The organism is Laspinema palackyanum D2c, assembly GCF_025370875.1.
GTDB classification, from domain to species: Bacteria; Cyanobacteriota; Cyanobacteriia; order Cyanobacteriales; family Laspinemataceae; genus Laspinema; species Laspinema palackyanum.
In genome coordinates this window covers 1-48473 of the sequence record NZ_JAMXFD010000038.1, presented here as the reverse complement: position 1 = coordinate 48473, position 48473 = coordinate 1, and the positions used below count along the sequence as shown (strand labels likewise).

The window sequence follows — 48473 nt, the reverse complement described above, 5'->3', positions numbered from 1 at the left end:
AGCGGTATGAAGTGCCACCCATAGAATAGAGGGACCCCTTTTAATGCGATCGCGTTACTCTATCCCAGGGGATTCATATTAGTTTACAAATCTTTTAGGAAAAATAGGCTTGTTACATTTTAATGAGATGCAGTCCGGTAAGGGGCAGATTTCCAGCATAAGGGTTGCTTCATCCTAAATATAGGACAAGTCCATCAGAAAAAACGCTAAATGTAGAGAAATTGAGTAAAATTAATCCCTTGTCTGGAAATCATCACCATTTTGTCTAGGCAGGGGTGGGGCGTCGGTGACGGATCCGGAAATCAGCCGATCGCCAGGGAAATATCCGTGGTAAACATTTTTTAGCTTACTTCAGCAGATGATTGCCTGGAATGCACCGGCTGCCTGCTTGATGTGAAGTCAGCTACCTGCGCGATTTTTGTACATTTTGAGAACAGGGGGAAACTTGTGGCGATCGCAACCACCATCGGAATCACACTCGGCGCGGCAGCATTGGTCCTGGGAACCGCTGCCGCTGCCATCGAATACCAATACCGCAGAAGACCCGGAAATCAACTGGATTTGACCCCGGGAGAATGGCACGAAGAAGTCCTATCCCCGGAACGCCGTCACCTGATTGGGGAACTGGAACTGATCAACCGCACCTCCACCCTAGAAATTATGGTGCCGGAAGTCCATACGGAGGTCAAACTCCTCTCTGGCAGTAGCCTAGATGGAATCACCACCCGCACAGAAGTGATTCCCATGCACCCGGATGAAAAATCCCGGGATGATAACTATTGGTTTGGCTATATTGTCAAAATTGGCAAAAAAACTCGCATGAAAGTGGCGATTGATATTCAGGGACCCAACCTCGATCGCCTGAAAGCCGCCTGGATTGCCGTCACCTATGTTACTTATGGACCCGAGGGCCGCATTCCCAAAACTCGCCATGTGGTCGTGCCCTTCAAATATCCAGACCCCTCGGAGTCTACCAACTGGCGCAAGATTCCCGAAGCAGATTCGGAAATTTTACCGATTAAAACCCATCTTTTAACCAACTTGGATGATCCCGTTGATATCGTCAAGCGGTATGTGATGCCCCATGCTCAACCTGGGGATATCGTGACCATTGGGGAAACGCCTGTGGCGATTATGCAGGACCGTTGGCATCATCCTAGTACCGTTAAGCCGGGATTTGTCGCCAAACGCCTCTGTTATTTCTTCTTGCCGACCTCTAGTTTAGCCACCGCCTGCGGATTGCAGACTTTGGTAGATATTGAGGGACCTGTGCGGGTGGCCTTGGCCTTTTTCATTGGGGCGATCGCCAAAGTCTTTGGGAAACCCGGGGTCTTTTATCAGTTGGCAGGAGAACAGGCAAGGCTGATTGATGATGTCACCGGGACCCTGCCTCCCTACGATCAATTTATTGTCCTCGGTCCTGATAATCCTCAACAAGTTGTTGACACCATCAAACAACAGACGGGATTATCTGCTGCTATCGTAGACGTGAACGATTTAAAAGCGGTTAAGATATTAGCAGCCTCCTCCGAGCTTTCTACTGATGTACTAGAGCAATCCTTACGGAGCAATCCTGCCGGGAATGCCGACGAGCAAACCCCTGTGGTGTTGATTCGTCCGGGCCGGAAATCTCAATCCTAAAACAGCGATGGATGATCACGGAGGAAGGAACAGCGCCGATCTTTTGCCTTCCTCCGTGAGGGGGGCGATCGGGCAGGGTGAACGATAGCCACCTATGCTGTTCCACGAGGGTTGCAAAGCCTAGAAAGCTGTTTGCACGGTGCTGTCAAGCTATGTTGAATAAACAGTCCCTCCAAAATGACCTCACACCTGCCCCAAAATCAAACTCTGACGATCCGCCCTCTGCAATACCGCGACCTGGAAACGGTGGCAGAACTTGCAAATGCAACTGAAATTGAGGCGGGCAGTCCCAGCAGTTCTATTGAAAATGGGTCCCTGGATATCGGGACTCAAATGGATACGGTTCGCCGCTGGTATTGGCCCCTGAAGTTGCTGAGTGTATTTCCTAATCCACTCCAAAATCGGTTATGCGTTCGGGTCGCCCAAGACGATCGCAAAATTCGGGGTGCGATTCAGATTTCACCGTTTAACCATACCCGCAGCACTTGGCGTGTTGACCGAATAGTAGTTCCCCCCAGTTCGGAAAAATTGGGGATTGGGTCCCAACTGATCCGCCATTGTTTAGAGTCCATCTGGGAAGCGCGGATGTGGCTGCTAGAAGTGGATGTGAATGAAAAAGATGAATTAGCGCTATATCGGCATAATGGTTTTCAGCCGTTGGCGCAAATGACCTATTGGGCGATCGCCCCGGAATTGTTGGAACAGTTAGCCCAACGGGAACCGGATTTGCCCAATTTGATGCCGGTAAGCAATGCAGACGCCCAACTGCTGTATCAACTGGATACTGCTGCGATGCCGCCTTTGGTGCGTCAAGTGTTCGATCGCCATATCCAGGATTTTCATACCAGTTTGGTGGGGGCCGTGGTTCAAGGTGTCCGCCAATGGCTGCATAAAACCGAAACCGTCAGTGGGTATGTGTTTGAACCCCAACGCAAAGCGGCGATCGGCTATTTTCAAGTCCGTCTCAGTCGCAATGGGTCTCAACCCCATGTGGCGGAATTAACGGTGCATCCAGCTTACACCTGGTTATATCCCGAACTGCTGGCTCAAATGGCCCGGATTGTCCAAGAATTACCGTCCCAGTCCCTGCTGTTAGCCTCTGCGGACTATCAACCAGAACGGGAAGAATATTTGCAGCAAGTGGGTGCACAGCGGATTTCCCACAGCTTGTTAATGTCGCGATCGGTGTGGCACAAACTTCGCGAATCTAAGCCCGTTTCCCTCGAATTACAATTATCCGAGGTCCTGCAAGGATTACAAGGGGCTCGCAAACCCATTCCCAGCCGAATGTCTTGGCTCCCTAAGCCACCCTCTCCCGCCACCGGAGGGAAACAAGAACCCTCCCAATCCTCTATGGAGGATATCGGTTCTTTGCTCCCCAGTGAGCAATTGGATATGACCTTGGATGATGATACCCTGAGTTAGAGTCTGGGTCATTAGTCAGAATTTGGCTAATGACTCAACGGCTAACCCTGGGTCCGTCCGGTTTTATGAGGGAATGACACAAAAAATTTCAGCACTTGGATTAGATATTGGTCGCAAACGGATTGGCGTCGCCGGTTGCGATGGCACAGGTTTAATTGCCACAGGAATTACCACCATTGAAAGCAAATCCTTTGCCGATACTCTCAGCCAACTTCAGGCAATTATTGAAGAACGGGGGGTGGAGGTGTTAGTAATAGGGTTGCCTTATTCAATGGATGGTTCCATTGGGTTTCAAGCGCGCCAAGTTCAGAAATTCAGCAAACGTCTCTCGGCAGCCCTCAATCTACCCATCGAGTTTGTAGATGAGCGCCTCACTTCCTATTATGCCGAGCAAATGATGATTGAACAAAATGTTTCTCTCTCTCGCAATAAAGGGTTAATTGACCGGAAAGCGGCAGCTTTGATTTTACAACAATGGTTAGAGGACCGACGCAAAACTATCCAGGCGGAAACCACAGAACAACCGGACGAGGGTTAATGGGTTAGTTTGGGATATTTGCACAGGAATTACGCATTTTTGGAGGTCAAACCCTAAATTTAGAGGCGAGAAAGCGAATCGCCTCTACACTTGTTGAGCTAGTTTAGCAATCAGTTCTTTTTTGTCAATCGACATTTTTATAGATTTAGTTTAAGGAATAATCAGTTAAACTTAAAGAAAAATTAAAAGATTTATCGGCAATGGCCTTCAGGCAATCGTCGATTAAAGCATCCTATCACATTTTTTTAAACTCCTGTATGAAACGTTTATTTAATCGTCTGTTGGATTGGTTGCCCAAACTTCCCCTGCAAGTTTGGGTTTTAATTTCTGGTCGGTTGTTGTCGGGAATAGGCAGTGGATTTACATTGTTTTATGCCCCGATATATTTCGTCAATGAGGTGGGATTAACTAAAACTGCGGTGGGATTTGCTTTAGGCATCGGTTCGATCGCCGGAATTGTGGGGCGGATTGTCTGTGGTTCCTGTCTGGATTCACCCCATTGGGGCCGCAAACGCACCTTACTGGCAGCGGCAATTATTTCCGCGATCGCCTCGGCAGTCTTAACCGTTGCCAATGGCTTTGAAATCCTAGTTTTAGGGAATATTCTCATGGGGTTTGGTATCGGCTTATATTGGCCTGCTACCGAGTCCGTGGTGGCGGATTTAACCACCGGAGGACAACGCCATGAAGCTTATGCAATGGCCCGACTGGGAGATAGTTTAGGATTACAGGTGGGGGTGATTTGGGGCGGTTTTTTGATTTCGGTAACCGGGGAATATCGGTTACTGTTTATCATTGATTCGGTCTCATTTTTGCTATTTTTTGGATTAATTTGGATGGCGATTACGGAACCTCAGCGCCAGGGGGGTGCTTCTAAACCCCCGTTACAAGGATGGATGAGTGCCTTTCGCGATCGCACCTTAATGGTGTATGCCTTGGTGAATATTATCTTTACCACCTATATCGCCCAAATTCAAACCACTCTCCCTCTGTATTTAAGTGATTTTGTGGAATCGGAAGAAACCGGCAGAGGATTTTCCGCCGGAACAATTGGGGGATTATTTACCTGGCATTTAGCCCTCTGTATCTTGATGCAATTGCCCGTTTCCCGAGTCTTCAAAAACTTGCGACAGTCCAAAGTATTAGCAATTTCGGGCCTTTTATGGGCAGCAGGATTTATTTTTATTGCCATTACTGGAACCATTTCCACTTCGCCGCTGGTAACAGCAACGATCGCCCTCGGGATTCTGGCGATCGCGATCGTGGTTTACAATCCTGCTGCCTCCTCTTTAGTGGCAGAAATGGCCCCCGCTTCGCTGCGGGGGGTCTATTTGTCTCTGAACTCTCAATGTTGGGCGATCGGTTATTTTATCGGCCCTATTCTAGGGGGATGGGTGTTAGATTTACCCCGTCCCCTTTCTGATGGATTATGGCCCGGATTAGTCGTTAGTGTGGGGGTTGTGATTTGGATTTTACAGGTTCTTGATCGGATGTTGGTGCAGAGAAAACGGTTGAGTGAATCGAAAGTTTGATGATGCGACACCCGGCGGGGGATCAATCCCCCGCCTAACAGCTAAAGTCGGTTGAAACCGACTGATACCAAATCCGATTGTTAAAACTCGATCTTCCTTCTCTATTAGAGGGCTAAGGCAGACTATAGCCTTTCGGCCCAGGCTACGTTTAATATGGGGAATCAGACCCTTGAGTGTGTAAGTTTTTATAGCCTTATACTGTGGTGTTTTTAGTCGGTTTTAACCGACTTTAGCTATTAGGCGGGGGTTTAAACCCCCGCCGGGTGTCGCCACTTCAGTCGTTTCTTATTTCCGACGCTGTTGCAACTTGCGATAAACCTCGCGCAAATCCACATTATGTTTCGCTAAGGCAACCATAGAGTGATAGAATAAATCAGCGACTTCCCCGGCGATCGCATTGGCATCATCATCTTTACAAGCCATCACCACTTCCGCAGATTCTTCCCCAATTTTCTTGAGAATTTTATTATCCCCGCCAGCGATTAATCTAGCAGTATAAGAATCTTCCGAGGGATTGTCCCGCCGATCGCAAATCACCTCAAATACCTGGGATAGGGTATCTGCCGGAGGTGCAGCAATGTGGCCCTCAATTTGGTGAAAACAACTGCGTTCCCCGGTATGGCAGGCAATATCACCAACTTGTTCAATGCCGATTAATAGACAGTCACTATCGCAGTCATAGCGTAGCGATCGCACCTTTTGGAGATGGCCCGATGTTGCTCCTTTGTGCCACAATTCTTGGCGCGATCGACTCCAATACCAGCATTCCCCAGTTTCTAGGGTTTTTTGCAATGATTCCGCATTCATCCAGGCCATCATGAGCACTGTTCCATCCAGATAATCCTGGGCGATCGCCGGAACTAAACCCTGTTCATTATAGCGAATCCGATCTACCGGAATCGCCGTTTTACTGCTTACCATTTCAGTCTCCGACATAACGGTTATGTAAACTTAACATCTTTGATTTTCTGACTCCAAGCGTCACCGTAATGCTGAACTTCTAAAAAATTGGCATTTTGCGGCGCAGGCTTGTAAACTCGAAAAGTCCGGGCAATTCCCAAAGTTGCTGCACTTTCCAAAGATCCAAAAAAGCGCGAATCCCGGTCCAAAAAGTATGGTTGATTGGCCCATTGTTCCATTTGATGCCGATTCAGAAAAAAACAGCCCGAATGGGGATTTTCTGCCCGCTTAATTGTAATCGGGTAACCCAGAACTTTTCCGGTCAGCACTAGGTTATCACTAAAATAGTGAGCAAAATTATCTTTCTTGCCCGTTTTGAATTCTAACTCCGGGTCAATGTAAAACTTTTTAACCGGCTGTTTTTTCACCCGTTCAAATCGATTGGGTTGCAGCACTGCATGATTGCCAATGTAACCCGTAAACCAAGATAACTTTTGGAAAAAATCTGGGTCACTTAAAATAATATCATCTTCCAAATAGCAATAATAATCATAACGGCCTAAATTTTGTTTTAACACCCCGTGACATTCAAAACCCAACAGCATGGGATGACAGGCAAAGGATTGATGGGTATAGGAATCGGGAGTCACCGGCAATTGTTGCAACAGATGTAACCCTTGAGTAGTGCAGATGATAATCGACAATTCCACGGAGGTTTCGACATTCGCCGGGAGGGTATATAACTGCTGGTTGTACTGAAAATAGAACTGCGATCGACTATTATAAGTACCCTGTAACGATTCAATGCACTGAGTCAGGGCTTGAATCCGAGGCTGGGAATCGGGGCTTAACGATGCATAACCGCCCCCTCCTTCGGGATTGAAAACATGAGGAATGGTCACTAAAACCCGCATAGTCTCTGTGGGGTAAAACTCTTTTAACACTGGGGACTGAGGTTTCTGGGTGGGGAGGAGATCAAGAGGACAAAAAACCAGGTTTCACCGCCCTTGCTGGAGTGTAAAGCCAGGAAAGATTCTGTCCAGAACCCAGTTTTTAACCGCTCTACCAACGCACTAGCGTTAGGGACTGCGATTCGGGGTAGGATTAGACATTATAACTTGGACGCTCCTCTTAAACACTTCCCACCCAAAAGCCGTATTCTAAACAAAGTCAACTGTTAAGCCTCTGGCAAAGGAGATCCCTTTGGTTACAACGACCTTCAATACCACAAAATCCGAAGAAATTTTCGCAGCCGCTCAAAAACTGATGCCCGGAGGGGTCAGTTCTCCCGTGCGTGCCTTCAAATCCGTCGGGGGACAACCCATCGTTTTTGATAGAGTCGAAGGCGCGTATGTTTGGGACGTAGACGGAAACCAATACATCGACTATGTGGGAACTTGGGGACCCGCCATCTGTGGACACGCTCACCCGGAAGTGATTGCGGCCCTCCATGATGCCTTAAATAAAGGTACCAGCTTTGGTGCACCCTGTTACCAAGAGAACGTCCTCGCCGAAATGGTGATTGATGCGGTTCCCTGCATCGAAATGGTGAGATTTGTCAACTCCGGAACCGAAGCTTGTATGGCGGTTTTGCGCCTGATGCGCGCCTTCACCGGACGGGAGAAATTAATCAAATTTGAAGGCTGTTATCACGGGCACGCTGATATGTTCCTGGTGAAAGCGGGTTCCGGCGTTGCCACCTTGGGACTGCCAGACTCTCCCGGGGTTCCCAAATCCACCACCGCCAATACCCTCACCGCCCCTTACAACGACCTAGAAGCCGTTAAAACCTTATTTGAGCAAAATCCCGGGGAGATTGCTGGGGTAATCTTAGAGCCCGTTGTCGGCAATGCGGGATTTATTCCCCCAGATGCGGGATTCCTGGAAGGATTGCGGGTCCTGACTCAGGAACATGGCGCATTACTCGTATTTGATGAAGTCATGACCGGGTTCCGGATTGCTTATGGCGGTGCCCAGGAAAAATTCGGCGTCACCCCCGATTTAACCACCTTGGGTAAAGTGATTGGCGGTGGATTACCCGTAGGGGCTTATGGTGGACGCCGGGACATCATGGAAATGGTGGCACCAGCAGGTCCGATGTATCAAGCGGGGACCCTATCGGGGAATCCCTTAGCCATGACGGCAGGAATTAAAACCCTGGAATTGCTCAACAAACCCGGAACTTATGAGTATCTGGATAAGATTACCCAAAAGTTGAGTCAGGGACTGCTGAAAATTGCCAAAGAAACCGGCAATGAAGCCTGTGGCGGTCAAATTAGTGCCATGTTTGGGTTATTTTTCAATCCCGGACCTGTGCATAATTATGAAGATGCCAAAAAATCCGACTTGAGCAAATTTGCCCGCTTCCATCGCGGAATGCTAGAACGGGGAGTCTATTTAGCGCCTTCTCAATTTGAGGCCGGATTTACGTCTTTGGCTCATACCGATGAAGATATCGATCGCACCTTGGCGATGGCCCATGAGGTCATGTCTAGTCTATAGCTAATCCCACCCCATCGGATTGTCTGTAGCTGTTGAGAATGAAGAACATCAGGATGAGTCAAATTCCTGATTGTCTTCATTCTCATTGTGTTTTTTTTGTGTTAATTTATATCAAATTTCAATTAGCCTTGACTGGAACACCAAAGATAACCATTACTCACTTAAAACAGCAACCCCCATGAAAACCCAACAACAGCCCCGCCCATTCCGAGGCAGTCAGCTTTTGTGGACTGCATTCCTGGCCCTCCCCATCGCCTTCACGATGCCGGAATCTGCCTTGGGACAACCAGTGAATGAACAAGAACTCCAAAACATTCTCGAAACCCGACAAATTGCCCTAGATGCCTTAAACAACCGGGATTTTACCAGCATTGAACCCTATTTACATCCGGCTTTCACAATTACTACGGTGGATAACCAGGTATTTCATACCGTCAGCGAATTTGAAACCTATTGGAATGAACAATTTGATGGACCAATTGAACGGTTGACCATGAGTTTGGAGGGAGAAACCATCCGAACTTTTTTATCTCCAGAAATAGAAGTCGCCTCGGGAGAAGCCCTCTCTACATTCTATTTTCGAGATGGAAATGAGGAAATTATGCCTCTGCGATGGACTGCCGTTCTCCAAAAAGTGCAAAATACCTGGACGATTCAATCTCTCCATTTTTCCGCTAATTTCTTAGATAATCCCGTTCTAAATTATGCCGAAAAACGGGGGAATATTATGGCCGTTGGCACATCGGTGGCTGGAGTGTTGGTGGGTGCGCTGTTGATGTTTCTGTTACGTCGGTAACTGGCAGTATTACTCATTTAAGGAAGAACAAAGCTGGCCTTGTTCTTCCGATAAATTCGAGTTAAATTCCGGTTTATTAGGAAATAAAATGCTAGATTTACTAATTAAAAATGGACTCATTTTTGATGGATTGGGTTCCGCTGGATTTCAGGGAGATATTGGCATCAAACAGGGGGAAATTGTTGCAATTTCTCGTGATATTTCCCTAGAGGCGGCTCAGGTAGTAGATGCCTCGGGACTCTGGGTCACACCCGGATTTATTGACATTCATACCCACTATGATTTAGAGCTAGAAATTGCCCCGGGATTGAGTGAATCGGTTCGGCATGGGGTCACCACTGTGGTGATTGGCAATTGCAGTTTATCTGTTGCAGTGGGGGAACCGCAAATGTTGGCGGATATTTTTCAGCGGGTGGAAACCCTCTCCCATCGTTTGATTGGGAAATGGTTAAACCAATCTGTTTCTTGGCAAACTCCCAGGGAATATCTGCACCATTTACAACAGTTACCCCTCGGTCCTAATGTTGCCCCAATGTTAGGACATAGTGCGGTTCGTTCTCATGTGATGGGGTTGGAACGGAGTCTAACCGTTGACCCCACGCTAGGGGAACTGAACCAGATGGAACAAATCGCGGAATCTGCTTTAGATGCCGGATTTCTGGGCATTTCTATTGATATGTTTCCCTGGCATCGCATGAGTGGAGAATGGCGCGGTTGTACTATCCCCTCGCAACACGCTAAACCTCCCGAATATGCTCGTTTAGCTGATTTGTGTCGGCAACGCGATCGCGTATTTCAAGTTACTCCCAATTTACAGCGATTGGCTTCTTTTTTTGATATTATTGCCCTGGGTTCGGGCATCGGTCAACCCCCTTTACGCTTGACGGTTCTCTCGGCATTGGATGCGGTGCATAATCGCCAGATGTGGCGGATTTTTTCTCCTCTTTTATGGATTTGGAATCGCCTCTTGCGAGGGAATGTCCGCTTTCAAACGCTGACGGAACCGTTTACGATTTATTCTGATGGTCCCGTGACTCCTTTATTTGAAGAATTCTCTACGGGTGCACAACTGAATAGTTGTGATTCCCGAGAGGAACGGCAGGCATTGTGGGGGTCGGAAACTTTTCGGCAGCAGTTTCGTAAAGACTGGTTGAATGGGTGGCGCAAATCTTTTCATCGAGACTTGAAATTGATGGAAATTTTAAGCTGTCCGGAATCGAGTTGGCAGGGGTTAAGTTTTGCTGCGGTTGCGAAGAAAATGCAGCGGGACCCGGTGGATTTGTTTATGGATTTGTTGCAGCGGTATGATACGGATTTGCGCTGGGTGGCGACGGGTGCAAACGATCGCCTCGAACCCCGGTTAGCGATGATGAAACATCCGGATATTTTGCCCGGGTTTACCGATGCCGGTGCTCATGTTCGGAATTTGGGCTATTATGATGGCGCTTTATCGTTGTTGAAACAAGCGGTAACCACGAATTTTATGACTCCCGAGGCGGCAATTCATCGGGTGACGGGAGAACCGGCGCGGTGGTTTCGCCTGGATACGGGGGTGTTGAAGGTGGGTGGGAAAGCGGATTTGGTGTTGCTGAATCCTCTGGGGTTGCGGCAGGCGATCGCCCCTCCCGTGGAAATATTGGACCCAATTTTAGATGGAGAACCTCGGATGGTGAAGCGGGGTTCGGATCAAATTATCCACTCGGTGTATATCAAAGGTGTTCCGGTGGTGTCTCAGGGTCAGGTGAGCGATCGCCTGGGTTCTGAACCCCTGGGGACGGTGTTGTTTCCGTTGGAGGGATGAAGGGAGTGAGGGAGCAAATGAATGGGGATTCGGAATGTAAAGTGAGAGATAGTCGGGGCGATCGCCTGGAGGATGTTCCCTTTACCGAGTATTGGGATATTTTTCTGCTTAAACATCAGCATCCGATGAATGTGGCGTTGCACGTTGTGGGGATTTTTATTTTTTACGCGGTACTTTTTGCGGCGTTGTGGTTTCAGAATTCCTGGTTCTTGTTGGGGTTACCCCTGACGCAGTTGACGGGATTAATGGGTCATTTTTGGTTTGAACGCAGTGAGATAGAACTCCGGGATGCGGTGTTTTCCTGGCGTGCTTCTTTCTGTTTGGGTCGAATGTTGTGGCGTATTCTTTTGGGTAAGTATAAGGAAGATGTTCGGCAACGGGTTGAACTGTTGGGGGTAGGGATGGGAAAGTTAGGGGGAGGGAAGATAACGACTGAAGTCGTTACTACGAACGAAGAAGGATAACGACAGCAAGTCGTTACTACGAACGAAGAAAGATGGCGAGGGAAGTTGGTATTACGAACTTAAGAAGAGGGTAATTTGAGGTTTTTAGGTTTGCTACGGACTGGGGAGGGTGAGGGTGAAGAAAAAAGTGGTGCCGCTATTGAGTTGAGAGTTTAGCCAAATGCGTCCCCCATGTACCTCTACAATTTTTTTACACAGACTCATGCCGATTCCGGTGCCGGGATATTTATGATAAGCATGGATTCGTTTAAAGATTTCAAAAACTAGGGGATAATCTTCCTCGGCGATGCCAATGCCATTATCCTGAATGCTAAATTCAGCCAAATTGTTAGGATGGAGGGTGAAAGAAATGTTAATTTCCGGGGTCACTTGGGGACGGCGAAACTTAATGGCATTACTGAGGATATTTTGAAAAAGCTGGATCAGTTGGGTGCGATCGCCCAGGACGATGGGGAGGGGATCGTGGGTGATCCAAGCGCCACTGCCGTTGATATCATCTTGTAAATTAGCTAAGGCTTCGGTTAAGACTTCTTCACAATCAATAGTTTCAAGTTCTGCTGTCCCCACTCGGACCCGAGAATAGGACAGTAAATCATGAATGAGTTGATTCATGCGCTGAGTGGCTTTAGAAATTTCACTTAAATAATGTTCGCCCTTTTCATCAAGTAAGGTATCATATTTCCAGAGTAACATATCGGCATAGCCCATGATTAATTGTAAGGGGGATTGCAAATCATGGGAGGCGATCGCCGCAAATTGCTCTAGTTCAACGTTAGATCTTTGTAATTCCTCATTCAGGGTTTGTAACTCCTGATTTTTTTGAAGGAGTTGCCGTTGTAGACGCTCGATGGTCAGTTGTTTATGGATTCGCGCCAGGACTTCTTCAGTTTGAAAGGGCTTGGTAATGTAGTCGGCCCCTCCGGAACTAAAGGCTTTGACTTTGGCCGTGATATCATCAAGGGCGCTGAGGAAAATCACCGGAACTTTGCTGGTGAGGGGGTTGGACTGGAGGGATTCACAGACTTCATAGCCGGTTAAATCCGGCATCATAATATCTAATAAAATCAAATCCGGAACAACTTTTTCGCAGGTGGCTAATGCCATTTCCCCCGTTAAGGCTTTGCGGACGTTATACCCTTTGAGGACAAGCATGGAGGAGAGCACTCGTAAATTATCCGGCTGATCATCAACAATTAAAATAACCGGCTTCTTCAAGTCCACTGACCCTGGAATCATAAATCCTCCAAATAGGTTAAATGCATAATCTGATGGAATTGAAAATTTTCGGCTAATTGGCTTAATGCCCGACCTGCCGGTTCAAAATCTGGAGGCATTTCTTCTATTAATTCTATAATCATATCATCACTGCATTGAGCAGCAGCATCATAAATTTTTTCTATCCAGTGAGTGGGCATTCTTTCCAAATAAGATTTGAGTTGATCCGAGGAGATTTCCCCGGGTTCACGCTCTGGATTTAAGCGGTGATAGGGAGAAATATCTTTTGCATAAATATACTTTACATTCAAATGGGATCCGATTTTTTCAAAGAGTTCATCTTTTTCTAAAGGTTTGCGAAGAAAGTCATCGCATCCGGCAGCCAATACTGCCGAACGATCTTCCTCAAATACACCGGCAGTTAGGGCCAAAATAGCAGGTTTCTGATTTCCGGCAATGGCTTTAATCTGTTTGGTGGCTTCATAGCCATCCATGACGGGCATTCGGATATCCATTAAAATTAAATCAGGCTGCCACTGTAAGGATGCGGCGATCGCCTCTTGTCCATTTTCCGCTTCGCGCACTTCAAAGCCGATATTACCCAGGAGTTTGACGAGCAACAACCGACTTTCTAACATATCGTCCACGACGAGAATACGTTTACTCGGTTGATCCGGGGCTAACCCAATCACCGTCCCCTTGGATTGAGTCTGGGTGACTTCACTCGGCGGCACAGGTTCAACCTGAATCGCAAAGATAAAGGTACTGCCGACTCCCAGGATGCTGCTGACTTGAATTTCACCCCCCATCATTCGCACAAATTGACGACTAATGGGTAAACCCAATCCTGTTCCTTGGCCGGATTTGCGTCCCATTTCCGTTTGACCAAAACTTTCAAAAATCAGGTTCATGTCTTCCGGTGCAATTCCCGAGCCCGTATCTTCGACTTCAAACTGAAGAAAGCAGGCACAGGAATCCCGATGAATCCCCGATTCACACTCTCCATTCCGCTGGTGAACCCGCAGAGTGATGGAACCCTTTTGGGTAAATTTAATAGCATTCCCCAAAATGTTAATTAACACCTGGCGCAATTTGGCTTGATCGGCGCGGATGTACAGGGGAACATTTGAGGCAACTTTGGTGATGAGGAGCAAATTTTTTTCATGGGCTTTAAACCGCAACATATCTTCTAAATCTCGCAGCATCTGCCCCATGTCAAACGGTTCTAGTTTTAAGGTGGTTCTCCCGGCTTCAATTTTAGACATTTCTAAAATGTCATTAATCAGTTCCAGTAAGTGAGAACCGGCGCGATTGATAATTTCAATTTGTTGTTGATGTTCCGGTTGGAGGGAAGGGTCCCCGGCCATCACCTGAGCAAAGCCGAGGATCGCATTGAGTGGGGTTCTCAATTCATGGCTCATATTGGCGAGAAATTCACTTTTGGCATGGTTAGCCATTTCTGCGGCGCTCGCCGCTTGTTTGAGGGCTTCTTCCGCTTGTTTGCGATCGGTGATATCGCTGCCGATGCCGAGAAATCCGGTAATCTGACCCATTGTATCTTGTAATGCGGTAATCGAAAGCCACACCGGGAAGCGAGACCCATCCTTGCGGAGGTAGGTCCATTCCCGGATATCCGGGACCCCCTGACGGGCTTTGGCAACGATCGCATCAAATCCTGGGGCGATCGCATCCCCCAGTTCAGCGGTTAAGGTGGCCGCGCGTTCCTGAAGTTCTTCCCGGGTGTGGAGCATGACCACATTCGCCTGGGCGGTCACTTCTTGCGCCTTGTAGCCCAGCAATCGTTCAGCCGCCGCATTGAAGGTGAGAATCGTGCCTTGGGGGTCTGTGGCAATGATCGTATGTTCGGCACTATTCAGAATAGCTTTTTGCAGGCGGTTGGTTTCAATCAGTTTAGCTTGGGTCTGTTTAAGCTGCGTAATGTTACTCGCCGTCCCGGTAATGCCAATCACAAAACCCGCTTCATCCCGCAATGGGATCGCATTCAGCATCATGTAAATCGGGGTTCCGGCTTGGGTGATATGAGTCGTTTCATATTGAGAAATTTCTTGTTCTTCCAGGAGAATCTGGCGGAAAAATTCTTGGTCCTGACTCCACCGACTGGGGTGAATCAAATCCGTAAACGATCGCCCAATGGCCTCGGAGGGGGTATATCCATAAATCTCTCGAACCGCCGCATTGACAAAGGTGAGCCGTCCTTTTGTATCAATAGTCCAAATTAAATCTTGAGAAGTTTCAACAAGGTTTCGATATTTGCTTTCACTGGTTTTTAAGGCCGTTTCCGTGAGGATTCGGGCGTTAATTTGTTGTTGAAGTTGCTGGTTTTGTTGGTTGAGTTTGGTGCGGGCTTGTTTTTCCCGTTTCAGAAAATTGGCTTGGGCGATCGCAATCCCGACTTGAGCCGCAATGGTTTCAATCAGCTCGATTTCTCCTAAGCTCCATTCCCGGGGGCGATCGTACTCATGCAAGACCAAGGCCCCATTAGGTTGTCCTCTATAAGAGGTCCGCACCAATAGCATGGATTTGACCTGAAACTTTGGGTATCGAGCCAAAACCGGCTGAAATAATGGATCGCTTTGCAAGTCATTGATGGCGACGGAGCGATCGCTTGTCTTAAATTGTTCGGCGTAGGGAGTTTCATCCAGAGGCAGTTCCAACTCCCGACTCCCTTGGCACTCCTGCGCCACGGCGAAAGCGGCAATTTGCAAGGGGGGATTTCGGGTTTCTCGGTAGGTATGAATTTCGGTGCAACTCACCCCAAAAGCATCTCTAATTTCTTGCACCGCAGTATCTAGCAGTTTTTCTAGCTGTAATTCCGAGCGAATTTTTTCTGTAATGCCCCTCAGAAGTTCGCTACGGACTAATTGTTTTTGTAACTGAATTTTGACCTGTTTGCGGGTAGTAATATCTAAAATTGTGCCAAACATTTGACTCGGCTTGCCGTTGAGGTCGAGAATCACTTCTCCTTTGGCCTCTACATAGATAATTTCCCCATCCGGTCGCTGGATTCGACCCTCAATTTGATAGGAACTCCCCGAGGCGATCGCCTGCTTTAAGGTTTTAGAAAACCGCCTGCGGTCATGGGGATGAATCGTCTTTAACACTTCAGCAAAACTGGGTTTGAGTTGAGGTGGAATCCCCAGAACTCGAAACATTTCATCGGAGAGCACTAAATGCCGAGTCAACCAATTCAATTCCCAGTTGCCCACCCCGGCCACTCGTTGGGCCGTAGCTAAAGACCTTTGACTTTTTTGTAAAGAAACAATTAATCTATCTTTTTCCCGTTCCGCCGCATTCCGTTGCTGAATTTCCCAGCTTAGTTGAAAGTTGCGCTCTCTTAATTCTCCCTCTAATTTTTGCAGTTTGACTTGATGCTCAATCCGGGCTAAGACTTCCGCTTCCTGAAACGGTTTTGTAATATAATCCGACCCGCCCACGGCGAACCCTCTAACCTTATCAAAGGTCTCATATAAAGCACTAATAAAAATAATCGGAATATGGCGACTTTCTTCTTGAGATTTGAGCCTTTTACAAACCTCATACCCATTCAGGTCCGGCATCATAATGTCCAGTAAAATTAGGTCGGGAATATTGACCTCCACCGCCTGAAGTGCTAAGACTCCACTCGGTGCAGCTCGGACTTTATACCCATGACCTGACAGCAAATCCACTAACAGTTTTAAGTTAGCTACGGTGTCATCAACGACCAAAACCTCGCCTTTATAAGACCGCTCTCCCTCTGTTTTCATTATGTCAATACCTCGCCGATACAATGAATATGAAAAATGGATTGAAACGGGAAATCCGGGGTCTAGGCAGTTCGGGAATTCAAAGGGGGGATTTATGGCGATCGCCGATCCCCTGAATCGGCTCTCTCATCTATCCGAATGGAAGAAGCTAGAGTCATGCCATCTCCATTAACCCCTACCCAAACTGCTTCTTGCGGTTTAAGAATCCTTAGCCCTCGGTCTTTAGGGTGAATCTAGGACCGATTGGATAAAGGTTAAGATTTGCTCAAACTCAAAATTTTGGGTCCAGTTCGTTAAGGTATTGGCCAAGGATTCATGGCGATCGCGAACGTCATGCAACAGGGCTACCATTAATTCTACATCACAAGATTTCGTGGCGACGTTAAAGGAATTCAACCAGTCTAGGGGAATGTCACTCCAATCGCTTTCGGTTAAAGGGACCGGGGGAACGGCCAATGGGGGCATCGATGATTCCCCGGGGTCTTCATACACAAAGCGCACCCCTAACTGTTGAGTCAAGCAGTCAAACAGTTCCGTATCCCGAAACGGTTTACGGATAAAAGCATCAAATCCAGAGGAAAGACCCACCGCATTTTCCTGTTCAAGATAACTGGCAGTTAAAGCCACGATCGCGGTTCCTTGGCCTTTCATCGACCCTTTAATCTGTTGAGTGGCCTCATAGCCATCCATTACCGGCATTCTTAGATCCATAAAAATTAAATGGGGTTTCCATTCTTCCCAAAGAGCAACCGTCTCCTGACCGTTGCTACTCTCTAACAGTTCAAATCCAAGAGGCTTCAGGCATTTAACCACAAAGGTGCGATTATCGGGGCGATCGTCAGCGATTAAAATCCGGTATTGGGGTTGGTTCGGTTCTAGGGCCAAAGCGCGCCGTTGCGGGGGAATCGGTTTAGACTCACTCGCGGCTGCTACGGTTACGGGGATTTCAAAACTAAAGGTACTCCCTTCCCCAATCTGCGATCGCACCTGAATGGATCCGCCCATCAACTCCACAAACTTGCGAGAAATTGACAATCCCAGGCCGGTTCCCTCTCGGGCTTCGAGTCCCGTACTGGTTTGCACAAAGGGTTGAAACAGCCGGTCTAACTCGTCCAGGGCGATCCCCGGTCCGGTATCGGACACTTCACAAACCAAGTTCAGGGTACTCCCCTGTGAGAAACTGGATAACCCTTCCCGGGGTATCCCCTGGATGGTTACCGAAATTTGACCCCTCTGGGTAAACTTAATCGCATTCCCGATCAGATTAATCAGCACTTGCCGTAATTTAATCTCATCGGTGCGGATATATTCCGGGACCTCCTGTGATCGTTCTACAAGGAAGTCCAATCTTTTGTGTTGGGCCTTAAGGCTAAACATGGATTGTAAATCATCGAGGAGGTTAGAAAGATTAAAATCCGTGGGTAAAATTGTAGTTCGTCCGGCCTCAATTTTTGCCAAATCCAAAATATCATTAATTAACGTGAGTAAATGCTCTCCACTGCGCTGAATAATTGCGATATTTTCCTTGACATCCTCGGATAAAGAGGGATGGGACAGGAGCAGTTGGGCAAAGCCCAGAATGGCATTGAGAGGCGATCGCAATTCATGACTCATATTCGCCAAAAATGCACTTTTCGCTTCATTGGCCATATCCGCAGCTTCTCGGGCTTTTTCCACCTGTTGGTAGAGTTCCGCTTGGTTGAGGGCGATCGCCAGTTGATTGGCAATGGCTAGGAGCAATTCCATCTGGCTACTGTCCCAAGGGGATTCACTTAAATTCCGCGCTAAACATAAAGCGCCCCAGACCCCGGTCCGCATTTGTAACGGTAAAATCAACCAGTGACCGGCCAAGCGGCCCAGCAACTCCACCCGAGGATCCTCCGGCTGCGGTTCCCACCCCGATAAAGCCACGGGTTGTAAGTCTTTAATCACCTCAGTAATGGGGTTTCCGGCATCGGGAATATCCAGGTCCAGGGTACTCGGGACGGTATCAAAGGGCTGATATTCCGCCACATTCCGCCACAACCCCTCCTCGGGGAAATATTGAACGATTTTCACCAGATCCGCCCCTAATAGCCGTCCGCTTTCATGGGCGGCACTAAATGAGATCGTGGTCAACTCCAAAGAATTGCGAATACTTTGGACAAATTGACTCAACACCTGCTCTCGTTGCATCTGCGATCGCAGAATTTGTTCCGCCTGTTTCTGAAGCGTTACATCCTGGATTTGGGCGATAAAATGTAACGGTTCCCCCTCACTGGTGCGAACCAAGGAACCCGTTAGCAGTCCCCACACAAAATACCCCTGTTTGTGAAGGTAACGTTTTTCTAATTGATAAGACCCGATTTCACCCCCCAGCAATTTGGTGACATACTTTAAATCCATTTCTAAATCATCGGGATGGGTGATGGTTTGGAAATCAAGGGTTAACATTTCACTCTCGCAATAGCCGAGAATCTCGCAAACGGCCCGGTTAACTTTCAACCATCGGCCATCGAGTCCGACGAGGGCCATGCCAATTCCGGCATAGTCAAAGGCGGTGCGAAATCGTTCTTCACTGTCGCTCAGGGCTAGGACTGTGCGCTTGCGTTCCGTAATATCCAGGAGCGTTCCTCGCAGATGGATCACCGATCCCCTCTCGTCTCGAACCGCTTCCCCTCGCGCTTCTAAGTATCGGCAGATGCGATCGCCTTCCATAATCCGCAGGTCCATTTGATAGGACCTTCCCTCCAATACCGCCCGGTTGAGATTCTCTTGCAGTTGGACTCGATCCTCGGGATGAATCGCCTTAAAATGCTCCTGATAAGCGGATTCCGGGTCTGTGGACTCAACCCCAAACATCTGGAACCATTCCTCCGATGCCGTGAGTTGGTCGGTTTTCAGGTCCAGTTCCCAACTGCCAATATGGGCGATCCGTTGCGCTTCTCGCAATGCCGCCTCACTCTGGCGGAGTTTAGCTTCAATTTGTTGGCGATCGGTAATATCATGGACGGTACCCACCCACTTGAGCAGGTTTCCCTCCCCATCAAAAACGGGTTCGCCGCGCACTTCTATCTCCCGAATTTCCCCACTCGGGCACTGAACCGGCTGGTTCAGTTCCCAGGGTTCACCGGCCCTCAATTTGTCTTGAATTTCCCGTTGTTCCAACCAGGGAGTCTCGGGATGAATCCGGGGGTGAAGGGGTTCTAAAGAGGGGGGGGTCGGACTGGGTTCTAATCCATAAATCCGATAGAGTTCTTCGGACCAGAGGGTACTTTGATTCACCGGATCAAATTCCCAACTGCCAATATGAGCAATCTCCTGAGCTTTGGCTAAATTGGCTTCACTGTGGCGAAGTTTCTCTTGCGCTTCTCGGGATTCGGTGATATCTCTAGCGGTTGCATAAATCAGGTCACCTGCGGGCATGGAACGCCATTCTATCCACCGATAAGAGCCGTTTTTATGGCGATAGCGATTGATCACATTGATGATCTCTTTGCCATCGCTCAAGTCTGCCATTGCGTTGACTGTTAACTCCAAGTCATCGGGATGGACCAAATCGAAAATTTTAAACAGCCGTCCTTCTAATTCCGCAATACTGTATCCGAGGGTTCTTTCCCAGCCCAAACTTGCTCTGCGGTAGTACCCATCCAGGTCGCCAATGCAGAGTAAATCCAAGGACATCGTAAAGAAGCGATCGATTTCTTCGGTTTTTTCCTGGAGGTTGAGTTCCAGGTTTTTTCTCAGGGTAATATTTTGGATTTGCTTGATGGTATAAAGGGGGTGATTGTCACTGTCGCGCACCAGGGAAGCACTCAACAATCCCCAGATGATTTTTCCACTTTTATCTTGGTAGCGTTTTTCCAGATGATAATAGGAAATTTGCCCTTGTATCAGTTCCTCTAAGTGACTTTTGTCACTGAGACGGTCTTCGGGATAGGTAATATCTTGAATGTTCAGGGCTAATAATTCTGATTTAGAATATCCCAACATCTGGCAAACCGCAGTATTGACATCTAATAACTGCCCCGTGGGGGCGACCAAACACATTCCCACTGCGGCACTTTCAAAGGATTTTCTAAACTGTTCTTCGCTTTGACGTAAGGCTGCGGTACGTTCGGCTACTTGCACCTCTAAGGTGTGGTTGTAGTCGGCTATCAGTTTTTCGGCTTGTTTGCGATCGCTGATATCGGTAAAGGCATTAATGGCATAAATCACCTGCCCGGTTTCGTCAAAAATGGGTGTGGAATACACTTGAAGCGGAATTCTCTCCCCTGCCCGTTCAATTTCTAAATCTTCTGCCATGACCGCTTCCCCTTGCAGGGCCCGGATGCCCGGGAGTTGTTCCTGGGGATAAAGGCGATCGCTACCGGCGAGATAAACTTGATAAAAGGTGGAGACTTCTTCTAAGGAAATAGGCGCCGGGGTGGGTCCGAGCAATTGCTGTCCCGCCTGATTCATATAATGATATTTCCCGGTAGGATCTAGGGCAGAAATTCCAATGGGGAGGGCTTCTAAAAATTGGTTGAATTTGCTTTCACTTTGGCGCAAGGAGGTATAAAGTTTGGCATTTTCTAAAGAGATGGCTGCCTGGACCGATAAAAATTTTAAAACTTCCAGGCGATCGCTAGGAAATGCGCCGGAAATGAGATTATTCTCCAAATAGATAATCCCACTGAGTTTCGTCCGGTCTAAAATAGGCATACAGAGGATGGATTTCGGCTGCAAGGCGCGAATATAGCGATCGCCTCGAAAGGGTCCTTCGGATGTGGCATCGTTTAAAGCCACCGTTTCCCGCGTCCGAATCACATAGCGGACGATCGCCCCGGAGAGAAAGTTATGCCCTGTTCTTTCTCCTACGGCATTCAAAGGGATTCCCGGTTGAGTCGTGACCAGATTTTCATCAATGGCGGCTTGAACCATCCATTCCCCGTTTTCTTCTCCAATTAAATAGCCTTTTTGCGCCCCGGCATTTTCAATCAGAATTTTCATTAAAGCCCCAAGAAGCTTGTCGATTTCTATTTCCCGCGTCAGGGCTGCTGATGATTTTAAAATACTGACTAAATCCAACACCACTTCCGGGTTACTGCTAGTTGACTGAATGGTTTCTGACTGATTTCCACTCAGATTCTCGGACTCACTCGGTTTTTGGGGTTTGTCCAACCACTGGGGATATTGGGCGCTTAATTGTTGAACTTTTGCCCCACCTTGCCATTGTTGATAGAGGGCATAGGCTTTTTGGATGTAAAGTTCAGCAATTTGGCTCATCACCCGCTGATAATAAAACTCTCCCGCCAACTCATAAGCTAAGGCTTCTTCCTGGATAAAATGATGCTCCATAGCCCCAACAATGGCCCGCTCATATAATTCCGCAGCTTGCCAATTTTGACCGAGAATTCGGGCTTTTTCGGCCGCGACTAAATCATATTTATGTTGATAGGTCATCGGTCCAGAGTTGGCCCAATCTTGCAGGCGCATTTGATTAAGTTCCACTCGTTGCAGGACCTCTTGTTGCTCAGGCCCCTCCAGAGAGGGATATAATGCTAATCGGGCCAGGGAATCATAAAAGGGCAGTTGACCCAAGGGCATCAAGGAGGCGATCGCGGCTTCATATTCCGAGGCGATCGTCAGACTCTCCACCGCTTTTTGCCCATCTTTTAAATAATAACTGAGCATCCCTTGGGCTAGATGGAAGCAAAATAAAGAGGTTTCACTCTTGTTTTGGGTTAACAGTTCCAGGTCTTGGATATCATCAAAAGCTTCCCCATTTAACCGCTCAAATTCCCGGGCATCTCCCCGGAAATTTAACGCCAATTGCAACCAAATTTTCGTGTAATAAAATTGAATTTCTTGGTGGCATTTCTTAATGATTTGCAAAGAGTCTTCATGCTTTTTGATGACTTTCCCTAGAGGCTCCCCACTCAGCAAAGAGTAACAGCTATATTGCATCGTGGCATAACAGGTATATTCTAAATCCCCGGTTTCCAACCCTAGAGGCACCGTAGTCCTTAGACCCGCGATCGCCTCTGGGAGAGGTTCTTTCCAATGTCGGATAAATCCATTAAAAATATGATAGACTTTACAGCGGCTTTCTGCACTCTCGAACCGCTCTAACAATTCTAAAGCAAACTGTCCTAACTGATACCCTCGTTCTATCTCCCCTGAACGGCAAAGATTAAACCCATAATAGGCATAAGCAAAGGCTGCCCAGGGGGAATTTCCATATTCCAGGGAGAGCTTGACCATCGTCAAGGCCATTCTGGGGACCGATTCCGGGGTCACAATGAGCGCTGTCCCCCAGACGCTCATTAAAATCTGCATCGCCGCTAATTTATCGGCATCCTCCATCAAGGGAAGAGAGGATAATTCCCCAATATCCCACTGAATGGGGACTAATTCAGCTAGGGAAACCCCCAACATTTCCAACACCATTAAACTGGTATCAACGGCTTTTTGAAGCTGGTTAATCCCACTATACAATTGGATGAGGATTTGATAAACCTTGACCCGTTCTAACAGCGTTCGGGCCTGGTTGAGCACCACCGCTGCCCGGGCTTTTACTTCCGGATAATGGGTGGTTAGATATTCCGCTTCTACCGCTTCTAGGTGAAGCTGGAGCGTGAGGTCATAATGAGTCTGCCAACTCGGGGAGGGTAACAGATTCAACCCGTGGTTTAAATATTGAGCGGCCAGACTATAAGCACTGGCTATTTTCGCTTTTCTGCCCGCCCATAAATTGAGGTGAGCCAGGTTTATTTTTTCCAATTCTTCCGTCATCAACTCACTCCCCTGATTGAGATGATTAACGATAATAAATAAGCCTTCAGGTAACTCCAAGGAGGGGTCTTCCAGGGAGAGGGCCAAGGGATTGGCGCTACTCCAGAGCAAGCGTCCAATTTCTAAGTGCCGATCGCGAAGTTGAGCTGGGGGGATTAAAGAATAGGCGGCTTGTTGAACGCGATCATGCAAAAATTTAAACTGAATTTTTCCGGTGTCAATCTCGGGAAGCACCCTCAATAATTTATAATTTTCATTGATGGGAATGACAAATCCACTTTGCAAGGCGGAAAATAAATGGCTTAACACCGCCTCGGGTTGCGATCGCGCAATTCGGCTTAAGGTTTCCAAATCAAAGGGACTGCCAATACAAGCGGCCAACTGTAAGAGGGTTTGGGTTTCAGGGTTAAATTTGACCAGTTGACTCTCCATTAAATCAACCACATTATCGGTGATTCCGAGGGATTCAATTTGGGCCAAATTCCAGTTCCAGGTTTGGCGATCGCCACTTAAATAAATCAACCCGTCCTGATAGAGGAAATTCAAAAATTCCAGGGTAAAAAAGGCATTACCCCGGGTCTTGGCATAGACTAAATCGGCTAAGGATTGCACCAAGGACCGGGGGGAGTGTAGGGTGGTGGCGATTAAGTCCGCCACATCAGAACCGGCGAGATTGTCCAAGGCGATGGTGATTAGGTTCGGGAATTCGGTTTCCAGATGTGCTTTCGTCATCATCAGGGGATGGGTGCCATCGACTTCATGATCGCGATAGGCCCCAATTATCAACAAAAATTGCAAATCGCGATCGCTCAGAATCGCTTCTAACAAGGTTAAAGAAGCCAGATCAGACCACTGGAGGTCATCGAGAAAAATCACCAGAGGATGTTCGCGATCGCAAAGGGCTTTCAAAAAGTTTTGAACCACCCAATGCAGCCGATTTTGCGCTTCCTGTCCCCCCAAATCCGCCACGGGAGGTTGAGCTCCGATAATTTTTTCTAAATTGGGGATTAATTCAATTAAAATCTGCCCGCTATTACCGAGGGCGGCTAAAATTCGACTGCGCCATTGAGCAAAGACCGCTTCGGGTTCCCCTAAGATAAAATTACAAAACTCATTGAAGGCTTGTCCCAGCCCTAAATAGGGAATATTTCTTTGGTATTGGTCAAATTTTCCCGAAATAAAATTACCCCGTTTAGCCGCGACGGGTTTATGAATTTCTCGGACTAAAGCGGATTTACCCACCCCGGCATATCCCGCCACCAGAATCAGTTCCCGATTCCCCTCGGCAGTGCGTTCAAATGCCGCCAATAAGGTCTGAATTTCTCTTTCCCGTCCATACAATTGTTGGGGTAATTGAAATCGGTCCGAACGGTCCTGCTGTCCCAAGGAAAAGGTGTTGATGGTGTTTTCAGTCTGAATCTGCCGCAAACATTCTTCTAAGTCCGCCTTCAATCCATAAGCCGATTGATAGCGTTCTTCGGCATTTTTAGCCATTAATTTGGCAATTAAGTTGGACAGGGTGGCGGGAATTTGCGGTTTAATAGTTTGGAGAGAAATGGGCGGTTTGGCAATATGACTATGGACCCATTCCATCTGGTCCTCACTTTGGAAGGGTAAGGTCCCGCTTAAGAGGTGGTAAAAGGTTACCCCCAGGGAATAAAAATCCGTGCGATAGTCAATGCACCGATTCATCCGCCCGGTTTGTTCTGGGGACATATAGGATAAGGTGCCTTCAATCCGATTGGCATTTTGGAAAATCGGATTTTCTTTAGATAACACCGCTGAAATGCCAAAATCGATAATTTTGACTTGTCCAGTCTGGGGATTTAAGACAATATTGCTGGGGTTAATGTCTTTATGAATGATGTTTTTGTCGTGAATTTGTGAGAGAATTTCCGTGATATCAATGGCTAATTTCAAAAAATCTCTCAGGTCTAGTTGTCCGGCAATTTTTAACCGGCTTAAGGATTCAGCCCCAAAATCTTCTAACAGGAAAAACGGACTGTTGCCCTCGTTGCTGAACCCATAGATTTGGGGGATTCCGGATAAGTTTAGCGATCGCGTAACTTCATATTCGCGCCAAAACCACCCCAACCGTTCGGGAACGGAATAGGCATTTCTAAGACTTTTCAAAATCACGGGTTGTCCCGATGCTTGCAGATACCCGCGATAGACTTCAGAATTACTGCTTTCGTACAGTTTTTGGGTTAAACTAACGTCTGAAAGGGTAATCATTAAACCTCGATTTTCAGCAAAAAAGTGGATTGAATTCTGAGCAGATTCCCGAAGCGATCGCGTTGAAAAGGTCGGTACAGTTAAGCCAGGACCCGGGGTTTTTTGACCCCGGATCTAACTGATTCATGCTCAAGACAAGGCGGCGGTGGTAACACCCGGTTTCTGGTCTATGAAGTCTAATCCTGTACTGACCCACTCTAGCGGTTCCCACCGTTATCAGGTCCATTTTAGGACTTCCGCAGATTTTGAGACTCTCCCCTCAATGTAGGGGCGTCTTTTGCGAATTGCCCCTACATTTAGGGGGGCCGCGTTCAAACTGGGTCAGTCCTAATTTTTGGGAGTGCGAGCATTTTGCTGGCTCTAGTCAAAAGCGAGCAAGATCCTCTCACGGATAGTAACTATCCGTTTGTGAGTCTGGGAAACGCTAGATTTGGGCGATCGCCCTGAGCTAATCGGTTTCGCCCCCCCGAGCATGAACTCGCAATCCTTACCGGAAAATCAAGCTGAGTGTTTCCGGGGGGGTGATCACCCTCGCTTCCTCAGTTGCGTCCCCGAGGGCATGGGGTGCAACCCGGAAGGTGAAGGAAGGCAAATGCCAGCCTGAATGGGTTTAGCAACGGAATCGGCTTAGAAATCAGCACCCATTGGGCTGGATATCTTGTTCTTGACAGGGGAAGATATTAAACGTATAATTTCTGGTTGGTCATAAGTTACCTTGGGTCTCTTCAGAGAGCGGAAGCGTAATCTGGCTATTTTAATTATAAACATGAGCGATTCTTCCTGAATCAAAGAAGTTGCACAATCTCATTTCCCCGAATGGGCAAGCCACCCCCTACAAAACCCTGGATTTGCTGCTTGCGGGGAAATAACCCTGAGCAGGTTGTTAAGATGAAGTCGCAACAGGGTGAGCTTGAGCCGGTCCCAGCTCTCTAAGCCCGTGAATTTTGATTGACTGGAAGGCACAACGGACGAGAGTATCCCGCAAAGATAAAGAACTCATAAAGACCCACAGAGGAACTTCCGGGAAGAAGATGCCCCCATGGGGTTATTCCCACCCCAGCATGGTGGCGATCGTCTGGGAGAGGGTGAGGGAATTGAAGGGTTTAGAAATAGCACCGACGACTTTTAGCTGCTCAAGCTGATGTTGGGTAAACCAAAGTGCTTTGGCGGTCAACAAAACCACCGGAATTGACTGGGACTGGGGATTTTTTTTGAGGCGATCGAGAAAAGCAAAGCCATCCATTCCCGGCATGGAAATATCCAGCACGATCGCATCCGGTTGCTCTGTAGCTGCCAGATTTAACCCATCTTGAGCTGATGGCGCTAATAAAACCCGCCATCCCCCTAGGTCTTCTAAGCAAATTTGTACAACCTCTCGAACCGTAATTTCATCATCAACCACTAAGATGAGTTTCTCATTCATAGCCCCCTCTAAGTCCAATAAATATTAGGAAAATGGCGAGCAACTGGATTTAATTGTTGTTACTATGGGCTAGATTTTCTACCTCGATGCGATCGCAGAAAACCCTGCCGGTTTTCCCGATTTTTTCGGTTCCCTGTGGTCCCCCTCAAACACTTTTTTTGGGTATTCTTGGCTTCACCCTGAGGCAGTCTAGGGAATGGACGAGATTGCCGTTTCCCCTCCGAGAAAGGATTCTCCATGATCCTGGAGAATTTGTCAATCACTGAATTTTATCGAACCCGTCGGTTGCCGGAATCACCCCGAGATTTAATCCAAATTTGGCCGGTAAAAGTCATCATTTGAAGACACCAACCCGGTCCCCCTTTCCCGGTCCGAGGCGATCGCCTCGGACCTGGATTCATCACGGATTGAGCGGCTCACTATAAGACTTTTAAATCAAAGTGTTCAGGGTAATTTATCCAGGACTGTAATGGCTATGGAGTTAGGGCCTCTGGGTCCGCAGTTGCTCACCGGGACCCGACAATACCCGGGTCCAATTTTAACGGGTCAAAACTGCCCCAGATTTTCCTCCCGTTCACATCTGGGCTTGAAGGTCTTTAAAATAGCGCATAAGCTTTGAGATTCAGCATTTTATCCCCCAGGACTGAGGGAGTTAAGTGTATTCAATCCACCGAATCGTTGCCTATTGATGTTTAGATTACCCGAGCAACATGAAGAACTGATTAAGAAACCTCATTTCCCGATTTCTGGCATCAATGGGGAGGATCGTCCAGGGTAAAGTAAAAGGTACTTCCCTCACCCAGGGTACTTTCGACCCATAAGCGGCCTCCATGTTGATGGACGATGCGCTGACAAATGGTCAACCCTAACCCGGTTCCCCCTTTTTGCCGGGAGTCGGAGGCATCTACCTGTTGGAAGGGGTTGAAAATCATCTCTAGTTTATCCGGTGGAATGCCTCGACCGGAATCTTGGACGGCGAATAGAACTCCTTGCCATTGGGGTTGAACGGTCAGGGTAATGATACTTTGAGGGGGAGAAAATTTAATCGCATTACTGAGCAAATTGGTCAAAACCTGCTGAAGGGCATCGGGAGAGGCCCAGACGGTGGCAGTACCAGGGGGTAAGGAGAAGCGGACTCCTGCCTGGTCGGCGATCGCCTGGAGACCTTCTACGGCTTGGGCGATCGCCTTGGCCGCATCACATCGTTCCTTGACTAATTCCAGACGACCGGACTCCAGCCGTTCTAAATCCAAAATATCATTCACCAGACGCACCAAGCGATCGCTGTCAGTCAGGGCAATTTCTAGCATTCGCTGGACTCGTTCGGGCTTATTTTGATAAATCCCACTAGCAAGCAGTCCGATCGCCCCGCGAATCGAAGTGAGGGGGGTGCGGATTTCGTGAGAAACAATCGAGATAAATTCATTTTTCATTCGTTCAATTTGACGGCGATCGCTAATGTCCCGGGCGATCGTGGAAATCCCGATCATCTTCCCTCGCCCATCTTTCACCGGAGAAATCGTCAAGGCGACATGAATCAACGTCTCATTCTTTCGCATCCGCACCGTTTCAAACTGTTGCACCGATTCACCCTGGACAATTTTCTCTAGCAGGGTGGTTTCCTCAGACTGGCGATCGCTCGGTACGATCAGGGTCAAAATCGACTGACCGATCGCCTCTGGGGGAGAGTACCCAAATAACTTTTGTGCACTGGCATTCCAACTCACCACCGTCCCATCCAGGGTTTTGCTAAAAATCGCATCTTCAGAATCCTCAACGATCGCCGCCAGTTGAGATAAGGCCGCTTCAGTGCGTTTGCGATCGCTAATATCGCGCAAAATGGCCGTAAAAATTTGTTCTCCCTCAATCTCCAACTTAGAAATCGATGCTTCTGCGGGAAACTCCGTCCCATCGGCACGACGGGCGGTAATTTCGGTCCCCTCTCCCATTGATCCGGCTCTAACGGAGGTTTTGCCAAAATTCTCGACCCAGAGACGGTGATTGTTGACAAAGCGACTAGGCATCAGCAGGTCCAACGGTTGACCCAAAACCTCCGCTGCACAATAGCCAAAAATACGTTCTGCACCTTGATTAAATAAAGTAATCCGTTGTTGAGCATCCACTGAAAGGATCGCATCTCCGGCAATTTCCACCAACCCGGCTAATCGCGCTTGAGAGGCTTGCAGGGCGCGTTCTGCGGTTTTGCGATCGGTGATATCTGTTGCCAATCCGGCCACTCTCACTAATTTTCCCCTCTGATCCCGAATCGGAAAGGCCCGAGAGTGAATCCAACGCAGGGAACCATCGGGGCGCAAGATCCGATACTCTTGATCATATTCCCCGTTTAAATATTTTTGACTCACCCCCTGTTCCACTCGGGGGCGGTCTTCAGGATGAATTGCATCCAGCCAGTCGTCCGGGTTCTGATACAGTGTTTCACAACTGCGACCCCACATCTTTTCATACGCCGGATTGATATAGATCAATTCTTTGCGCTTGAGATCCGCACTCCAGAAGATATCTCGTATATTTTCCGCCAACTGACGGAACCGAGACTCACTTTCGCGCAGGTCGGCTTCAGCTTGGTGGCGACGGGTAATATTGTTGTTAATTTCCAGCACTTGCAGAGGTTGTTGAAATTCATCGTACTGCAAGACCCAGCGCGAAGCGACGATCAACGGGATGCCGTGGGGTGGGGTATGGGTAATTTCCCCTTCCCAGTATCCCACCCTCAGCAGTTCGGCTTCGATTTCAGCTAGGGGTTGGGGAAATTCGGAGGCGAGGAGTTCGTGAGAAATTTGCCCGATCGCCTCGGATTTGGAAATCCCATACATTCGTTCTGCACCCCGGTTCCAAAAGGTGATGCGACCCTTGAGGTCTCGGGTGAGGATGGTATCGTGAGCTAACTCTAACAACTGGGCTTGTTGTTGCAGGAGTTGTTCGGTCTGCTGACGTTCGGTGAGTTCCTGTTGCAGGCGATCGGTGAGGGCACTCAGTTGGGCGGTCCGTTCGGCAACCCGGGTTTCCAGTTCCAGATTGGTTTGTTGCACCCTGGCTTCGGTTTGTTTGAGATCGGTGATATCTGTGGCCATACTAATCGCCACTCGCCGCCCATCGGCGAGGGTTCCGAGGGGGGCACAGGTAAACTGCCAGGTCCGGTTTTTGCCGGTTTTGGTGGTGATGGTGTATTCTGCTGTGCAGATGATCTGTTCCTGCAAATCGTAGAGTTCGGCAATGGCGGTTTGCACCTCCTGGGAACAGTCGGGATGGGCTTGCCTTGTCCAGTCGGCGATGGTGGGAATGTCGCGATGATGGTATCCGGTGAGATCGGTCCAGGCTTTGTTGATTTGGATGATTTCCCCCTTTTGGGTATGGATCATCAAGGGCAGGGGGGCCAGATTGAGGATGTCGCGAACCCGATTTTCATGAGCCGATAAGGGGATTGAGGTCAGGGATTCCTCCGGCGCGAGGGTCTCCCCGCCCAGGCGATGAACTTCCCGGCGAAGTTCTTGCAGTTCGGCAATCAGTTGTGCTTGGCTTTTATCCCAGTCGGAAATGCCGTTCATGGCTGCTGTTCTTTTGTTTTGTGTTTGAGGGCTTCCAGTTGTTGCCGAAAGCGATCGCGTTCGATCCGGCTGGTAATGCGGGTGACTAATTCGGGCCCGACAATCGGTTTGCCAATAAAATCATCGGCCCCTACGGCGAAGACTTGGCGCAGGGATTGAGCATCGGTGTGAGCGGTGACGACTAAAATCGGCAGGTCCCCCCAGTTGGGGTCTTGTCGCACGACTTGACAGAGGTCAATGCCATTAAATTTTGGCATTTCTAGATCCAAAATCAGCAGATGGGGGGCGACGGTGGTCAAAATTTCCCAAAATTTTTCGGAATTGTTGAGGGTGGTGACTTCGAGTCCCCAGGGTTGCAGGAGTTCTTTCATGACAGCAAGGGCGGCAGGGTCGTCATCGACGATGAGGACCTTGGCTTCTGGGGTGGCTTTGGGGGGCAGAACTTGGGCGATCGCTTTGAAAATTTGGTCACTGGAGGCGGGTTTGAGCAAAAATCCCCGTCCTCCGCACCGCGACACGGCAACGCGATCGGCGAGGTTATCCAGGGCGGTAAAGACTAAAATCGGCAGGGTGGGAAATTGGTGGCTGACTTCCTGCAACCATCGCAGTCCGGCTTTTTCCCCGGGGGAGGTGCTGGTTTCAGGACAGGCGATATCCAGGAGAATCAGATCCGGGGTTGTCCGGGCGATCGCTTGACGCGCTGCGGTGAGGGTGAGGGCGCTTTCTACCCCCATTCCGAGGTTGGCAGCTTGGGCGTTGAGGGTGGTGGCGATCGCCCGATCAGAGTCAACCACCAGCAGGGTCCGCCCTTTGGCAGGGGCCGGGATTTCTAGGCTGCTCTCGGTTGGGGGTTGGGTCAGTTCTTCGCTTAACGCTCGGGTCAGTTGCTCCAACTGCTCGGTTTCAGAAGTCCCTAGAAGGGTGGGTGACATCAGCAGGTATTCAATTTTCCGCGCCAGGTTGGAGCCTTCTAAATAGCCGAAGGGACCCAAGGACCCGGCCAGTTTATGGGCTTCCTGGATGGCTTGTTCCTGGAGTTCGTTGGTGAGTTTTCCCTCAGCTAGAGCGTTGTAGGCTTGCCGTAGGAGGGCAATTTGTTCGTTTAACCGGGGTCGATATTTTTCCAGAATCTGGGCAATGGAGGCGATCGCTTGTAATTTCTTCCCCGGGTTGGGAGTCTTCTGCTTTGGGGTTGTTTCAGTTTCGGGGGTCTCAGGATTGGGCTCGGTGGCGGGTTTGAGTCGATACCCGAGTCCATAGACGGTTTCAATGGGGTCTTTGTCAATGCCGATGGCTTTGAATTTCTGCCGCAGGTCTTTAATATGAACGGTTACGGCATTTTCTGTGGGGGAATCATCAAAGGACCAGAGGCGATCGATGATGGCACTGCGACTAAACACCCGTTGCGGATTTCTCAAAAACAGTTCCAAGAGCTTATATTCCGTCGCTGTCACCCCCAAGGATTGTCCATTCCAGGTGACTTCCCCAGAAACGGGGTTTAAGCACAAGTCTAACCAGGTTAGGGTCTCGGTGACTGGGGTTGTCCCTCGTCGTAGCAAAGCCCGGATCCGCGCCATGAGTTCCGAGAGATTATAGGGTTTGACTACATAATCATCCGCCCCCGCATCCAATCCAGTGACAATATCCTGGGGAGAGTCTTTCGCCGTCAGCAACAGGATGGGTTTTTGATAGCCTTGTTCCCGCAGTTTCCGGCACAAGCTGATGCCATCAAGTTTGGGAATTACTAAGTCGAGTAAAATCAGGTCGCATTCCAACATGGTGGCCAGTTCCAGGGCCGTTTGCCCATCTGCTGCCACTTCTACGCTATAGTTCTGCTTTCTCAAGGCGACGGAAAGGGCTGCACTGGCCGGTTCGTCATCTTCAACTAGAATGATTTTCATGATTCTGAGGGTCTGTATCAGTTGCTATGTCATGGGATTTGGGACTCGGTATCTCCTCATACGCGGGGTTTGGGTATAGGGTGGGTTGTTTTGGTTGAGACCAATTTTACTCCAGGGGTGAACGCGCTTTTGCTCTAGTTTACAAAAAGTATAGTTTCCCCGTCGCTTCTTCTCTTGGGGATTTCCCAGGTACTGAACTCACCGCTCCAAACTGCTGTGAATTAGAATAGCAGTAGTCTATCTCTGGGTTTTACCCCTATGGGTATTCAAGTTAAACCGCTCTATCGCGCCTTTCAACTCTACCAGAAATCCCGAAAATTAGGGGATTTTGCTCTGTTAAAAGCGGATGCTTTGGGTGCCAAAGCTCATCCAAATCTGGCCCCCAAACTGGCATCGGTAACGGGATACTATCCCGAGATTAATGTCGAACAGTTGTTACAATATCCTCCCGGTACTTTCGGGCGCGAATATGCCGATCATCTCACAAAAAATCAACTCAAACCCTTTAATGTCAGCCGCGAATTCGATGCGATCGCCCAACGCAATGTCTTCGCCCTCCGCTATGCGGTAACTCACGATATTTTCCACTGTTTACTCGGCTTTGATACCAGCTATGCCGGAGAAATTGGCGTTTTAGCCTTTGCAGCAGCGCAAAATTACAGTCCCGCCCTAAAAGTGAGTCTCACGTTTGCTAAAATCCTCTATCCGCTTTTGGCCCCTCGACAGCGCGGGGCTATCCGGGCTAATCTAGCGAAAGGACAAGCACTGGGAAAACAGGCTGATTTTTTACTCGGTTATCGGTTTGAAGACCATTGGCAGGAACCCGTCGCCCAGGTGCGTCTAAACTTAGGATTACCGGCAACAGTTGATGAAATTCCGGGAATAATTGCGGACCCCGCCCTACCTTCAAGGTAGCTTTCTGACAAAAGTTTGAATTTAAAATAGGAATGGATAAACCATGAGTTCACTGTCCAGTCATCCCGCTGCTTCTGAGGTTCATTTACCCAAGGGACCGGCCCGTTCTACTCTCTGGGATAGCCTGTCTATGATTCTGAACCCGATGGATTTTTTAGACCAGATGCGATCGCAATATGGAGAGCTTTTTCTGGTTCCTGGCTTTGGGCGATTTCCTGAAGTGATCATGGTTAATGACCCGAAAGCTATTCAACAAATTTTTACCGCAGATGAAAACACTTTTGATTCCGGGGTGGGTCTTGACCTCGTTCTTCCTTTAGTCGGAGATAATTCACTAATTCTCCTGGATGGCAATCGCCATAAGCAACAACGCAAACTGTTAATGCCCCCTTTTCATGGGGAACGAATGCGAAACTATGGGGAGTTAATTTGTAACATTGCCGATCAGGCGATCGCCCGCCAATCCATCGGCAAAACTTTTTTAGCAAGGGAAACCATGCAAGAAGTTTCGCTGGAAACAATTTTGCGAGCAGTCTTTGGCTTGAAAGAAGGCGATCGCTATCAACAAATCCTCCAACTTTTGACCGAAATGTTGGATTCTTTTAACTCTCCCTTTAAATCGGTCTTTCTTTTCTTCAAAACCCTCCAAAAAGATTTGGGACCCTGGAGCCCCTGGGGCAACTTCCTCCGCAAGCGAGAATTACTCGATCGCCTACTCTATCAAGAAATCCAAGAACGGCGCGCCCAAGGTAATTTTTCAGGAGAAGATATCCTCAGTTTACTCCTAAATGCCCAGGATGAAGAGGGCCAGCCGATGAGCGATGTAGAATTGCGCGATGAATTAATGACCCTGCTATTTGCCGGTCATGAAACCACAGCAACAGCATTGGCTTGGGCGCTTTACTGGCTGCATTACCGACCCGATGTTCGTGAAAAATTGCTACAAGAATTACAATCAATTGATATCAAAACAAGCGACCCCACAGCGATTACTCGCCTCCCTTACTTAAATGCGGTTTGTTCAGAAACTCTGCGAATTTATCCCGTTCTTTTCTTTGCATTTCCTCGGGTTCCAAAACAACCGATGCCCTTAGTAGACTACCAGATTCCCGAGGGAATGATGCTCACCATTTGTATTTACTTATTGCATCACAATCCGGAAATTTATCCTGACCCCAAAACCTTTAAGCCTGAGCGGTTTTTAGACCGGCAATATTCCCCCTATGAATATATACCCTTTGGAGGAGGAAACCGCCGCTGTTTAGGAGCAGCTTTTGCCTTATTTGAAATGAAATTAGTTCTGGCAACGGTTATGTCCCACTATTCCCTTGAACTCATCAACCCGCGCCCAATTTTCCCGGCTCGACGCGGGGTGACTTTTGCTCCAGCCGGAGATATAGCATTGCGCGTTACGCAGCGCAAATAATCGGCTTTTCATCAAAAATTGCGATCGCCTCTTTCCGGTAAACTGAACTGCCAAACTCAGGCGATCGCCTCATTTCAGGCGTAATAACCCCACCCGGTGGAGAAGGACAATCTCCCCAGGAACACCCTGTATAAACCCTGAGATTGCCCATCCAGCAATCATCATGAATCCCAAAATTCTTGACCGGAGTGAGAGCATCTTGCCCCCACCTTGCTATCAGCCAGCACGCTGCTGCCAGTCCTTAATGCCCTTAAATAACTGCTGTAAGACGCCCTCTATTATACTAAATAACCCCATCCTGAAATAAAAACAGCAACACTCCGAGAACACCAATACAGTATTAGCCCAATATCTGCCCAGAACGCCCAAAATTTGGGCGAGTACCCCCATTTTTGGTCGTTGGCATCTCATCGGATACCGACGCCCTAGAGAGCAGACAGTGGCGATCGCAGCATTAAAGGTTAACGTTATCACTTTCTAATTCTTAAATCTTTATGGAATTTTTATCACGAATTGCGAAAAAATGTAACAGTTAATCCTTTTTTTAAGGAAATTTGATTACAATAAAGTCAAATCGGCGAATCCCCATTCAACTGTCACTTTATCCCGATCCTAAAGGGATATTTCTGTAGGAATGGGGGGCTAGGATTTAGAGGTTTTAGGCGTTCCTGCCTATCCACCTTTCCTTGAAACAGGATTGTCCAGGATGGGTGAAGAATTACTCATTCATTCACAACCCATCCCTCAATCATAAGTCGTTAGTTTGATTCGTAGAGGTTGTTTTATGTCATCGGATAACCAAACCGTGCCCCATCTGCATACTCAAAAGGAAGTAGAAGAGGCCGTCAAAGAGTATAAAAGTAGTGACCTCAGCGGCACTGAGTTGATTTCTTTATGGCAAGCAATTCACGATGCCTCGTTGGACCTCGCCGGAACCAAAGCTGTTGAAACCGAGGATGAAGTTCCCGGTGAGGATAGTTACTAAGGCAAATCTAGCAGATTAGAGGCAACTGCCCTCAATTTATCCCGGTGGGGATGCCGCCGATGCTGAACCTGCGATCGCAGTTCCCTTCGGCGGCAAAAGGGTTTTCAGACTTACGGTAAATCCGTATTTCCCATCAGGTAGCGATCGCACTCCCGTGCCACCCCGCGACCTTCATTAATCGCCCAAACCACCAGACTCTGACCCCGACGGCAATCTCCTGCCGCAAACACCCCGGGAAGACTGGTTGTATAGTGCTCATGTTCCGCTTTGACATTGCTGCGGCCATCCCGTTCTAATCCCAAGGAATCCAACAGGGGCTGTTCTGGACCCAAGAATCCCATCGCCAACAGCACCAACTGAGTCGGAACCACCTTCTCCGTCCCCGGAACCGGCTTCGGAGTAAAGCGGCCTTGTTCATCCTTGAGCCATTCTACCACCACTGTATGCACAGCTTTCACCCGGCCTTTATCATCCCCCTCAAACTTCGTCGCCGTGGTGGTATAAACCCGAGGGTCAGCCCCAAATTTCGCCGCTGCCTCTTCCTGACCATAATCTAACTTATACACCTTCGGCCATTCCGGCCAAGGATTGTTAGAGGCCCGAGTTTCGGGAGGTTTCGGCAAAATTTCCAACTGCACCACACTGTTGCATCCATGACGCACAGAGGTTCCCACACAGTCAGTCCCCGTGTCACCCCCCCCGATAATCACCACATCTTTGCCTTCAGCAGAAATAAAGCTACCGTTTTTGTGTCGGTCTAAAACCGCTTTGGTATTCCCTGTGAGGAAGTCCATCGCGAAGTAAATCCCCTGGAGATCCCGCCCTTCAATGGGTAAATCCCGGGGTTTGGTTGCGCCAGTACAGAGAATCACCGCATCATACTCTTCCATCAGTTGTTGCGCCGTGATATCTTTGCCGACTTCTGTATTACAGACAAATTTCACCCCTTCATCTTCCAGGAGTTTAATCCGGCGTAATACCACTTGTTCCTTATCCAACTTCATGTTAGGAATGCCATACATCAGCAATCCACCAGGGCGATCGGCCCTTTCATACACGGTCACTTCATGTCCAACCCGGTTCAACTGCGCTGCTGCCGCCAATCCAGCAGGACCGGAACCGATCACCGCCACTTTTTTCCCCGTGCGTTTTTCCGGAGGTTCCGGGGTAATCCATCCCTCATCCCATCCCTTGTCCGCGATGGTATTTTCAATATTTTTAATCGTCACCGGAGGGTTCGTAATTCCTAGGACGCAGGACCCTTCACAAGGCGCGGGACAGACGCGACCCGTAAATTCCGGGAAATTGTTCGTTTTGTGGAGGCGATCGAGTGCTTCATGCCACAGACCCCGATACACCAAGTCATTCCACTCCGGGATCAGGTTATTCACCGGACAACCGCTTGCCATCCCACTAATCAAAGTGCCGGTATGACAGAAAGGAGTGCCACAATCCATACAACGCGCCGCCTGGGTGCGTAGCTTGTCCTCCTCCATGTGCAGGTGGAACTCATCCCAATTGGCGATGCGATCGAGGGGGTTCAGTTCAGACGGTAATTCGCGCAGGAATTCAATAAAGCCAGTGGGTTTTCCCATCGTTAGTGTCCTCTGTTCAAAATACGGGGGTTGCGGTTAAAAGGCGGGATAAGTAGACAGTCAAAACTGTACAGGCGATCGCTGACAAGCCGTTTGATTCTACAGGTTTGCCGTATTTTATCATTGCCTTCATTGAAAGTGAATATCGAATTGTTAAGCAAGGCCCTAAAGATGACCCATTTAAAAATCCAGCCAATCCTCATCCCAAGCGGGTTCTCTCCCCCTACCCCCCACAAATCTCCGAGGATTCCAAATGTTATCATTTTCCAACATTTTGCCGGTTCCGAGGGCATCCTTGAACTGAGTAGAGGCACAGTTGTAGGCAGGGTCAGTTCACCTATGGATTGCCTTTATCCCCAACTTCTGAGCTTTTATGCAGGGGTGCGATCGGCATTGAACTGGATAAATCCACCAAACCCACAGGGAACGCAAATCACTTTACTTTTTAGAGTAACTCAGCATAAATATCATCCGCCGTATCGTCCCAGACTTCCTGCAAAGAAAGGAGAGAAGCTAGGACCAGAAACCGGGTTTCTTAACTTAATCTGTTGCTAATCACCCACATTTTGTTTAAGAAACCCGGTTTCTAACCTTTACTCTACCGACGCCCTAACTTCCCTCAGTCCTCCCCCTCACCCAAGCGCGAAACGCCTTGATTGCTTTATTTCTCCCTTCAACTTTACTTTGCTCTAAATACTGAGGAATCACCTCACCCAAAGGCAACCCAGGAAAATGAGGACTTTCACTCACCTGAACATATTTTCCCCCTTGCAACACATTAATTTCCAACCTCGTCCCGTCAAACCGCCACAGTTCCCCCACCCCTAATGCCTCATAATTATTAAACCGAGTTCGAGCAGTGATATCAATTTCAATCGCCAAATCTGGCGGCGGGTCTACCGTTAAATCAATCCGCTTTTTCCCGCGAATAGCTGCCTCATTTTCAATATAGAAACAGCTATCCGCTTCTAAACCCTGTTGCATTTTTTCACTTTTAAACGTAGTAGAAGCCAGATTTCTAAACTCGATGTCGAGTTCTTCCAGCAAAACTTCCACCAAGTTACTAATAATAATTTTATCATCTTCATGTTCCGGTAAGGGTACCATAACTTCTAAGACCCCCTGACTATAATTAATCCGCACACCCGGTTTTTCAGCATACTCCTCTAACAGTTGTTCATACATCGGCCAACTAACATCAGTTATCAAGAATTGTGTAGCCGGTTGGAGAATAATTTGTTTAATTTGAACTTCCATAGTTTCCTCCAATATAATGGGGCATTTTAACTTAAGGTTTAGTCTTCAATCGTTTGCAGAAAATCTTCTGGTGTCAGTATCTTTACATCCTGAAAAGGGTTCATTACCAATAAATCGCGATCGCCACTAATGATATATTCGGCTTCTCCACTCAAGGCCAGTTCTAAAATATGGTTATCTTTTGGATCGCGGCATACTTCAACAGTTTGAATATTTTCAACTAACCTCGAACATTCAACCAGCTTATCTAAAAACGCTTCTCGTTCTTCTGAGGTAAGGTATCGATTAAATTTTTTCCGCCCCAAAACTTGAGTCAACTCTTCTAATAACTCTACAGACAATAGAATGTCTCCATGCTGTAAAGCATATCTCAAAGATTGAGAGGGTTTTCCTCTTTCAAACAACAAAGCGCTGACAATTACATTAGTGTCAAAGACATAGCGAAGGTTACTCATCATTTAAAATCGAGTCCAATATTTCCGGGGTCAACCCTCTTTCTTGGGCTTTGCTACTAATATCGTTCATCAGTTCTTCTAAACTTTGTTTTGAGCGAGTGGCTTCAGTCAACTTTAAACTCAACAACACCTCTAACTTCCGTTGCTGTTCTTCCGAGGCATTTTCAAAAATTCGTGCAGCTTCGGCATTAACGCGAATAGTAATTGTTTTAGTTTCCATGTCCAAAATTTGTTTTTTTACTGATGTACTATCGTTGAAATCAAGATGCCGTAATTTATTGGAGAACTGAGGTAACCTTAGCGTCAGAGAGTGGATTCTATGGAATCAGACTAAACTCATAAACAGGAGTTTCTATAACTCGCTTAGGTTTTTCTTGTCCCCCAATCATTTGCTGAATTCGCTCTACTGTCTCGGGAGAAAAAAACGAGTCCCCCGTTTCTTCACAAACTCGGGCGGGGACATTTTCAATCATAAAAAATTTGCCATTCAATTCTAAGGTGTAAGTTACCTTTTTTGCTATCAATGTTTCTTGAAAAAAATCATCAATCATAATTAGAGATTCCTGGTTCAAAAATCAATCCAACGATTCGCATCAGTGAAAAAATCTCTGTCTCTCCGTGAAAATCTGTGTAATCCGTGGTTCATCCCTCCCCAAATCAAAAGAGGGCAGGCAACAGCCCACCCTCCTAACTATAACCTAGCTACCCCCAATCCGGGCAACATCTCGGGCATTCTGTTCAAACGCTGCATCCAAGGCATCATCGCCGCTTAAACCGGACGCTAATGCACTTTCCAACGCTTGCAATACCCGCTTGTAATCCCGTGGCATTACCTTCACAAACTTAGGAACCATTTCCTCCCAGTTTGCTAACACTGCTGCCGCTTTGGGACTGTTGGTATAATCCGCGTGTTTCTGGATCATCTCCCGGACGATCGCAATTTCACTCGGTTCTTCCAACTTCTCCATATCCGCCATCTGGGTATTACACCGGGTGGCGAAATCTCCCGATTCATCCAGGATGTAGGCGACGCCGCCACTCATCCCCGCAGCAAAGTTCCGTCCGGCAGGTCCAATCACGACGACTTTACCGCCGGTCATATACTCACATCCGTGGTCACCGACACCTTCGACAACGGCATGAACCCCAGAGTTGCGGACGGCGAACCGTTCCCCGGCAATCCCCGACAGATAGAGTTCGCCACTGGTTGCACCATAAAGGGCGACGTTGCCAGCGATGATGTTCTCATGGGGGACTAAGGTGGATTTCTTGGACGGATAAACGATAATTTTACCGCCACTGAGTCCTTTGCCGATGTAATCGTTGCCGTCCCCTTCCAGTTCTAGGGTGACGCCTTTGGGTACAAAGGCCCCGAAACTTTGTCCCGCACTTCCTTGGAAATGCAGGTGAATCGTGCCATCTGGCAATCCATCCCAATGTTTTTTGGTGATTTCGTTGCCGAGGATGGTGCCAACGACGCGGTTAATGTTGGTAATCGGGAGGGTTGCTTTGACTTTTTCGCCGTTGTCGATCGCCCCTTTGCACAGATCCAGCAACACTGTCATATCCAGGGATTTCTCTAATCCGTGGTCCTGGGGAATCTGGCAATAGCGACCCACTTCCGGACCGACTTGCGGTTGATACAGGATGTTGGAAAGGTCAATTCCTTTCGCTTTCCAGTGGTCCACTGCTTTCTTCGGTTCCAGCAAGTCGGTCCGTCCCACCATTTCATTCAGGGTCCGGAACCCAAGCTGGGCCATGATTTCTCGCAGTTCTTGGGCGATAAATCTCATGAAGTTGGCCGCATATTCGGGGTCTCCCATGAATTTGGCCCGCAGTTGCGGATCTTGGGTGGCAATTCCCACGGGACAGGTGTTTTTATGGCAGACGCGCATCATAATACAGCCCAAGGTGACCAAAGGTGCGGTGGAAAATCCGTATTCTTCGGCACCGAGTAAGGCAGCGATCGCCACGTCCCGTCCTGTCTTCATCTGTCCATCGGTTTCTACCACAATCCGACTCCGCAGATTGTTTAAAACCAGGGTTTGATGGGTTTCCGCCAATCCTAACTCCCAGGGTAAACCGGCGTGTTTAATCGAGGTTTGGGGGGAAGCACCCGTACCGCCATCAAATCCCGAGACGAGGACTACATCCGCGTGTGCTTTGGCAACCCCAGCAGCAATGGTTCCCACACCGACTTCTGAGACTAACTTCACGTTAACTCGGGCGTTGCGGTTGGCATTTTTCAGGTCATGAATCAACTCCGCTAAGTCTTCGATGGAGTAGATATCATGGTGAGGCGGGGGCGAAATCAACCCGACGCCTGGAGTCGAGTGGCGCACTTTGGCAATCCAGGGATAAACTTTCAATCCCGGTAATTGTCCGCCTTCTCCGGGTTTAGCACCTTGTGCCATTTTGATTTGAAGTTCCTTCGCCTGAGAGAGATACAAGCTGGTGACGCCGAACCGTCCGGATGCCACCTGCTTGATGGCACTATTTTTGGAGTCTCCCCGTTCGTTGGTCCAAGTATAACGGTCGGGGTCTTCGCCACCTTCCCCGGTGTTGGACTTGCCACCCACTCGGTTCATGGCGATCGCCAGTGCTTCGTGCGCTTCTTTAGAAATCGAACCATAGCTCATCGCGCCGGTTTTAAACCGTTTCATGATGTTCTCAATCGGTTCTACTTCTTCTAAAGGAATCGGTTCCTGTGCCTTAAACTCCAACAATCCGCGCAAGGTGAAGAACTTCTGGTTTTGTTCATTCACTTTGGCGGCATATTTCTTGTAGAGTTCGTAATTGCCCTCACGCACTGCTTGTTGCAAGGCGTGAATGATTTCCGGACTCAATAAGTGAGCTTCGCCGCCTTTGCGCCATTGGTATTCACCGCCCACATCCAGGGTGTGACCATTGGCATCGCGATCGGGGAAAGCGTGAGAATGACGCATGATGGTTTCATTGGCGATCGCCTCTAAATCCACCCCTTCAATCCGGGAAGCAGTCCAGGTAAAGTACCGACTAATCACCGACTGATTCAACCCGATCGCCTCGAAAATCTGTGCGCCGCGATAGCTTTGAATCGTCGAAATCCCAATCTTCGAGGCAATTTTCACCACCCCTTTGGTCACCGCTTTGATGTAATTCTTGACAGCGGTTTTATACTCCACATTCACGAGTAATTTCTCGCGAATCATGTCATCAATGGTTTCAAAGGCGAGATAGGGATTAATCGCCCCACAACCATATCCAATCAAGGCGGCAAAATGATGTACTTCCCGAGGTTCGCCGGATTCCAGCACTAATCCCACCCGGGTGCGAGTGCCCTCGCGAATCAGATGGTGATGCAGTCCAGAAACCGCCAACAATGCGGGAATCGCTGCCTTTTCCCGGTTCGTCCCGCGATCGCTGAGGATGAGGATATTCGTACCCGAGGCGATCGCCTGACTTGCCTGCGCAAAAACCGCTTCCAGGGCCTCTTCCAATCCCTTCACTCCCGCAGTCGGGTCAAATAACATCGGGATGGTTGTGGATTTAAACTCCCCTTCATTCACTGCTTTGAGTTTTGCCAACTCTTCATCGGTGAGAACCGGAGTTTTCAACTCAATTAAATTGCAGCTTTTCGCCGTAGGTTTGAGTAAATTGCGTTCCGATCCAATCGTCGTTTCTGCCGAAGTGACAATTTCCTCCCGAATTGAGTCAATCGGGGGATTTGTAACTTGGGCAAACAATTGTTGGAAATAGTCATACAGCAATTTCGGGCGATCGCTTAACACCGCCAACGGCGTATCCGTTCCCATCGACCCGATCGCTTCTACCCCATTGGTCGCCATTGGCGTCATCAACAGGCGCAATTCCTCAAAGGTGTACCCGAACGCCATTTGTCGCTGAATCAACGGCACCGGGTCTATTTCCCGCAATTCGGGCGCATCTTTCAGTTGAGAAAGGGCGACTAAATTCTCATCAATCCACTGCTGATAGGGATGTTCGCTGACAATTTGGGTTTTGATTTCTTCATCGGAAATAATCCGACCCTGTTTCATATCCACCAGGAACATCCGACCCGGTTGCAGGCGACCTTTATAGGCAACTCGTTCCGGTTCAATCGGTAAAACCCCCGCTTCCGAGGCCATAATCACTAAATCATCCTTAGTGACGTAATAGCGAGAGGGACGTAAACCATTGCGATCGAGGACTGCCCCCATCATCGTGCCATCCGTAAAGGCGATCGAGGCCGGACCATCCCAGGGTTCCATTAAGCAAGAATGGTACTTGTAGAACGCCTTTTTCTCGGGACTCATGGACTCATGGGCCGTCCAGGGTTCTGGAATCATCATCATGACCGCATGAGGCAAAGAACGCCCAGAGAGGAACAGCATTTCCAACGCATTATCGAAAATCGCCGAATCGCTGCCTTCTAAGTCAATCACCGGATACAGCTTTTTCAGGTCCTCGCCAAACAGTTCCGACTCAAACAGGGACTCCCGGGCGTGCATCCAATTGATATTGCCCCGTAAGGTATTGATTTCCCCATTATGAGCAATGTAGCGATAGGGGTGAGACCGTTCCCAACTGGGGAAAGTGTTGGTACTGAAGCGGGAATGCACCAGGGCCAGGGCACTTTCCATCGTCTCATCATGGAGTTCTGGGAAATAGTCCCCCACCTGGACCGGCATTAACATCCCTTTATAAACCAGGGTCCGGCAGGAGAGACTGCAAACATACCAGAACGAATCCAGTCCACTGGTGTGGATTTCCCGTTCCGCCCGTTTGCGGATGACATACAGCTTGCGATCGAACGCCAAATCATCGGTAATATTGGCACTGCGTTGGATAAATACCTGGCAGATAAAGGGTTCGCTGGATTTTGCCGTATTCCCCAAAGAGGAGTTATCCGTGGGCACATCCCGCCATCCCAGAACCTTTTGCCCTTCCTCGGCGACTATTTTTTCAAACAGACTCCTACTTTGCTTGCGAATCGCAGGGTCCTGAGAGCAATAGATATTGCCCACCCCATATTCCCCGGCATTGGGTAATTCGATGTTTTCTGCTGCGGCAACTTTTTTCAGAAACACATCCGGGACTTGGATTAAGATTCCAGCACCATCCCCGGTATTATTTTCGCAACCACAAGCACCCCGGTGGTCCAGATTGAGGAGAATAGTCAGGGCCTGTTCAACGATAGAGTGGGATTTTTGGCCTTTCTGATGAACAATAAAGCCAACACCGCAAGCATCGTGTTCAAACTGAGGGTCATAGAGTCCCTGTTTTTGTGGCAGTTTTTGATGGTTCATAAATCTCGTTAAGGATGGAAAATCAGGTCAGAAAGCGCGGTCAAGATGGAAGGACCCGCAGCTTTAGGATGGGCCTTGGGATGTTGAGTCAAAGAAACCCTACCGGAGTAGGGGGAAGCGTTGCGATTCACCGTTCAGGGGTCTTGAAGTATGTTGGCAATACGGGACCAGACGGGAGGCAACGAGAGCAGGGGACAGTTAATGGTTCTGTAGTTTGGGTTTAGGGATTCTAGCCTAGGTCGGATGATTTTTAGTCAAAAAGACGCTAGGGTATCGGTTCTTAAGGAAAATTCTAACGGATCTACTCTGAAGCGCCGGATCAGTTTTCTATGGTTTTTTGACATTTCCCACGAGGGAATCAGGGTTTGAGAAGGAATTCGCGTTTCTTTGACAAAATTTAACAAGTAGACTGCGGGCAAAATTCTAAAAAGCCCCCCTTATTAAGGGATCTATCCGGTATTTTGCAAGAGGTCTAGTTGCCAAGGGGCGATCGCTTGTGAAATGAGGCTGTAAATCCGGGAAGGTTTCAAACGGGCGAGGGTTTGAACCCACTGAGCCCCCTGTTCTGTTAAACTTAACGATAGGAAAGTCCTTTTTTAACGAGAATGCATCAGGGGCTTTAGAACCCAGGGACCCCACCGGATTTTTATCTGATTTGCGCGAACCCTAAGCTGTAGAAAACCCGGGGACAAAATTTGAGACTGAAATCCTTACTCGATAAGGCATTGAGTCTTTCTTCCCTTCTACCCGGTTCGCGCAACTTCTGAAAGCTATACAGGGAAACGATTTGAGGGAAAAATGAAGTTGACCTATTTACAAATCACAGGCTGTAATGGTATTTTAAATCTAAGTTCGCGCAAATGCACCTTGAAAACTTCATATAGCAACGGTTTCAAATACCGGCGGTCTCAATAACCCCTAATCCCTTTCAGGGATTGAAACTCAGCGAATCCGAGCTTGCAGATTTAGCGCCGCAGGTCTCAATAACCCCTAATCCCTTTCAGGGATTGAAACGGGGTACTTCGGGGGCGGGGTGGCTGTGGGGCGGGTCTCAATAACCCCTAATCCCTTTCAGGGATTGAAACAGGGTGAATTTAGCGCGATCGCTTGAATCCCAAAAGTCTCAATAACCCCTAATCCCTTTCAGGGATTGAAACAACTCCCTCCCGTACCCGGTCCAACCGTTGCCGCGTCTCAATAACCCCTAATCCCTTTCAGGGATTGAAACACTTAACTGGAAGTAACCAATCAGATGCAATTAGTCTCAATAACCCCTAATCCCTTTCAGGGATTGAAACATGATAATTATTTCTAATGGGAGGTCCCGCTGAGGTCTCAATAACCCCTAATCCCTTTCAGGGATTGAAACTTCTACTCCAAAATTAAACAACTCTTCCTCTACTAATTCAGGTCTCAATAACCCCTAATCCCTTTCAGGGATTGAAACTCACCCAAAGCCTTAAGCAAGTCTGGCAATTTATCAGGTCTCAATAACCCCTAATCCCTTTCAGGGATTGAAACCGCTCGTCAATGTTGGCAAGGCGTAGCCAGTTGGTCTCAATAACCCCTAATCCCTTTCAGGGATTGAAACCTTCTGAGTTGGCAGAGCTTCGGCTCAACGATTGTCTCAATAACCCCTAATCCCTTTCAGGGATTGAAACTTAAAAAACTTCCCCTCTGCCAATCTCAGGCCGAGTCTCAATAACCCCTAATCCCTTTCAGGGATTGAAACAAGGAGTAGTGCTAAAAATCGTTTAGTTGATGTTAGTCTCAATAACCCCTAATCCCTTTCAGGGATTGAAACAGTAATAACGATGTTCTTTTGGATTTTTTACAAGAGTCTCAATAACCCCTAATCCCTTTCAGGGATTGAAACTTTGAAGGCGTTCCCTTTCGCGTTCCAGGGACTTGTCTCAATAACCCCTAATCCCTTTCAGGGATTGAAACGGGGACAATGTGCTGAGGTGAGTCTTATCAATCTTGTCTCAATAACCCCTAATCCCTTTCAGGGATTGAAACTGACCCGTTCCTCACCTATACCGGCTATGGTTTTGAGCGAGTCTCAATAACCCCTAATCCCTTTCAGGGATTGAAACTGAAGAATCCCAGAACACCTAGGAGTGAGAAACCTCGTCTCAATAACCCCTAATCCCTTTCAGGGATTGAAACGCTATAATGGTAGAACTAATGACAGCAATGCGAGAGTCTCAATAACCCCTAATCCCTTTCAGGGATTGAAACAGATAGGTAATGCAATTCTGGGCGGTCTTAAGTCTCAATAACCCCTAATCCCTTTCAGGGATTGAAACCTAAACAGATGGATGAGCGAGAACTGACCGATTAGTCTCAATAACCCCTAATCCCTTTCAGGGATTGAAACATTATCTTGTTAGCTTCCGATTTTAGGTAATGATTGGTCTCAATAACCCCTAATCCCTTTCAGGGATTGAAACTTGTCGCTACGCCGTCGATTTTGCCCTGACTTTCCAGGTCTCAATAACCCCTAATCCCTTTCAGGGATTGAAACAGGTAAAATTGCTGGATTTTCCAGCAGGTTAATCGGTCTCAATAACCCCTAATCCCTTTCAGGGATTGAAACCGCATAGACCCCAACGGAAATATGCTGCTGATGCGTGTCTCAATAACCCCTAATCCCTTTCAGGGATTGAAACCAGGAATTCTTCTCCCTTGACTGGGATGACCGAGGTCTCAATAACCCCTAATCCCTTTCAGGGATTGAAACTCAACGGATCTGGAGCGATCGCCTCGGTTGCCACGGGTCTCAATAACCCCTAATCCCTTTCAGGGATTGAAACCAATACCTTGTGATTAACAATTACAGCCTTTTCGGGTCTCAATAACCCCTAATCCCTTTCAGGGATTGAAACACCGTAGTTATGAAAAAATCAGCCATCTACTAGAGTCTCAATAACCCCTAATCCCTTTCAGGGATTGAAACCGGTGTACGGTGATATCTTAGCCGACTTTTCCCCGTCTCAATAACCCCTAATCCCTTTCAGGGATTGAAACTCGGCATGGTTAAGTCGGTCTAAGGCATCGTTAGGTCTCAATAACCCCTAATCCCTTTCAGGGATTGAAACTCAACTCATCAAACCCTACTCCTCAAGAGATTGAAGAGTCTCAATGACCCCTAATCCCTTTCAGGGATTGAAACCAAGTGGACGTGACCTTTGTTGGCGGGCATCGGGGCGATCGGGTCTCAATGACCCCTAATCCCTTTCAGGGATTGAAACCCGGAAGAGGCAGAGGGCTTCAGAATACACGAGAGTCTCAATGACCCCTAATCCCTTTCAGGGATTGAAACTAGGGATAATGCTACTCACTGGCAGAAGAAATTACGAGTCTCAATGACCCCTAATCCCTTTCAGGGATTGAAACCAATATTGACGGAAGTGCCTGCTAACTGAATGCGTCTCAATGACCCCTAATCCCTTTCAGGGATTGAAACGCAACTCATGAATAGATTGCCCTAACATCGAACCTTCGCGAATCATTCCGAACCTAACCCACTTACCCCAGGCATCCAAGGAATATCGGTTACTCCGGGTTCATAGCCGAGTTGTTTAATCAGGGTGGTCACCTGTCCTCGATGATGAGTTTGATGGTTGAACAGATGAGTCACTAAAATCCAGGCAGGCATCACGCGCCGTTTCTGGTCCGACTGACTGACATATTCAAAGGGTTGACTTAACCAGTCTGGGTCCAAACTCTGGGTCCAGTCTAAAATTTGCTGGTCTGTCTGTTCCCGTTCGGCTCTCAATTCGGCAAAATCTGCATACAATTCTTGTGAGAGGGATGTCCCAGAAAAGGGCTGATGGGTAAATCGTCCCATCCAGACTTTATCCCCATAGAGCAGGTGGTTCAAGGTTCCGTGAATGGATTTGAAAAATGCTCCTCTATCTTGTTTGCGTTGTTCGTCGGGTATAGACTCGCAAACTTGATAAATATTCTGGTTCATCCAGCAATTATATTCTGCCATCAGTTGATAGGAGGGCTCTTCAGGACTTGTGGTGATAAATTTATCTAATGAATGAGGAGTCCGACGTACCAGATTAGAAGCTGAAGCCCA

28 protein-coding genes and 1 CRISPR repeat array are annotated in these 48473 nt (G+C 48.1%); of the genes, 12 read left to right on the top strand and 16 right to left on the bottom strand.

All coding sequences use genetic code 11. From position 1 onward, the window contains the following. The first annotated feature begins 447 nt into the window (after window positions 1-447). From NG795_RS26180 to NG795_RS26165, 4 genes are all read left to right on the top strand, one after another. Window positions 448-1641 carry a F420-0:Gamma-glutamyl ligase gene (locus NG795_RS26180; protein WP_436836091.1) on the top strand — a complete coding sequence of 398 codons (1194 nt, stop codon included), beginning with the start codon at window positions 448-450 and terminating at the stop codon, window positions 1639-1641. Between the two features lie 177 nt (window positions 1642-1818). Continuing rightward, a complete protein-coding gene (locus NG795_RS26175; protein ID WP_367291543.1) occupies window positions 1819-3066 on the top strand; it encodes a GNAT family N-acetyltransferase in 1248 nt (415 codons plus the stop codon). Between the two features lie 73 nt (window positions 3067-3139). Continuing rightward, window positions 3140-3604 (top strand): Holliday junction resolvase RuvX, encoded by a 465-nt coding sequence (gene ruvX, locus NG795_RS26170; protein ID WP_367291542.1) that lies wholly within the window; start codon window positions 3140-3142, stop codon window positions 3602-3604. A 257-nt stretch (window positions 3605-3861) separates the two neighbouring features. Further along, complete coding sequence (locus NG795_RS26165) at window positions 3862-5136, top strand: MFS transporter (protein WP_367291541.1); 1275 nt, start codon at window positions 3862-3864, stop codon at window positions 5134-5136. A 285-nt stretch (window positions 5137-5421) separates the two neighbouring features. Here NG795_RS26165 and hisIE read toward each other — a convergent pair whose 3' ends face one another. After that, the gene (gene hisIE, locus NG795_RS26160) at window positions 5422-6072 is read right to left on the bottom strand and encodes a bifunctional phosphoribosyl-AMP cyclohydrolase/phosphoribosyl-ATP diphosphatase HisIE (protein WP_367291540.1); all 651 of its coding nucleotides are present in this window, start codon (window positions 6070-6072) and stop codon (window positions 5422-5424) included. 5 nt (window positions 6073-6077) lie between these two features. Further along, on the bottom strand, window positions 6078-6950 hold the full coding sequence (locus tag NG795_RS26155) for a calcium-binding protein (RefSeq protein WP_367291539.1): 873 nt from the start codon (window positions 6948-6950) through the stop codon (window positions 6078-6080). 289 nt (window positions 6951-7239) lie between these two features. Between NG795_RS26155 and hemL the strand changes: the two genes are divergently transcribed. The 4 genes from hemL (at window position 7240) to NG795_RS26135 (ending at window position 11599) form a co-directional block, all read left to right on the top strand. Continuing rightward, a complete protein-coding gene (gene hemL, locus NG795_RS26150; RefSeq protein WP_367291538.1) occupies window positions 7240-8538 on the top strand; it encodes a glutamate-1-semialdehyde 2,1-aminomutase in 1299 nt (432 codons plus the stop codon). A gap of 178 nt (window positions 8539-8716) precedes the next feature. Then, entirely contained in the window at window positions 8717-9334 is a 618-nt protein-coding gene (locus NG795_RS26145) for a YybH family protein (RefSeq protein WP_367291537.1), read from the top strand. Window positions 9335-9422: 88 nt separating this feature from the next. Continuing rightward, entirely contained in the window at window positions 9423-11135 is a 1713-nt protein-coding gene (locus NG795_RS26140; protein WP_367291536.1) for an N-acyl-D-amino-acid deacylase family protein, read from the top strand. 17 nt (window positions 11136-11152) lie between these two features. After that, window positions 11153-11599, top strand: coding sequence for an Mpo1-like protein (locus tag NG795_RS26135; RefSeq protein ID WP_367291535.1), 447 nt, complete (start codon window positions 11153-11155; stop codon window positions 11597-11599). 93 nt (window positions 11600-11692) lie between these two features. Here NG795_RS26135 and NG795_RS26130 read toward each other — a convergent pair whose 3' ends face one another. Together NG795_RS26130 and NG795_RS26125 are read right to left on the bottom strand one after the other, a co-directional pair. Next, entirely contained in the window at window positions 11693-12835 is a 1143-nt protein-coding gene (locus tag NG795_RS26130) for a response regulator (protein ID WP_367291534.1), read from the bottom strand. Continuing rightward, window positions 12832-16581 carry a PAS domain S-box protein gene (locus tag NG795_RS26125; protein WP_367291533.1) on the bottom strand — a complete coding sequence of 1250 codons (3750 nt, stop codon included), beginning with the start codon at window positions 16579-16581 and terminating at the stop codon, window positions 12832-12834. Before NG795_RS26125 ends, NG795_RS26130 begins: the two co-directional genes overlap by 4 nt. A 1-nt stretch (window position 16582) precedes the next feature. Between NG795_RS26125 and NG795_RS26120 the strand changes: the two genes are divergently transcribed. Further along, window positions 16583-16753: a hypothetical protein gene (locus NG795_RS26120; RefSeq protein WP_367291532.1), complete on the top strand. Its 171-nt coding sequence runs from the start codon at window positions 16583-16585 to the stop codon at window positions 16751-16753. 50 nt (window positions 16754-16803) lie between these two features. Here NG795_RS26120 and NG795_RS26115 read toward each other — a convergent pair whose 3' ends face one another. From NG795_RS26115 to NG795_RS26100, 4 genes are all read right to left on the bottom strand, one after another. After that, a complete protein-coding gene (locus tag NG795_RS26115; protein ID WP_367291531.1) occupies window positions 16804-25572 on the bottom strand; it encodes a PAS domain S-box protein in 8769 nt (2922 codons plus the stop codon). A gap of 1045 nt (window positions 25573-26617) precedes the next feature. Beyond that, window positions 26618-26995 (bottom strand): response regulator, encoded by a 378-nt coding sequence (locus NG795_RS26110; protein ID WP_367291530.1) that lies wholly within the window; start codon window positions 26993-26995, stop codon window positions 26618-26620. Between the two features lie 752 nt (window positions 26996-27747). After that, window positions 27748-30561 carry a PAS domain-containing sensor histidine kinase gene (locus NG795_RS26105; protein WP_367291529.1) on the bottom strand — a complete coding sequence of 938 codons (2814 nt, stop codon included), beginning with the start codon at window positions 30559-30561 and terminating at the stop codon, window positions 27748-27750. Beyond that, window positions 30558-32462, bottom strand: a complete 1905-nt coding sequence (locus tag NG795_RS26100) for a response regulator (RefSeq protein ID WP_367291528.1) — start codon at window positions 32460-32462, stop codon at window positions 30558-30560. Before NG795_RS26100 ends, NG795_RS26105 begins: the two co-directional genes overlap by 4 nt. Before the next feature lie 258 nt (window positions 32463-32720). Between NG795_RS26100 and NG795_RS26095 the strand changes: the two genes are divergently transcribed. After that, window positions 32721-33377 carry a Coq4 family protein gene (locus NG795_RS26095; protein ID WP_367291527.1) on the top strand — a complete coding sequence of 219 codons (657 nt, stop codon included), beginning with the start codon at window positions 32721-32723 and terminating at the stop codon, window positions 33375-33377. Window positions 33378-33420: 43 nt separating this feature from the next. Then, window positions 33421-34803, top strand: coding sequence for a cytochrome P450 (locus NG795_RS26090; RefSeq protein WP_367291526.1), 1383 nt, complete (start codon window positions 33421-33423; stop codon window positions 34801-34803). Here NG795_RS26090 and NG795_RS26085 read toward each other — a convergent pair. Continuing rightward, complete coding sequence (locus NG795_RS26085) at window positions 34787-34954, bottom strand: hypothetical protein (RefSeq protein WP_367291525.1); 168 nt, start codon at window positions 34952-34954, stop codon at window positions 34787-34789. The two genes, NG795_RS26090 and NG795_RS26085, sit on opposite strands and share 17 nt — an antisense overlap. Window positions 34955-35587: 633 nt before the next feature. Between NG795_RS26085 and NG795_RS26080 the strand changes: the two genes are divergently transcribed. Continuing rightward, the gene (locus NG795_RS26080) at window positions 35588-35788 is read left to right on the top strand and encodes a hypothetical protein (protein WP_367291524.1); all 201 of its coding nucleotides are present in this window, start codon (window positions 35588-35590) and stop codon (window positions 35786-35788) included. Window positions 35789-35898: 110 nt separating this feature from the next. Here NG795_RS26080 and NG795_RS26075 read toward each other — a convergent pair whose 3' ends face one another. From NG795_RS26075 to NG795_RS26045, 7 genes are all read right to left on the bottom strand, one after another. After that, the gene (locus NG795_RS26075; RefSeq protein ID WP_367291523.1) at window positions 35899-37383 is read right to left on the bottom strand and encodes a glutamate synthase subunit beta; all 1485 of its coding nucleotides are present in this window, start codon (window positions 37381-37383) and stop codon (window positions 35899-35901) included. Window positions 37384-37992: 609 nt separating this feature from the next. Continuing rightward, window positions 37993-38640 (bottom strand): Uma2 family endonuclease, encoded by a 648-nt coding sequence (locus tag NG795_RS26070; protein ID WP_367291522.1) that lies wholly within the window; start codon window positions 38638-38640, stop codon window positions 37993-37995. A 38-nt stretch (window positions 38641-38678) separates the two neighbouring features. After that, entirely contained in the window at window positions 38679-39098 is a 420-nt protein-coding gene (locus NG795_RS26065) for a putative toxin-antitoxin system toxin component, PIN family (RefSeq protein WP_367291521.1), read from the bottom strand. Further along, window positions 39088-39315, bottom strand: a complete 228-nt coding sequence (locus NG795_RS26060) for a hypothetical protein (RefSeq protein WP_367291520.1) — start codon at window positions 39313-39315, stop codon at window positions 39088-39090. Before NG795_RS26060 ends, NG795_RS26065 begins: the two co-directional genes overlap by 11 nt. Window positions 39316-39412: 97 nt before the next feature. Next, window positions 39413-39646 (bottom strand): YgiT-type zinc finger protein, encoded by a 234-nt coding sequence (locus NG795_RS26055; RefSeq protein WP_367291519.1) that lies wholly within the window; start codon window positions 39644-39646, stop codon window positions 39413-39415. A 147-nt stretch (window positions 39647-39793) separates the two neighbouring features. Continuing rightward, window positions 39794-44383 carry a glutamate synthase large subunit gene (gene gltB / locus NG795_RS26050; RefSeq protein WP_367291518.1) on the bottom strand — a complete coding sequence of 1530 codons (4590 nt, stop codon included), beginning with the start codon at window positions 44381-44383 and terminating at the stop codon, window positions 39794-39796. Between the two features lie 905 nt (window positions 44384-45288). Continuing rightward, window positions 45289-47852: direct repeats of the CRISPR family, unit length 37 nt; unit sequence GTCTCAATAACCCCTAATCCCTTTCAGGGATTGAAAC. A gap of 42 nt (window positions 47853-47894) precedes the next feature. Continuing rightward, window positions 47895-48383 (bottom strand): DinB family protein, encoded by a 489-nt coding sequence (locus tag NG795_RS26045; protein ID WP_367291544.1) that lies wholly within the window; start codon window positions 48381-48383, stop codon window positions 47895-47897. Between the last annotated feature and the right edge of the window lie 90 nt (window positions 48384-48473).

Bases quoted from the DNA above. Each gene is read 5' to 3' on its own strand.
- NG795_RS26145 (WP_367291537.1), top strand. From the start codon at position 8,717: ATGAAAACCCAACAACAGCCCCGCCCATTCCGAGGCAGTCAGCTTTTG.
- NG795_RS26065 (WP_367291521.1), bottom strand. From the start codon at position 39,098: ATGATGAGTAACCTTCGCTATGTCTTTGACACTAATGTAATTGTCAGC.
- NG795_RS26140 (WP_367291536.1), top strand. From the start codon at position 9,423: ATGCTAGATTTACTAATTAAAAATGGACTCATTTTTGATGGATTGGGT.
- NG795_RS26115 (WP_367291531.1), bottom strand. From the start codon at position 25,572: ATGATTACCCTTTCAGACGTTAGTTTAACCCAAAAACTGTACGAAAGC.
- ruvX (WP_367291542.1), top strand. From the start codon at position 3,140: ATGACACAAAAAATTTCAGCACTTGGATTAGATATTGGTCGCAAACGG.
- NG795_RS26130 (WP_367291534.1), bottom strand. From the start codon at position 12,835: ATGATTCCAGGGTCAGTGGACTTGAAGAAGCCGGTTATTTTAATTGTT.
- NG795_RS26070 (WP_367291522.1), bottom strand. From the start codon at position 38,640: ATGGAAGTTCAAATTAAACAAATTATTCTCCAACCGGCTACACAATTC.
- NG795_RS26135 (WP_367291535.1), top strand. From the start codon at position 11,153: ATGAATGGGGATTCGGAATGTAAAGTGAGAGATAGTCGGGGCGATCGC.
- NG795_RS26175 (WP_367291543.1), top strand. From the start codon at position 1,819: ATGACCTCACACCTGCCCCAAAATCAAACTCTGACGATCCGCCCTCTG.
- NG795_RS26110 (WP_367291530.1), bottom strand. From the start codon at position 26,995: ATGAATGAGAAACTCATCTTAGTGGTTGATGATGAAATTACGGTTCGA.
- NG795_RS26165 (WP_367291541.1), top strand. From the start codon at position 3,862: ATGAAACGTTTATTTAATCGTCTGTTGGATTGGTTGCCCAAACTTCCC.
- NG795_RS26105 (WP_367291529.1), bottom strand. From the start codon at position 30,561: ATGAACGGCATTTCCGACTGGGATAAAAGCCAAGCACAACTGATTGCC.
- NG795_RS26045 (WP_367291544.1), bottom strand. From the start codon at position 48,383: ATGGCAGAATATAATTGCTGGATGAACCAGAATATTTATCAAGTTTGC.
- NG795_RS26100 (WP_367291528.1), bottom strand. From the start codon at position 32,462: ATGAAAATCATTCTAGTTGAAGATGACGAACCGGCCAGTGCAGCCCTT.
- NG795_RS26075 (WP_367291523.1), bottom strand. From the start codon at position 37,383: ATGGGAAAACCCACTGGCTTTATTGAATTCCTGCGCGAATTACCGTCT.
- NG795_RS26085 (WP_367291525.1), bottom strand. From the start codon at position 34,954: ATGGGCAATCTCAGGGTTTATACAGGGTGTTCCTGGGGAGATTGTCCT.
- hisIE (WP_367291540.1), bottom strand. From the start codon at position 6,072: ATGTCGGAGACTGAAATGGTAAGCAGTAAAACGGCGATTCCGGTAGAT.
- NG795_RS26080 (WP_367291524.1), top strand. From the start codon at position 35,588: ATGTCATCGGATAACCAAACCGTGCCCCATCTGCATACTCAAAAGGAA.
- NG795_RS26095 (WP_367291527.1), top strand. From the start codon at position 32,721: ATGGGTATTCAAGTTAAACCGCTCTATCGCGCCTTTCAACTCTACCAG.
- NG795_RS26060 (WP_367291520.1), bottom strand. From the start codon at position 39,315: ATGGAAACTAAAACAATTACTATTCGCGTTAATGCCGAAGCTGCACGA.
- NG795_RS26155 (WP_367291539.1), bottom strand. From the start codon at position 6,950: ATGCGGGTTTTAGTGACCATTCCTCATGTTTTCAATCCCGAAGGAGGG.
- NG795_RS26125 (WP_367291533.1), bottom strand. From the start codon at position 16,581: ATGAAAACAGAGGGAGAGCGGTCTTATAAAGGCGAGGTTTTGGTCGTT.
- NG795_RS26090 (WP_367291526.1), top strand. From the start codon at position 33,421: ATGAGTTCACTGTCCAGTCATCCCGCTGCTTCTGAGGTTCATTTACCC.
- gltB (WP_367291518.1), bottom strand. From the start codon at position 44,383: ATGAACCATCAAAAACTGCCACAAAAACAGGGACTCTATGACCCTCAG.
- NG795_RS26120 (WP_367291532.1), top strand. From the start codon at position 16,583: ATGTCAATACCTCGCCGATACAATGAATATGAAAAATGGATTGAAACG.
- NG795_RS26055 (WP_367291519.1), bottom strand. From the start codon at position 39,646: ATGATTGATGATTTTTTTCAAGAAACATTGATAGCAAAAAAGGTAACT.